This is a genomic window from Pseudomonas entomophila (genome assembly GCF_013523125.1).
Lineage (GTDB): Bacteria > Pseudomonadota > Gammaproteobacteria > Pseudomonadales > Pseudomonadaceae > Aquipseudomonas > Aquipseudomonas entomophila_B.
In genome coordinates, this window is sequence record NZ_JAAMQJ010000005.1 from 57,074 (window position 1) to 113,517 (window position 56,444).

Annotated in this window: 53 protein-coding genes and 1 tRNA gene (1 of these 54 cut by a window edge); 22 read left to right on the plus strand and 32 right to left on the minus strand. The window is 65.2% G+C overall.

The genetic code is table 11. The features are described from left to right. Positions 1 to 25 precede the first annotated feature (25 nt). Together G7007_RS04710 and aat are read right to left on the minus strand one after the other, a co-directional pair. Positions 26 to 733, minus strand: coding sequence for an arginyltransferase (locus tag G7007_RS04710; protein WP_181099405.1), 708 nt, complete (start codon positions 731 to 733; stop codon positions 26 to 28). Positions 734 to 787: 54 nt separating this feature from the next. Beyond that, positions 788 to 1,468, minus strand: coding sequence for a leucyl/phenylalanyl-tRNA--protein transferase (aat, locus tag G7007_RS04715; RefSeq protein ID WP_181099407.1), 681 nt, complete (start codon positions 1,466 to 1,468; stop codon positions 788 to 790). A 330-nt stretch (positions 1,469 to 1,798) separates the two neighbouring features. On the opposite strand from aat, the gene G7007_RS04720 reads away from it, so the two are divergent. The 6 genes from G7007_RS04720 to cysG all read left to right on the plus strand — a co-directional run bounded on the left by G7007_RS04720 (position 1,799) and on the right by cysG (position 9,456). Continuing rightward, complete coding sequence (locus G7007_RS04720) at positions 1,799 to 4,354, plus strand: DNA translocase FtsK (protein WP_219858950.1); 2,556 nt, start codon at positions 1,799 to 1,801, stop codon at positions 4,352 to 4,354. 62 nt (positions 4,355 to 4,416) lie between these two features. Further along, the gene (lolA, locus tag G7007_RS04725) at positions 4,417 to 5,040 is read left to right on the plus strand and encodes an outer membrane lipoprotein chaperone LolA (RefSeq protein WP_181099416.1); all 624 of its coding nucleotides are present in this window, start codon (positions 4,417 to 4,419) and stop codon (positions 5,038 to 5,040) included. Between the two features lie 17 nt (positions 5,041 to 5,057). Then, complete coding sequence (locus G7007_RS04730; RefSeq protein WP_181099417.1) at positions 5,058 to 6,383, plus strand: replication-associated recombination protein A; 1,326 nt, start codon at positions 5,058 to 5,060, stop codon at positions 6,381 to 6,383. Continuing rightward, complete coding sequence (gene crcB / locus G7007_RS04735) at positions 6,380 to 6,754, plus strand: fluoride efflux transporter CrcB (protein WP_181099419.1); 375 nt, start codon at positions 6,380 to 6,382, stop codon at positions 6,752 to 6,754. The genes G7007_RS04730 and crcB overlap by 4 nt, the downstream gene beginning before the upstream one ends. 29 nt (positions 6,755 to 6,783) lie before the next feature. After that, positions 6,784 to 8,064 carry a serine--tRNA ligase gene (gene serS / locus G7007_RS04740; protein WP_181099421.1) on the plus strand — a complete coding sequence of 427 codons (1,281 nt, stop codon included), beginning with the start codon at positions 6,784 to 6,786 and terminating at the stop codon, positions 8,062 to 8,064. Continuing rightward, a complete protein-coding gene (gene cysG / locus G7007_RS04745; RefSeq protein ID WP_181099423.1) occupies positions 8,065 to 9,456 on the plus strand; it encodes a siroheme synthase CysG in 1,392 nt (463 codons plus the stop codon). A 58-nt stretch (positions 9,457 to 9,514) separates the two neighbouring features. On the opposite strand, the gene G7007_RS04750 is transcribed toward cysG, so the two are convergent. The 10 genes from G7007_RS04750 to G7007_RS04795 form a co-directional block, all read right to left on the minus strand. Then, positions 9,515 to 10,483, minus strand: a complete 969-nt coding sequence (locus G7007_RS04750; protein ID WP_181099425.1) for a glutathione S-transferase family protein — start codon at positions 10,481 to 10,483, stop codon at positions 9,515 to 9,517. Between the two features lie 81 nt (positions 10,484 to 10,564). Beyond that, positions 10,565 to 11,566, minus strand: coding sequence for a glycosyl transferase family protein (locus tag G7007_RS04755; RefSeq protein WP_181099427.1), 1,002 nt, complete (start codon positions 11,564 to 11,566; stop codon positions 10,565 to 10,567). Then, positions 11,563 to 11,898: a TusE/DsrC/DsvC family sulfur relay protein gene (locus tag G7007_RS04760; RefSeq protein WP_181099429.1), complete on the minus strand. Its 336-nt coding sequence runs from the start codon at positions 11,896 to 11,898 to the stop codon at positions 11,563 to 11,565. Before G7007_RS04760 ends, G7007_RS04755 begins: the two co-directional genes overlap by 4 nt. Beyond that, complete coding sequence (tusB, locus tag G7007_RS04765) at positions 11,895 to 12,194, minus strand: sulfurtransferase complex subunit TusB (protein WP_181099431.1); 300 nt, start codon at positions 12,192 to 12,194, stop codon at positions 11,895 to 11,897. The genes G7007_RS04760 and tusB overlap by 4 nt, the downstream gene beginning before the upstream one ends. Further along, positions 12,191 to 12,550, minus strand: a complete 360-nt coding sequence (tusC, locus tag G7007_RS04770) for a sulfurtransferase complex subunit TusC (protein WP_181099432.1) — start codon at positions 12,548 to 12,550, stop codon at positions 12,191 to 12,193. Before tusC ends, tusB begins: the two co-directional genes overlap by 4 nt. A gap of 1 nt (position 12,551) precedes the next feature. After that, positions 12,552 to 12,944 (minus strand): sulfurtransferase complex subunit TusD, encoded by a 393-nt coding sequence (gene tusD / locus G7007_RS04775; protein WP_181099434.1) that lies wholly within the window; start codon positions 12,942 to 12,944, stop codon positions 12,552 to 12,554. Positions 12,945 to 13,079: 135 nt separating this feature from the next. Next, on the minus strand, positions 13,080 to 13,229 hold the full coding sequence (locus tag G7007_RS04780) for a hypothetical protein (RefSeq protein ID WP_172798457.1): 150 nt from the start codon (positions 13,227 to 13,229) through the stop codon (positions 13,080 to 13,082). Between the two features lie 177 nt (positions 13,230 to 13,406). After that, entirely contained in the window at positions 13,407 to 13,934 is a 528-nt protein-coding gene (locus G7007_RS04785) for a GAF domain-containing protein (RefSeq protein ID WP_181099436.1), read from the minus strand. A 338-nt stretch (positions 13,935 to 14,272) separates the two neighbouring features. Continuing rightward, the gene (locus G7007_RS04790) at positions 14,273 to 14,599 is read right to left on the minus strand and encodes a hypothetical protein (protein ID WP_258198460.1); all 327 of its coding nucleotides are present in this window, start codon (positions 14,597 to 14,599) and stop codon (positions 14,273 to 14,275) included. A gap of 415 nt (positions 14,600 to 15,014) precedes the next feature. Then, entirely contained in the window at positions 15,015 to 15,923 is a 909-nt protein-coding gene (locus G7007_RS04795) for a LysR family transcriptional regulator (RefSeq protein WP_181099438.1), read from the minus strand. A 115-nt stretch (positions 15,924 to 16,038) separates the two neighbouring features. Between G7007_RS04795 and G7007_RS04800 the strand changes: the two genes are divergently transcribed. After that, entirely contained in the window at positions 16,039 to 17,142 is a 1,104-nt protein-coding gene (locus tag G7007_RS04800; RefSeq protein WP_181099440.1) for an NADH:flavin oxidoreductase, read from the plus strand. A gap of 445 nt (positions 17,143 to 17,587) precedes the next feature. Further along, positions 17,588 to 17,836, plus strand: a complete 249-nt coding sequence (locus G7007_RS04805) for a hypothetical protein (RefSeq protein ID WP_375139478.1) — start codon at positions 17,588 to 17,590, stop codon at positions 17,834 to 17,836. A 157-nt stretch (positions 17,837 to 17,993) separates the two neighbouring features. Here the strand turns inward: G7007_RS04805 and G7007_RS04810 are convergent. Next, positions 17,994 to 18,081 (minus strand) — tRNA-Ser (locus G7007_RS04810). Between the two features lie 134 nt (positions 18,082 to 18,215). On the opposite strand from G7007_RS04810, the gene G7007_RS04815 reads away from it, so the two are divergent. The 4 genes from G7007_RS04815 to G7007_RS04830 all read left to right on the plus strand — a co-directional run bounded on the left by G7007_RS04815 (position 18,216) and on the right by G7007_RS04830 (position 21,164). Then, complete coding sequence (locus tag G7007_RS04815) at positions 18,216 to 18,887, plus strand: Bax inhibitor-1/YccA family protein (protein ID WP_144934102.1); 672 nt, start codon at positions 18,216 to 18,218, stop codon at positions 18,885 to 18,887. Between the two features lie 199 nt (positions 18,888 to 19,086). After that, positions 19,087 to 20,475 (plus strand): nucleobase:cation symporter-2 family protein, encoded by a 1,389-nt coding sequence (locus tag G7007_RS04820; RefSeq protein ID WP_181099444.1) that lies wholly within the window; start codon positions 19,087 to 19,089, stop codon positions 20,473 to 20,475. Positions 20,476 to 20,661: 186 nt separating this feature from the next. Continuing rightward, a complete protein-coding gene (locus G7007_RS04825) occupies positions 20,662 to 21,000 on the plus strand; it encodes a hypothetical protein (protein ID WP_258198461.1) in 339 nt (112 codons plus the stop codon). Positions 21,001 to 21,005: 5 nt separating this feature from the next. Further along, entirely contained in the window at positions 21,006 to 21,164 is a 159-nt protein-coding gene (locus tag G7007_RS04830; protein ID WP_181099451.1) for a hypothetical protein, read from the plus strand. Between the two features lie 598 nt (positions 21,165 to 21,762). Here G7007_RS04830 and G7007_RS04835 read toward each other — a convergent pair. The 3 genes from G7007_RS04835 to G7007_RS04845 all read right to left on the minus strand — a co-directional run bounded on the left by G7007_RS04835 (position 21,763) and on the right by G7007_RS04845 (position 26,050). Further along, the gene (locus tag G7007_RS04835) at positions 21,763 to 23,190 is read right to left on the minus strand and encodes a GGDEF domain-containing protein (protein WP_181099460.1); all 1,428 of its coding nucleotides are present in this window, start codon (positions 23,188 to 23,190) and stop codon (positions 21,763 to 21,765) included. Between the two features lie 113 nt (positions 23,191 to 23,303). After that, entirely contained in the window at positions 23,304 to 25,151 is a 1,848-nt protein-coding gene (locus tag G7007_RS04840) for an SLC13 family permease (RefSeq protein ID WP_181099462.1), read from the minus strand. Positions 25,152 to 25,282: 131 nt separating this feature from the next. Next, positions 25,283 to 26,050 carry an SDR family oxidoreductase gene (locus G7007_RS04845; RefSeq protein WP_181099464.1) on the minus strand — a complete coding sequence of 256 codons (768 nt, stop codon included), beginning with the start codon at positions 26,048 to 26,050 and terminating at the stop codon, positions 25,283 to 25,285. 146 nt (positions 26,051 to 26,196) lie between these two features. Here G7007_RS04845 and G7007_RS04850 point away from each other — a divergent pair, with 146 nt between their 5' ends. Both G7007_RS04850 and G7007_RS04855 read left to right on the plus strand, forming a co-directional pair. Beyond that, positions 26,197 to 28,740 (plus strand): bifunctional diguanylate cyclase/phosphodiesterase, encoded by a 2,544-nt coding sequence (locus G7007_RS04850; protein WP_181099466.1) that lies wholly within the window; start codon positions 26,197 to 26,199, stop codon positions 28,738 to 28,740. A gap of 196 nt (positions 28,741 to 28,936) precedes the next feature. Next, positions 28,937 to 29,650 carry a YebC/PmpR family DNA-binding transcriptional regulator gene (locus G7007_RS04855; protein ID WP_181099468.1) on the plus strand — a complete coding sequence of 238 codons (714 nt, stop codon included), beginning with the start codon at positions 28,937 to 28,939 and terminating at the stop codon, positions 29,648 to 29,650. A gap of 78 nt (positions 29,651 to 29,728) precedes the next feature. Here G7007_RS04855 and G7007_RS04860 read toward each other — a convergent pair whose 3' ends face one another. The 5 genes from G7007_RS04860 to ribBA form a co-directional block, all read right to left on the minus strand. Next, entirely contained in the window at positions 29,729 to 30,877 is a 1,149-nt protein-coding gene (locus tag G7007_RS04860) for an ABC transporter ATP-binding protein (protein ID WP_181099470.1), read from the minus strand. Between the two features lie 19 nt (positions 30,878 to 30,896). Further along, positions 30,897 to 31,706, minus strand: a complete 810-nt coding sequence (locus tag G7007_RS04865) for an ABC transporter permease (protein ID WP_181099472.1) — start codon at positions 31,704 to 31,706, stop codon at positions 30,897 to 30,899. Between the two features lie 6 nt (positions 31,707 to 31,712). After that, entirely contained in the window at positions 31,713 to 32,624 is a 912-nt protein-coding gene (locus G7007_RS04870; RefSeq protein WP_181099473.1) for an ABC transporter permease, read from the minus strand. Beyond that, positions 32,621 to 33,646: an ABC transporter substrate-binding protein gene (locus G7007_RS04875; RefSeq protein ID WP_181099475.1), complete on the minus strand. Its 1,026-nt coding sequence runs from the start codon at positions 33,644 to 33,646 to the stop codon at positions 32,621 to 32,623. Before G7007_RS04875 ends, G7007_RS04870 begins: the two co-directional genes overlap by 4 nt. A 228-nt stretch (positions 33,647 to 33,874) precedes the next feature. Further along, positions 33,875 to 34,981, minus strand: coding sequence for a bifunctional 3,4-dihydroxy-2-butanone-4-phosphate synthase/GTP cyclohydrolase II (ribBA, locus tag G7007_RS04880; RefSeq protein WP_181099477.1), 1,107 nt, complete (start codon positions 34,979 to 34,981; stop codon positions 33,875 to 33,877). A gap of 77 nt (positions 34,982 to 35,058) precedes the next feature. On the opposite strand from ribBA, the gene G7007_RS04885 reads away from it, so the two are divergent. After that, positions 35,059 to 35,352: a DUF1330 domain-containing protein gene (locus G7007_RS04885; protein ID WP_181099479.1), complete on the plus strand. Its 294-nt coding sequence runs from the start codon at positions 35,059 to 35,061 to the stop codon at positions 35,350 to 35,352. A gap of 145 nt (positions 35,353 to 35,497) precedes the next feature. Here G7007_RS04885 and G7007_RS04890 read toward each other — a convergent pair whose 3' ends face one another. Beyond that, positions 35,498 to 36,127: a nucleotidyltransferase family protein gene (locus G7007_RS04890; protein WP_181099481.1), complete on the minus strand. Its 630-nt coding sequence runs from the start codon at positions 36,125 to 36,127 to the stop codon at positions 35,498 to 35,500. 74 nt (positions 36,128 to 36,201) lie between these two features. Between G7007_RS04890 and G7007_RS04895 the strand changes: the two genes are divergently transcribed. From G7007_RS04895 to G7007_RS04905, 3 genes are read left to right on the plus strand one after another with little or no spacing between them, the layout of a single operon-like run. Continuing rightward, entirely contained in the window at positions 36,202 to 36,720 is a 519-nt protein-coding gene (locus tag G7007_RS04895; RefSeq protein ID WP_181099482.1) for a (2Fe-2S)-binding protein, read from the plus strand. Then, positions 36,717 to 37,706 carry an FAD binding domain-containing protein gene (locus G7007_RS04900; protein WP_181099484.1) on the plus strand — a complete coding sequence of 330 codons (990 nt, stop codon included), beginning with the start codon at positions 36,717 to 36,719 and terminating at the stop codon, positions 37,704 to 37,706. The genes G7007_RS04895 and G7007_RS04900 overlap by 4 nt, the downstream gene beginning before the upstream one ends. Further along, entirely contained in the window at positions 37,703 to 39,910 is a 2,208-nt protein-coding gene (locus G7007_RS04905; RefSeq protein WP_181099486.1) for a xanthine dehydrogenase family protein molybdopterin-binding subunit, read from the plus strand. Before G7007_RS04900 ends, G7007_RS04905 begins: the two co-directional genes overlap by 4 nt. 49 nt (positions 39,911 to 39,959) lie before the next feature. On the opposite strand, the gene G7007_RS04910 is transcribed toward G7007_RS04905, so the two are convergent. From G7007_RS04910 to G7007_RS04925, 4 genes are all read right to left on the minus strand, one after another. Next, positions 39,960 to 42,017 (minus strand): TonB-dependent receptor family protein, encoded by a 2,058-nt coding sequence (locus G7007_RS04910; protein ID WP_258198481.1) that lies wholly within the window; start codon positions 42,015 to 42,017, stop codon positions 39,960 to 39,962. Positions 42,018 to 42,082: 65 nt separating this feature from the next. Next, positions 42,083 to 42,457, minus strand: coding sequence for a RidA family protein (locus G7007_RS04915; RefSeq protein ID WP_375139477.1), 375 nt, complete (start codon positions 42,455 to 42,457; stop codon positions 42,083 to 42,085). 162 nt (positions 42,458 to 42,619) lie between these two features. Further along, positions 42,620 to 43,171, minus strand: coding sequence for a YbhB/YbcL family Raf kinase inhibitor-like protein (locus tag G7007_RS04920; protein ID WP_181099490.1), 552 nt, complete (start codon positions 43,169 to 43,171; stop codon positions 42,620 to 42,622). Between the two features lie 151 nt (positions 43,172 to 43,322). Further along, a complete protein-coding gene (locus tag G7007_RS04925) occupies positions 43,323 to 44,660 on the minus strand; it encodes an MFS transporter (protein ID WP_181099492.1) in 1,338 nt (445 codons plus the stop codon). 288 nt (positions 44,661 to 44,948) lie between these two features. Here G7007_RS04925 and G7007_RS04930 point away from each other — a divergent pair, with 288 nt between their 5' ends. After that, positions 44,949 to 45,824, plus strand: a complete 876-nt coding sequence (locus G7007_RS04930; RefSeq protein ID WP_181099494.1) for an AEC family transporter — start codon at positions 44,949 to 44,951, stop codon at positions 45,822 to 45,824. Between the two features lie 10 nt (positions 45,825 to 45,834). On the opposite strand, the gene G7007_RS04935 is transcribed toward G7007_RS04930, so the two are convergent. The 3 genes from G7007_RS04935 to G7007_RS04945 all read right to left on the minus strand — a co-directional run bounded on the left by G7007_RS04935 (position 45,835) and on the right by G7007_RS04945 (position 48,869). After that, positions 45,835 to 46,947, minus strand: a complete 1,113-nt coding sequence (locus tag G7007_RS04935; RefSeq protein ID WP_181099496.1) for an enoyl-CoA hydratase/isomerase family protein — start codon at positions 46,945 to 46,947, stop codon at positions 45,835 to 45,837. Positions 46,948 to 47,048: 101 nt separating this feature from the next. Next, a complete protein-coding gene (locus tag G7007_RS04940; RefSeq protein WP_181099498.1) occupies positions 47,049 to 47,834 on the minus strand; it encodes a hypothetical protein in 786 nt (261 codons plus the stop codon). 30 nt (positions 47,835 to 47,864) lie between these two features. Then, positions 47,865 to 48,869, minus strand: a complete 1,005-nt coding sequence (locus tag G7007_RS04945; protein ID WP_181099500.1) for an aldo/keto reductase — start codon at positions 48,867 to 48,869, stop codon at positions 47,865 to 47,867. 306 nt (positions 48,870 to 49,175) lie between these two features. Here G7007_RS04945 and G7007_RS04950 point away from each other — a divergent pair, with 306 nt between their 5' ends. Beyond that, a complete protein-coding gene (locus tag G7007_RS04950) occupies positions 49,176 to 50,252 on the plus strand; it encodes a metal-dependent hydrolase (RefSeq protein ID WP_181099502.1) in 1,077 nt (358 codons plus the stop codon). Continuing rightward, complete coding sequence (locus G7007_RS04955) at positions 50,249 to 50,956, plus strand: conjugal transfer protein TraX (RefSeq protein ID WP_258198465.1); 708 nt, start codon at positions 50,249 to 50,251, stop codon at positions 50,954 to 50,956. Before G7007_RS04950 ends, G7007_RS04955 begins: the two co-directional genes overlap by 4 nt. A gap of 145 nt (positions 50,957 to 51,101) precedes the next feature. Here the strand turns inward: G7007_RS04955 and uvsE are convergent, their stop codons facing one another. Continuing rightward, positions 51,102 to 52,142: a UV DNA damage repair endonuclease UvsE gene (gene uvsE, locus G7007_RS04960; protein WP_181099504.1), complete on the minus strand. Its 1,041-nt coding sequence runs from the start codon at positions 52,140 to 52,142 to the stop codon at positions 51,102 to 51,104. A 63-nt stretch (positions 52,143 to 52,205) separates the two neighbouring features. Beyond that, the gene (locus G7007_RS04965; protein WP_181099506.1) at positions 52,206 to 53,813 is read right to left on the minus strand and encodes a sensor domain-containing diguanylate cyclase; all 1,608 of its coding nucleotides are present in this window, start codon (positions 53,811 to 53,813) and stop codon (positions 52,206 to 52,208) included. Between the two features lie 255 nt (positions 53,814 to 54,068). Between G7007_RS04965 and G7007_RS04970 the strand changes: the two genes are divergently transcribed. Further along, positions 54,069 to 56,210, plus strand: coding sequence for a putative bifunctional diguanylate cyclase/phosphodiesterase (locus G7007_RS04970; RefSeq protein WP_181099507.1), 2,142 nt, complete (start codon positions 54,069 to 54,071; stop codon positions 56,208 to 56,210). On the opposite strand, the gene G7007_RS04975 is transcribed toward G7007_RS04970, so the two are convergent. Next, positions 56,207 to 56,444, minus strand: the 3' portion of a protein-coding gene (locus G7007_RS04975; RefSeq protein ID WP_181099509.1) for a DUF1652 domain-containing protein. Its footprint extends 23 nt past the window's final position; the window shows 238 of its 261 coding nt (coding positions 24-261); the start codon falls outside the window, past its right edge — the gene reads right to left on this strand; it ends in the stop codon at positions 56,207 to 56,209. The genes G7007_RS04970 and G7007_RS04975 overlap by 4 nt on opposite strands.

Here is a 56,444-nt window from a genome sequence, read left to right on the forward strand (position 1 = left end):
AAAATCGCTTCTCAAGCCAATGGTTTCAGTTGACGCTGACCCAGCGCTGGTTGATCAGCAGTTCGATGGGCCGATACTGGGTCTTGTAGCTCATCTTCTGGCAGTTCTTGATCCAATAGCCCAGGTACACCGCATCCAGGTTGCGGCGCAGCGTCTCGCCGATCTGCCACAGGATGGCGTAGCGACCGAGGCTGCGCCGTTCCTCCTCGGGCTCGTAGAAGGTGTAGACCGCAGACAGGCCATTGGGCAGCAGGTCGCACACCGCGATCGCCAGCAGCCGGCCCTGCAGGCGAAATTCATAGAACCAGCAGAACGGCAGGTCACGCACCAGGAACGTCGAGAACTGCTCGCGGCTCGGCGGGTACATGTCGCCGTCGGCATGGCGCTGCTCGATGTAGCGGCGGTACAGGTCGAAATACTCTTCGGTGAACGCCGGCCGTGCGGCCGTGACTTCCAGTGCCGCGTTGCGCTTGAGGATGCGCCGCTGCTGGCGATTGGGGATGAAACGCGCTGCCGGAATGCGCGCGGGCACGCAGGCGCTGCACTGCTGGCAATGCGGGCGGTACAGATGATCGCCACTGCGACGGAACCCCATCTCCGACAGGTCGGCGTAAACGTGTACGTCCATCGGCTGGCTGGGATCGAGAAACAGGGTGGTCGCCTGTTGCTCCGGCAGGTAGCTGCAGTCATGGGGCTGAGTGGCGAAGAACTTCAGGTGTGCCAGCTCTGTCATGGGTGACCCCTTGCGAAACGTTGCCCTAAGTGTAAGCCAGCCAGGCCAGCGCGCCTAGCCGAGCCATTCCAGGGTCGGGGGCGTGTCCAGGTGGCGCGCCAGGGCTTCGGCGAACGCAACGCGCGAAATCGCCCGTGCGCCAAGACTATGCAGGTGATCGGTAGGCATCTGGCAGTCGATCAGCGCGAAACCTGCCTGTTCGAGGCGCTTGACCAGGGTCACGAAGCCGACCTTTGAGGCATTGTCCGCCCGGCTGAACATGGACTCGCCGAAAAACAATCGGCCGATGGCCAGCCCGTAGAGCCCGCCGACCAGCACGCCGTTCTCGCGCACTTCGACCGAATGGGCGACGCCCTGTCGATGCAGTTCGCAGTAGGCAGCCTGCATGGACTCGGTGATCCAGGTGCCGTCGGCGTAGGTTCTAGGCGCGGCGCAGGCGGCGACCACGGCTGCGAAGTCCTGGTCGAAGCTCACTTGGTAGCGCTGCTGGCGCATCAGCTTGGCCAGCGAACGCGACACGTGCAGTTCGGCGGGAAACAGCACGGTGCGTGGGTCCGGCGACCACCACAGGATCGGCTGCCCCTCCTGGTACCAGGGGAAACAGCCATGACGGTAAGCCTGGATCAGGCGCTCGGGTCGCAGATCGCCACCGGCCGCCAGCAGGCCATTGGGTTCCTGCAAGGCGGTGTTCAAGGGCGGAAAGGTCAGGGCGTCGCGGTTCAGCCAAGTCAGCATGGGCATTCTGTGCCGGCAGGGGAGGGGAGCGCCCAGCATGGCGACCTGGCGCCGGCAGGTCAACGCAGGGCGTTGGCAAGCCGACGGGTATTTGCCCAGGCGGTGCGCTCGGCGCCTGGGCCCGGGCGGCAACTAATACGGCGCCTTGCTGTCACACCTGTGCAAAAACACAGCATAAGCCTTTGTCACAGAACAAAATGCGTGCTCAAATTACGGGTGCAGGACCCAGACCTGTTTCAGGCTTGCCACCCTGGCGATGGGCAGGCGCCACTGTTGAAGGCAGTGACTAACAGACTGTTCACGTGGGTCGATCACTCTTGGACGCGCACCATGCGCAGGAATAAACGCGTTTTGAAGAAATCCACCGCATCTCCGACTCCCTTGCCGGTACCCCTGTGGCGGCAACAGTTGCATTACCGACTCAAGGAGGGTGCGCTGATCGCCGTCGGCGCGCTGTGCCTGTACCTGTGGATGGCGCTGTTGACCTACGACACCGCCGACCCAGGCTTCACCCACACCAGCAACGTCGACCAGGTGCAGAATGCCGCAGGCCGTGCCGGTGCCTACTGCGCCGATGTGCTGTTCATGGTGTTGGGCTATTTCGCCTACATCTTCCCGCTGCTGCTGGGCATCAAGACCTGGCAGATCTTCCGCGAGCGGCACCAGCCCTGGCAGTGGAGCGGCTGGCTGTTCTCCTGGCGCCTGATCGGGCTGGTCTTTCTGGTGCTTTCCGGCGCAGCCCTGGCGCACATCCATTTCCATCCGCCGGCCAGCCTGCCGTTTTCCGCCGGCGGCGCCCTGGGCGAAGGCCTGGGCGAGCTGGGCCGCAGCCTGCTCAACGTGCAAGGCAGTACCTTGGCGTTCATCGCGCTGTTCCTGTTCGGGCTGACGGTGTTCACCGACCTGTCCTGGTTCAAGGTGATGGACATGACCGGCAAGCTCACGCTCGACGTGGTCGAGCTGGTGCGTGGCGCGGCCAGCCGCTGGTGGGAGGCGCGCAACGAGCGCAAACGCCTGGTGGCGCAATTGCGTGAAGTCGACGAACCGGTCCTGCGTAGCGCGCCCGTCGCCAAGCCGGACGCCGCGAGGCCTGCCGCCCCGATGCCGACTGCCGCGCGGCCCGTGGCACCCAGTGCTGCACCGGTCAGCCCGGCACCGAGCACGCCAAGCGTGACCGACAAGCGCGAACAGCCCAAGCCGCGCGAGCGGGTCATCGAGCGCGAACCTGTGGCGGTTCAGCCGCCAGCACCGGCACCGCGTGAAGTGCCCATCACCCCCTTGGCCGCACCCGTGATCCTGCCGACGCCGACCCCACCCCGGGCCGTCGAACCGGCGCGTCCGGTACCCAAGCCCAAGCCTGTCGCGACCTTCGTCGACAGTGCCGTCGAAGGTACCTTGCCCTCGGTTTCCATCCTCGACCCTGCCGAGGAAAAGAAGATCGAGTATTCGCCCGAATCGTTGGCCGGCGTCGGTCAGCTGCTGGAACTCAAGCTCAAGGAGTTCGGCGTCGAGGTGACGGTGGACTCGATCCATCCCGGCCCGGTGATCACCCGCTACGAGATCCAGCCTGCCGCCGGGGTCAAGGTCAGCCGTATTTCCAACCTGGCCAAGGACCTGGCGCGTTCGCTGGCCGTGACCAGCGTGCGGGTGGTCGAGGTCATTCCCGGCAAGACCACCGTCGGCATCGAGATTCCCAACGAGAACCGCCAGATGGTGCGCTTCTCCGAGGTACTGTCGTCGGCGCCGTACGAGGACGCCACGTCCCCGGTCACCCTGGCGCTGGGGCATGACATCGGTGGCAAGCCGGTCATCACGGACCTCGCCAAGATGCCGCACCTGCTGGTCGCCGGTACCACCGGTTCCGGCAAGTCGGTGGGGGTCAACGCGATGATCCTGTCGATCCTGTTCAAGTCCAGCCCTGAAGACGCGCGGCTGATCATGATCGACCCGAAGATGCTCGAACTGTCGATCTACGAGGGCATCCCGCACCTGCTCTGCCCGGTGGTCACCGACATGAAGGACGCCGCCAACGCGCTGCGCTGGAGCGTGGCCGAGATGGAGCGCCGCTACAAGCTGATGGCGGCCATGGGCGTGCGTAACCTGGCGGGCTTCAACCGCAAGGTCAAGGACGCCGAGGCCGCTGGCGAGACCATCGCCGACCCGTTGTTCCGCCGCGAGAGCATGGACGACGACGTGCCGGTGCTGAACACCTTGCCGACCATCGTGGTGGTCGTCGACGAATTCGCCGACATGATGATGATCGTCGGCAAGAAGGTCGAAGAGCTGATCGCACGGATCGCGCAGAAGGCCCGTGCAGCGGGCATCCACCTGATCCTGGCCACCCAGCGGCCGTCGGTGGACGTCATCACTGGCCTGATCAAGGCCAACATCCCCACGCGCATGGCGTTCCAGGTGTCGAGCAAGATCGACTCGCGGACCATCATCGACCAGGGCGGCGCCGAGCAGTTGCTCGGCCACGGCGACATGCTCTACATGCCGCCAGGCACCAGCCTGCCGATCCGTGTCCACGGCGCGTTCGTGTCCGACGATGAGGTGCACCGGGTCGTCGAGGCCTGGAAGCTGCGTGGCGCCCCGGACTACAACGACGACATCCTCAACGGCGTCGAAGAAGCCGGCAGCGGCTTCGACGGCGGCTCGAGCGGTGGCGACGGGGAAGACCCGGAGGCCGATGCCCTGTACGATGAAGCCGTGCAGTTCGTGCTCGAAAGCCGACGCGCCTCGATTTCGGCCGTCCAGCGCAAGCTCAAGATCGGCTATAACCGCGCGGCGCGGATGATCGAGTCGATGGAGATGGCCGGTGTGGTCACACCGATGAACAGCAACGGCTCGCGGGAAGTGATCGCCCCCGGCGGCCCACGCGAGTGATGAACACTTCGCCGGTCTGCCCCCTGGCCGACCGGCCCACCCACCGTTCGATGAGGATTCCCATGCGCGCAATTCGCATGCTGTTGGTTTCTGCCCTGGCCCTGGCGACCCTGCCGGCCCATGCCGATGACAAAGACGTGGCGCGGCTGACCCAGCTGCTGGAGAAGTCCCAGACCCTCGAGGCGGGCTTTTCGCAACTGACCCTGGATGCCAGCGGCACCAGCCTGCAGGAAACCACCGGGCAGATGGCCGTCAAGCGCCCTGGCCTGTTCTACTGGCACACCGACGCGCCGCAGGAGCAGGTGGTGGTGTCCGACGGCCAGAAGGTCACCCTCTGGGACCCGGACCTCGAGCAGGCCACGGTCAAGAAGCTCGACGTGCGTCTGAGCCAGACGCCTGCGCTGCTGCTGTCGGGCGATGTGTCGAAGATCAGCCAGAGCTTCGACATCGCCTCCAAGGAGCAGGGCGAGGTCATGGACTTCACCCTGACGCCCAAGACCAAGGACACCCTGTTCGACTCGCTGCGCGTGTCGTTCCGGCGTGGTCTGATCAACGACATGCAACTGATCGACAGCGTCGGCCAGCGCACCAACATCCTGTTCAACGGGGTGAAGGCCAACCAGCCGGTCGCCCCAGGCAAGTTCCAGTTCAAGATCCCGGCTGGTGCTGACGTGATCCAGGAATAGAGGCTGTCGTCACCCGTATGGACCTGTTTCGAAGCGAACCCGTCGCCCAGCCCCTGGCCGCCCGCCTGCGGCCTTCCAACCTGGACGAGTACGTCGGCCAGGAGCACCTGCTGGCCCGTGGCAAGCCCCTGCGCGAGGCCCTGGAACAGGGTGCCCTCCATTCGATGATCTTCTGGGGCCCGCCCGGGGTGGGCAAGACCACCCTGGCGCGGCTGCTGGCGCAGTTCTGCGACGCGCACTTCGAAACGGTGTCGGCGGTGCTGGCCGGCGTCAAGGAAATCCGCCAGGCGGTGGAGGTGGCGCGGCAGCAGGCCGGGCAGTATGGGCGGCGCACCATCCTGTTCGTCGATGAGGTCCACCGCTTCAACAAGTCGCAGCAAGATGCCTTCCTGCCGTACGTAGAAGATGGCACCTTGCTGTTCATCGGTGCGACCACCGAGAACCCCTCCTTCGAGCTCAACAACGCGCTGCTGTCGCGGGCGCGGGTGTATGTGCTCAAGAGCCTGGACGAGGCGGCCCTGCGCAAGCTGGTCGACCGTGCCCTCAGCGAGGAACGTGGCCTGGGCAGTCGCCGCCTGACGGTCGGCGATGACGCCTTCAAGATGCTGGTGGCCGCGGCCGATGGCGACGGTAGGCGCATGCTGAACTTCCTCGAAAACGCTTCGGACCTGGCCGAGGACGGCGGCGACATCGGCGTCGAGCTGTTGCAGAGCCTGCTGGGTGACAGCCGCCGTCGCTTCGACAAGGGTGGCGAGGCCTTCTACGACCAGATTTCCGCGCTGCACAAGTCCGTGCGCGGTTCCAACCCGGATGCAGCGTTGTACTGGTACGCCCGTATGCTCGACGGCGGTTGCGACCCCCTGTACATCGCCCGGCGCGTGGTGCGCATGGCCAGTGAGGACATCGGCAACGCCGACCCGCGTGCGCTGAACCTGTGCCTGGCCGCCTGGGACGTGCAGGAGCGCCTGGGCAGCCCCGAGGGCGAGCTGGCGGTGGCCCAGGCCATCACCTACCTGGCCTGCGCGCCGAAGAGCAACGCCGTGTACATGGGCTTCAAGCGCGCCATGCGCGAGGCGGCTGAGCACGGCTCGCTCGACGTGCCGCTGCACCTGCGCAACGCGCCGACCAAGCTGATGAAGCAATTGGGCTACGGCGACGACTACCGCTACGCCCACGACGAACCCGAAGGTTATGCGGCAGGCGAAGACTACTTCCCCGAGGCCCTCGCGCCTCGCGCCTACTACCAACCCGTGCCGCGCGGTCTCGAACTGAAGATCGGCGAGAAGCTTCGACACCTGGCCGAGCTCGATCGGCACAGTCCCGTACGCCGGAGGCCCACATGATCGGCATGATCGCCTCGGTGAGCCTGGCCGGCATCGTCGGCACGCTGCTACGGTTCGCCCTGGGCAACTGGGTCGCTGCCCATCACCCTCGACACTACTACCTGGCCACGCTGGCCGTGAATCTGGTCGGCTGCCTGATCATCGGCGTCCTCTATGGCCTGTTCCTGACCCGCCCCAGCGTTCCGGCCGAAGTGCGTGTCGGTCTGCTGGTCGGCTTCGTTGGCGGCCTGACCACCTTTTCGTCGTTTTCCCTGGACACCATCCGCCTGCTCGAAAACGGGCAAGCGCCCCTGGCCTTCGGGTATGCTGCGGCGAGCGTCCTCGGCGGGCTGCTCGCCACCTGGGCGGGCCTGTCCCTGACCCGAATCTGAACACCACACACCTATAACGAGAGAACGATATGCTCGATTCCAAACTGCTACGTGGCCAACTTCAGGAAGTGGCAGGTCGCCTGGCCTCCCGTGGCTTCACCCTGGATGTCGCGCGCATCGAGTCACTGGAAGAGCGCCGCAAGTCGGTACAGACGCGTACCGAGCAGCTGCAGGCCGACCGCAACCGTATTTCCAAGTCCATCGGCCAGGCCAAGGCCAAGGGTGAAGACATCGAGCCGCTGAAGGCCGACGTCGACCGCATGGCCACCGAGCTGGCCGCCGGCAAGGTCGAACTGGAGCAGATCCAGGCCGAGCTCGATGCCATCCTGCTGACGATTCCCAACCTGCCGGACGCCAGCGTGCCGGTCGGCGCCGATGAAGACGAGAACGTCGAAGTGCGCCGCTGGGGCACGCCTCGCGTGTTCGACTTCCCGATTCAGGACCACGTGGCCCTGGGCGAGCTGAGCGGCAAGCTGGACTTCGAGGCCGCCGCCAAGCTGTCCGGTGCACGCTTCGCCGTGTTGCGTGGCCCGATCGCACGCCTGCACCGTGCGCTGGCGCAGTTCATGATCAACCTGCACACCGCCGAGCACGGCTACGAGGAGGCCTACACGCCTTACCTGGTCCAGGCTCCGGCGCTGCAGGGCACCGGCCAGTTGCCGAAGTTCGAGGAAGACCTGTTCAAGATCAGCCGCGAAGGCGAGGCCGACTTCTACCTGATCCCGACCGCCGAAGTGTCGCTGACCAACCTGGTGGCCGATTCGATCCTCGACGCCAAGCAGCTGCCGGTCAAGTTCGTCGCCCATACGCCGTGCTTCCGCAGCGAGGCCGGTGCGTCGGGGCGTGACACCCGTGGCATGATCCGCCAGCACCAGTTCGACAAGGTCGAGATGGTCCAGGTGGTGGAGCCGTCCAGGTCCATGGACGCGCTGGAAAGCCTGACTGCCAACGCCGAGCGCGTGCTGCAGGCCCTCGAGCTGCCGTACCGCGTGCTGGCCTTGTGCACCGGCGACATGGGCTTCAGCGCGGTCAAGACCTACGATCTGGAAGTCTGGGTGCCAAGCCAGGACAAGTACCGCGAGATCAGCTCCTGCTCCAACTGCGGTGACTTCCAGGCGCGTCGCATGCAAGCCCGCTGGCGCAACCCGGAAACCGGCAAGCCGGAGCTGGTGCACACCCTCAACGGTTCGGGGCTGGCCGTGGGCCGTACCCTGGTCGCGGTGCTGGAGAACTACCAGCAGGCCGATGGCTCGATCCGTGTGCCCGAGGTGCTCAAGCCGTACATGGGTGGCGTCGAGGTCATCCGCTAAATGGATTACCTGCCTCTGTTCCACAAGCTGCACGGCGCCCGGGTGCTGGTGGTCGGCGGTGGCGAGATCGCGCTGCGCAAGGCCCGCCTGCTGGCCGATGCCGGCGCGGCGCTGCGCGTGGTGGCGCCGGAGGTCGACGGGCAACTGGCGGCCATGGCGCGCGAAGGCGGCGGCGAAGTCCAGGTGCGCGGTTACCAGACCAGCGACCTGGACGGTTGCCGGCTGGTGATCGCCGCCACCGATGATCCGGGTCTCAACGCCCAGGTCTCGGCCGATGCCCAGCTGCGCAGCCTGCCAGTCAACGTGGTGGATGCGCCTGCTCTGTGCACGGTGATCTTCCCGGCCATCGTCGACCGCTCACCCTTGGTGGTGGCCGTCTCCAGCGGCGGCGATGCGCCCGTGCTGGCGCGGTTGATCAGGGCGCGGCTTGAAGCCTGGATCCCGGCGGCCTATGGCGAGCTGGCCGGCCTGGCCGCGCGTTTTCGCCATCAGGTCAAATCGCTGTACCCGGACGTCAACCAGCGTCGCGGTTTCTGGGAGGCTGTCTTCCAGGGGCCGATCGCCGAGCGCCAGTTGGCCGGCCAGGGGGGCGAGGCCGAGCGTCTGCTGCAGGCCATGGTCGATGGCGCGCCGATACAGCAGGGCGGTGAGGTCTACCTGGTCGGCGCCGGTCCTGGCGATCCCGACCTGCTGACGTTCCGTGCCCTGCGCCTGATGCAGCAGGCGGACGTGGTGCTCTACGACCGACTGGTGGCCCCGGCCATCATCGACATGTGCCGCCGCGACGCCGAACGCATCTACGTGGGCAAGCGCCGTGCGGAGCACTCGGTGCCGCAGGAACAGATCAATCGGCTGCTGGTCGAGCTGGCCCGTCAGGGCAAGCGTGTGCTGCGGCTCAAGGGGGGGGATCCGTTCATCTTCGGCCGGGGTGGCGAGGAGATCGAGGAACTGGCCGAGGAGGGCATCCCCTTCCAGGTGGTGCCGGGCATCACGGCGGCCAGTGGTTGCTCGTCCTACGCAGGGATTCCCCTCACCCACCGCGACCATGCTCAGTCGGTGCGCTTCATTACCGGTCACCTGAAGGACGGCAGCAGCAACCTGCCCTGGTCCGATCTGGTGGCGCCTGCACAGACCCTGGTGTTCTACATGGGCCTGGTGGGCTTGCCGACCATCTGTGCGGAGTTGATTCGCCATGGTCGTGCTGCCAGTACGCCTGCGGCCCTGGTCCAGCAGGGCACCACACGCAATCAACGGGTGTTCGTCGGCACCCTGGCCGACCTGCCCGACCTGGTCGCGCGTCACGAGGTGCACGCGCCGACCCTGGTCATCGTGGGTGAAGTGGTGCAGCTACGCGACAAGCTGGCCTGGTTCGAAGGCGCGCAGCACGACTGAGCCCTCCGACAGGTAACAACGCCGCGATACCCTGGCAGGGTGTCGCGGCGTTGTCATGTCAGGCCTGAGTACGGCGCCAGATGCCCTGGCCGGGCAGGCGTTCGCGGTCGTGAGGGCGCTCGAAGTCCAGGTGCGGCCCCTTGGGCACGATACCGGTCGGGTTGATGGTGGGGTGGCTTCGATAGTAATGATGCTGGATGTGCCACAGGTCCACGGTCGCTGCCACGCCGGGCCACTGGTACAGCTCGCGCAGCCAGTTGGACAGGTTCGGGGAGTCCACCATACGGCGCAGGTTGCACTTGAAGTGGCCATGGTAGACGGCATCGAACCGTACCAGCGTGGTGAACAGACGAATGTCGGCTTCGGTGAGATAGGCCCCAGCCAGGTAGCGCTGTTGCTCGAGCAACTGCTCCAGCTGATCGAGTTCGGCGAACAGGGCATCGAAGGCTTCTTCGTAGGCCTGCTGCGTGGTGGCGAAACCGGCGCGGTAGACGCCATTGTTGACGGCTGGGTAGATGCGCGCATTCAGGCCGTCGATGGTCGATTGCAGTGCCGCAGGATACAGGTCCAGATCATTGCCCGTCAGCGTGTCGAAGGCGTGGTTGAAAAGTCGCACGATGTCCGCCGACTCGTTATTGACGATGCGTTGCGCCTGTCGGTCCCAGAGCACCGGCACGGTCACGCGTCCGGTATAACGAGGGTCGTCCTGGGTATAGCGCTCATACAGGTACTGCAGGCCGTCGAGGGCATCGCCCGTGGACCCGTGATCACGGTCGAACGTCCAGCCTCGCTCGCCCATCAGCCAACTGACCACCGAGACGCCGATGATCGGCTCCAGTCCTTTCAGGCTGCGCAGGATGAGGGCCCGGTGCGCCCACGGGCAGGCCAGCGACACGTACAGGTGGTAGCGTCCTGCTTCGGCGCTCAGCGAGGTGTCGCGGCGCTGCGCTTCCTCACGCTTGAAAGCACCGTCCTTGCCATTTTCGTACCACTGGTCATGCCACTGACCGTCGATCAACAGACCCATGTTCAGGCTCCTTCGTCAGGCTCGTTCAGCTTGGAGCCTGACGCAGGGGCGGTCGTTCGCCGGTGGCCGACGGTCTGTCGCTCAGGCCGTTGCCGTGCGGGCGTCCCAATACTGGCGAGCCTGTGCGAAGGCTGCATCCTGGGGCTGGCCGAGACCACGCAGTGCCAAGGCCATGGTGGCGATCACGGCCAGTTCGCCATAGCTGTCCGACTGCTCGCCGCGCCAGACCGCCAGCAGCAGGCTCGGGTCGAGGACGGCCGGTTTGACGTGACGTTGCGCGCTCAAGGCGGGCCATTCGTCATCCCACGCCTGGCCGTCGGTCGTGCCATACAGGTGGCTGACGACGTCCGGGTTGATCTCGATCTCGCCGCCGTCACCCTTGACCACGATGGCATGGTCGCCCAGCAGTCGGCTGGCTTCGCGGTGCACCGCCTGGTAGCCCGGGTGGAAGATGCTTTGCAGGGCGCACCGGGCCTTCAAGGGGTTCAGTACACGGGCCAGCGAGTGGATCGGCGAGCGCAGGCCGAGTACGTTGCGCAGGTCGATCAGGTACTGCAGACGTGGCGCCCAGTCCTGCAGCGGGTGGAAGGCCAGGCCGTGCTCATCGAGCGCCGCCCCCACTGCCGCCCAGTCCCGGCACAGCGGAATCTGCAGCAGGTCGAGCAGTTGCTCGGTGTACAGGCGGCCTGCAGTGTGGGCACCCGCACCATGCATGAAGATGCGCACGCCGTTGGCGGCCAGGCACTTGGCCGCCAGCAGGTACCACGGCAGGTGACGGCGCTTGCCGGCGTAGCTGGGCCAGTCCAGGTCCACGGCCAAGGCAGGGGCCGTCAGCGCCTTGCGGACCGCCTCGGTGAAGCCCGCCAGCTCTTCGGGCGTTTCTTCCTTGTGCCGCAGCAGCATCAGAAAGGCGCCCAGTTGCGCCTCCTCGACGTCGCCGCTCAGGATCATGGCCATGGCCTGGCGTGCTTCTTCACGCGAGAGCCCACGGGCACCGCGCTTGCCTTTGCCCAGAATTCGCACGAAAGTCGCGAAGGGATGTTCCTCGGGGGTCTCGAGGAGCAGGGGAACGTTCGAAGTCATATGCAATTGGTCGGCTTGGGCAGGCCTGCCAGCTTGGCGGCCAGTTTGGCGGGAGTGCCGTTGAACAGGCGATTGAGGTAAGCGCTATTGCCTTTGTCGGCGCCAAGGTTCAGCGCCACGTACTTGACCAGGGGTCGGGTAGCCGGTGACAGCGCATACTGCTCGTGGAAGCGGCGCAGTAGTACGAGGATCTCCCAATGTTCGGGCGTCAGCGGTATGCCTTCGTTCAGCGCCAGCGCCTCGGCCACTTCACGTGACCAATCCTGCAGGTCGGCCAGGAAACCGTCCTGATCCAGGGGCACCTGGCGATCGTTCAGCGTCAGTGTGTTCATAGCCAGGTGTTGACCTTGTCATGGCGCAGGGTGAGGTCGACGAAGCCAGGGTAATCGACACGCTCGGCCAGCTCGCCTGCCAGGTCACGCGCCTCCAGATCTTCGGCCAAGGCGAACAGTCGCCCCTGCAACCCGGCCTCGCGCAACTGAGCCTGAGGCGCAGTGCCGTGGCGCAGGGCCTGGACCGCCTCGCCGCACAGCAACAGGCTGTCATCGGCGCCCAGCAGGCGCAGGCAACTGGACAGACGCTCATCGCCGAACGGCGAATGGGCGATCACATGCAATGTGGTGCTCATAGGGTCATCACCTGGTCGAAGCGGGCAAGCAGGGCGCGCAGCCCCCGTTCATCGAGCGTCTCGACCGGCAGGGCCAAGGTCGCGTCGGCCAGGCCACGGCTGTCGAGGCTGGCAGCGCAGGCGTACAGTTGCTCGACACCAAACAGCGGCAGCGCCTGCAGGTTGGCGGCCAGGCTCTTCTGCTCCAGGTGCGCGGGCCGTTGCCGGTCGAGCAGTTGGAAGACGCCATCGTCCAGAAAGAGCAGGCCCAGCGGCAGATCGAAGGCGCCGCCCGCCAGCGCGATGTCCAGCGCTTCGCGTGCGCCGAGGCCCGTTCCAGGTGTCTGGCGGCTGATGATCAGCAGGGATCGGCTCATGTCAGTCGCCTCCGAAGCAGACCAGCCGGTCGGCCGATTGTGCCGCTTCGTGCAGCTGGCCCAGGCCCGACAGCACCCAGGGTGCAGGCAGGTTGGCAGCGTCACGCTGGTAACGGCTGGCTTCCGAGGCGTCGAGTACGCCCCGGCGCAAGGCCGCGGCGATGCAGACCACCGCATCGAGTCGATGCGCGGTGATGAACTGGCGCCACTGGGCGGCGATGTCGCATTCGTCCTGCGGCGCGACGATGTTGCCCGAGGCGCTGTGGACACCGTCCTGGTAGAAGAACAAGCGCTCGATCTGATGCCCGCCGGCCAGGAGCGCGTCGGCGAAGCGCAGGGCACGGCGCGAGGAGGGCGCATGGGCGGGGGAAAAAACCGCGATGGCGAATCTCATGGAAGGCTCTGTCTGGTAACTGCTGCCATGATAAAGCAAAACCTGGCGTACCGTACTTTTACGCGTCCCCTGCATCCTGGCGACGCGGCGCCAGGTGCATCGGGTCAGCGACAGGCCGTCGCTGTGACGCGCGGATCATGCCTGCGCCGAATATTCGACCATGCAGATCCAACGGTTGTTGTGCCGGTAGGGCGCACGGGTGAAGTGGATGTCCGAGACCAGCGTCAAGCCGCGTTCCTGAAGGGCCTCGGTCAGTTGTACGAGTGTCTCTGCTTCGATGGTCATGGCTGTTACCTCGTCAGATTGACTGCGTTCATGATTCTTGACTGAGGCGCCACGAGCAGGATTCAGTTTTTTTGGAGCAGTTCGTCGGGTACGAAATAATCGCTACCGCAGGTCATTCGCGCTGAACTTCAGGCCCCGATGGGCAGTGTCATCTGCCCGGTTCGAAGGAGGCTGGTCTCAGGCCGGCTGGGTCTCGGAAGGCACTGGCAGGCTGGTCAGGTTGGCGAAGAAGATGCATCCGATCAGACGCGCGAACAGGTCCAGCGTCTCGGCCAGGTCCGGGTTGTCGAAAAGCGTGGGCTTGGAGTCCAGCGCACAGAGCGCACCATACAAGCGGCCATCGGGCATGAAGATCGGCACGCCGGCGTAGCTTTCCAGGTCGAAGCGCTTGACCACCGGCCGGGTGGCGAAACGTTCGTCCGCGCTGATCTTGGGCACCAGCAATGCTCGCGGATCGCGCTTGAATTCGCTGCACAGCGTGACTTCCAGCGGTTCACAGTCGCCTTCCTCGATCCCCAGTTCACCCACGTCATGCACCATGCAGGTGATCCACTCGGTGTCGGTGAACTTGGCGATCCCGGCGAAGCGCATGCCGGTCAACCGGGTGACCAGCCGCAGGATGCTGGTCGTCGCCTCGATCTCGGCGATCGCCGAGCGCTCTTCGGGGGACAGGTAGTCATGAGGCTGCAGGTGTGAAGAAGGCATTGAAGGAAGCTCCGGAATCTGGTCGGCTGACGTATCCGTCAGCGATCTATGCAACGTGAGGCATTGGTATTTCCACCGCAAGCGGCGCGCGGTCCAGCGATCGGACAATAGTCGCCGATCAGGGTTCGCGCGCCAAGGGCTGGCCCGTTTCGGGCGACTGCTGACAAGGGCTCGTAGAGGAGAGGGCGCCCGCCAGCATCACCAACGGCACTAAGGCGATCCAGTGAGTTTATTCCACCATAGGACGCCTGGTGGCCTGGCCGAACCGTGGCAGTGACTGATCGGCATGTCAATGCAGTCGATCGCGTAGGCGACGGCGCCGCAGGCACAGCTTCCGTTCATGGCTCAGGCCTGTGCAGGGGGGGCGAGGGCGTCACGCCGTGTGAAGCCGGCTGGACCTCAGGGTGAGACTGCGAGGCTCGAAGCGCTGCGAGGTGCGTGCGGCCTGCCTCCGTGATGGCGTTTTCCCCCTCGTCCGCGATGCGGTAACGACCCGACGGCAGTTTCGAGATCGAGAACCTCACCCATTCGCTCCTGGAAAGCGCCTCGCCGACCTCGAAACTCATCGCACGCTCCAGCGCGGAAAATTTCGTTTCCCCGATCTTGTACCGCGCGAACGCGATCAATGCCGAATCGAGTGCGTCTTGGCCTACCACCGGTTGCATGTTACCTCCTGGTCGCAATCGCCCGGTCCCTGGGCTGACGATGACGGGCCGGGCCGTTCGTTGAGGGGGCGACGCTACTACAAGCTGAGAGGCTTGGTTACTGGCTTTGCATCCAGGCTGGATGGGCGGGCAGGTGGTCTGTTACAGCCTGAAAGCGTTTTACCACCGCAAACATCGGCCTGTCGCTTGCTTCATTCATCGCATTGCCGCTCGCACTCACATTCAGCGGTTCAGCAGCGGCCTATGAGTCATGCGTGCGATGGAGTATTCATCGGTAGTTTCTCTCTCCAGCCTGAAGAGAATGGCAGTCTTGTCTTCCCGCCTGACAATGAAGTCGCGCTGAAGGTCGTGATGCGCCCAGAGGGCGGGACACTGCCTCGGCAGTTGACGTGCGCGTGTCATGGGCCGAAGGTCTTTAGTCTTCGGCCGGCAGCGGACGCTCGACGTCGACGTTGCGCAGCGCCACTTCCAACCGATCGAGGAACACCCGGACACGGTGTGGCACCTGACGTCGGGTAGGCAGCATGGCCGTGATGAACAGTCGCTCAGGCATCGCGTCCTCTAGCTCCACCACATGCAGCGCCCCCTGTGCGACATCATCGCGAATATCCCAGTAAGTGAGCATCGCCAGCCCCAGACCCTGTTTGCTCGCCATACGTACGGCCTCGACACTATTGGCAGAGAAGACGCTATCACCCTTGAAACCGACCTGTTCACCGTCACGCATGAATGGCCAGTGGGGCATACCGTGCAGGAAAAGGCAGCGGTGCTGGTGCAGGTCGGCCAGCACACGAGGCGCGCCGTGTCGTGTCAGGTAGCCAGGGCTTGCGCACAGCACGCGAGGGTTGGGCGCCAGGGAGCGAGCGATCAGCTCGGAGTCACGAAGCGGCGCGATACGGATCCCCACGTCGATCCCCAGGCTGACGATGTCCACGATGCTGTCCGATGCCAGCAAATCCACCTGCAAGGCGGGGTGCTCCGTCAGCAGGTCTGGAATCAACGGCATGATGACGGACTGACCGAAGACAGTCGGCGCAGTGATCTTCAGGGTGCCACTGGCAGTGCCTGCATGTGCCTTCAGGGTAACTTTTGCCGCTTCGCTTGCGCCAAGAAGCGTCTTGGTGAATGGCAGGAAGACGTCTCCTTCAGGGGTCAGTGATACCGAGCGCGTGGTGCGGTGCACCAAGCGAACTCCTAGCTCCTCCTCAAGCGATACCAGCCGCCGTGAAACGGTCATGGGCGACAACCCGAGCCGCCGGGCCGCCGCCGACAGGTTGCCGCTTTCAGCAATGGCCGCGAACACTTCGACATCCGCTATATTCACCGTCATATCTCCTTTCGTTAAAGCGCCCTATCCAAAACGCCTCATTCTCCCCCTTGCCATTGGCGTCTACCATCGAAGGATCAGGCAACTTCGAAAACCAATGGAGAACATACCCATGCCTTTGAATTCCAAGATTCTAACGCATCATGATATTGCGCGATGCCCGCTGAAAAACCGTTTGGCCGTCGCGCCCATGACTCGTGTGAGCGCCACCGAGACAGGCAGCGCCACCAAGGAAATGGCGCGATACTACGAGCGGTTCGCTCAGGGAGGGTTTGGTCTGGTCATCACCGAGGGTATCTACACGGATCGGCAGTATTCACAAGGCTACTGTCATCAGCCAGGAATGACGGACGAGAGCCAGGCCCACGCCTGGCGAAGGGTGACCGATGCCATTCATGCCCATGAAGGCAAAGTCTTCGCTCAGGTGATGCATGCAGGTGCCCTTAGCCAAGGCAACCGTTTCACCGACGTTTCGGCAGCACCCTCGGCACTGCGCCCGAAAGGCGAGCAAATGAAGTTCTACTACGGCTCGGGCCAGTACGCCATCCCGCAGGCCATGACCGATGAGGACATCGCCGATGCCATCGCAGGGTTCGCCCGGGCCGCTACCCTGGCCAGCAAGCAGGCTGGCTTCGATGGAATCGAGATCCACGGCGCTAACGGCTACTTGCTGGACCAGTTCCTCACCGATTACACGAACCATCGAAACGATCACTGGGGTGGCTCCGTGCAGGCACGCGTCCGCCTCATCGTGGACGTGGTCAAGGCAGTCAGGCAGGCCGTTGGCGTGCTGCCTGTAGGCGTACGCATCTCGCAGGGCAAGGTCAACGACTACGGCCATAAATGGGTCGAGGGGGAGCAGGCTGCGGAGGTGATCTTCGGTTCTTTGAGCGATGCGGGTGTCGACTTCATCCACGTCACCGAATTCGAAGCCTGGAAACCGGCATTTTCTGGCGGTCGTCAGAGTCTGGTCGCGTTGGCGCGACGCTATGCACCGGCGGTGTCACTGATTGCCAATGGCGGGCTGCACTCGTCAACGCATGCTGGCACCGCGTTGAAAGAGGGCGCCGACGTCATCGCGATCGGCAAGGCGGCCTTGGCCAATCCGGATCTGCCGAAGAAGCTCGCCAATGCAGAGCCATTGGACGAGTTCGACACCTCGATCCTGGGGCCGATCGCCAATCTCAAGGAGAGCGAGCTGACGTCGGTCCGATGAAACGAAGACATTCATGCGGCTCAGCAGGGCAGTGCAGCCTGGGGGCTTGGTAATGTTCTGCTGGTGCCAGCCTTCGGTCATCTGCGTGACCTTGCCCAGGCTTTTCTCGAACGGCACGATCGACGCCTGTGGCCCTGCAGACTCGAAGAAGTCCATGGACAGGCGAACCGATTGCTTGGCGTACAGCACGAACGCCGCGCGGTAGTGCTCCTGCGAGTCCTTTTCAGCCTCGTCGAAGGCCAGCGTCTTCAGGTTGTCCTGAAGCGCAACGGGATGAGCAATGGTGCAGGTATCTCTCGAAGAAGGCTTCCGTTCGCAAAAGATAGTGGCGAATTGATAGTTCCTCGTCTAGACAGATAAGGGGCGCCAGTGGCGCTGACCCCTAGGCATGATAGGGAGGGTAGGTATGCGTGTCTTGGGCAGCCTGGCGCTCAGCATCTTGTTCATGGCATGTGGAGTCGAGGCCAGGCAGGACGCGCTGTCCGACGATGAAATCGCGAAGCGAATCATCGCTGAGTCGATTGCTTCCTATTCTGGATCGTGCGCCTGCCCCTTCAACACGACTCGAAACGGCAGCGCTTGTGGAAAGCGAAGCGCCTACAGCAAGCCGGGAGGTGAATCGCCGATGTGCTATAGAAAGGACGTAACCCCCGAGGATATTGCCGACTATAAACAGCAGCGCTCGCAAGAGTGAACCACAGACCGTGTGACGCAGGTATTGGCGAGGTCGCCATTCAGAGCTGGGTGGCACCATAATGGTGTCGGAAAGGGTAGGCGTTTCGGCGCTTCCCAAGGCCCGGATCAGCCCCGCCAGAAACGAAAAAAGCCCTGAATGATCAGGGCTTTGAGGATGGCGGAAGCGTAGAGATTCGAACTCTAGGATAGTTGCCCATCGACGGTTTTCAAGACCGTTGCCTTAAACCACTCGGCCACGCTTCCGTATACAGCGGCGGCAATCATACCCGAATGAAACAAGCTGTCAAACTCTCTCTGTCGACCTGGGCAGAGGCTCTGGTATGCTGCCTGCATCCAAATGTGTCAAACCTTGGACCATTCATCACAGGAGCGTCGCCATGCGCGAACAGGATTATGCCGTCAACCACGGCCAGCAGGTCGAGCAGCAGGAAGTCAGCCGCGTCCTGCGCAATACGTACGGTCTGTTGGCCCTCACCTTGGCCTTCAGCGGTGTCATGGCCTTCGTCGCCCAGCAGATGCGCGTCGGCTACCCGAACATCTTCGTCGTGCTGATCGGGTTCTACGGGCTGTTCTTCCTCACCGCCAAGCTGCGTGATTCGGCCTGGGGCCTGGTCTCGACCTTCGCCCTGACCGGTTTCATGGGCTTCATCCTCGGGCCCATCCTCAACCGCTACCTCGGCATGAGCGGGGGCGCCGAAGTCGTCAGCTCCGCATTCGCCATGACCGCGTTGGTCTTCGGTGGCCTGTCGGCCTACGTGCTGACCACCCGCAAGGACATGAGCTTCCTCAGCGGCTTCATCACCGCCGGCTTCTTCGTCCTGATGGGCGCCGTGATCGCGAGCTTCTTCTTCCAGATCAGCGGCCTGCAACTGGCGATCAGCGCCGGCTTCGTGCTGTTCTCGTCGGTGTGTATCCTGTTCCAGACCAGCGCGATCATCCATGGCGGTGAGCGTAACTACATCATGGCGACCATCAGTCTGTACGTCTCCATCTACAACCTGTTCGTCAGCCTGCTTCAGCTGTTCGGCATCATGAGCAGCGACGACTGATCCCTCCCCGCACGCTGTTGCACCACCTAACGAAGGGGCGCCTAGCGCCCCTTCGTCATGTGTGAGGTTTGCCAGGGTGCGTCGGCGCTTGCGGCGGGACGACGTCGTTCATACCTTGGCGCACCGTCCGATTTTCCCTACCCCAATGGCACCTCTGGCCGTAGAATGCGCGCCTCTTTTCCACGGGCAGAGTGTTTCCATGAGTTCCATCGAGCGCAGGTCAGCCACGGGTTCGCGCCCTCACGACAACGATGAGCTGGTGCTGGGGCTGGACGACAAGCCCAGGCCGCTGATCAGCTTGCTGGCGGCCTTGCAACATCTGTTGGCGATCATCGTGCCGATCGTGACGCCTGGCCTGCTCATCTGCCAGGCCTTGGGCGTTCCGGCGCGGGACACCAACCTCATCGTCTCGATGTCGCTGATCATCTCGGGCATCGCCACCTTCGTGCAATGCCGGCGGTTCGGCCCGTTCGGTGCCGGGTTGCTGATCGTGCAGGGCACCAGTTTCAACTTCGTCGGCCCCCTGATCGCCGGAGGGGCATTGATGGTCAAGCAAGGCACCCCGGTGGAAGGGGTGATGGCGGCGATCTTCGGGGTGGTGATCGCCGGCTCCTTCATCGAAATGGGCGTGTCGCGCATTCTGCCGTTCATCAAGCGGCTGATCACGCCGTTGGTCACGGGGATCGTGGTGCTGATGATCGGGCTGACTCTGATCAAGGTGGGCTTGATCAGCATGGGCGGTGGTTTCACGGCCATGGGCAACGGCACCTTCGCCAATGGCGAGAACCTGCTGCTGTCCGGTACCGTGCTGGCGATCATCGTACTGCTCAACCGCGTGCCGGTGGTCTGGATGCGCAGTTGCGCCATTGTCATCGCGCTCGCCACCGGCTATGCATTGGCCGGCTACCTGGGGCGGCTGGACTTCACCGGCATGCACGAGGCGGCCTGGATCCAGGTGCCGATGCCGCTGCATTTTGGGCTGGGCTTCTCCTGGGCGCTGTTCATCCCGATGCTGGTGATCTACCTGGTGACCTCGCTCGAGGCCATCGGCGATGTGACGGCGACGAGCAAGGTCTCGCGTCAACCCGTGGACGGTCCGATCTGGATGCAGCGGATTAAGGGCGGCGTGCTGGTCAACGGCGCCAATTCGTTGCTGGCAGGCTTGTTCAATACGTTTCCCAGTTCCATCTTCGCCCAGAACAACGGCGTGATCCAGCTGACCGGAATCGCCAGCCGCCATGTCGGGCTGTGGATCGCCGCGATGCTGGTACTGCTGGGACTGTTCCCCAGCGTGGCCGGGGTCATCCAGGCCGTGCCGGAGCCTGTGCTCGGTGGCGCCGCCATGGTGATGTTCGGCGCAGTCGCCGCCTCGGGCATCAACATCCTGGCCAGCCTTTCGCTGGACCGTCGAGCATTGCTGATCATCGCCGTCTCCCTGGCCTTGGGTCTGGGCGTGGCGCAGGTCCCGGAATTTCTCGCGCACATGCCGGCGGCCTTGCGGGACGTGCTGGAGTCCGGGGTGGCGACTGGCGGACTGTGTGCCGTGATCCTCAACTGGTTCTTGCCGGACACCGCAAAGCGCGCCTGATCGTCGCGGCATTGGCCACCCGTCCAGCGCGAACCTGGACGGGCGACTCCCGGTTTTCGAGTTGGTTCAACCGGCTGTCCGAATTTTTCGCCAAACGCAGGCTTTGTCCGTGGCCTGTCACGCGGCTTGCGCTACTGTGTGGGGTATTGGCAAGCCCCATACAACGAACGTCGCAGGAGCGCTGGCATGAGAATTCGCGGGGACCTCTTCTGGTCGTGGGCCGATCCGACGCTCCATCATCGAACACACCCCGAGACCTTGAGCGATGGGACCACCATCGACATCCAGGTACGGTTGTCACGGAGCGGCGTCACGCAAGTATTCATGGGAATCTACGCTGCATCCGGCATGGCGCTGCATGAAGAGGCACATGACGAACGTCCAGGCCAATCGATGACCCGTGCGTTGGCCAGCGCAGTCGCCAAGGCGCGTCAACTGGCTTTGCAGCAGGCCTGTGCCGGTCCGGTACGGGTGAACCAGTCGACGCCGTCTGCACTCCAAGGTTTCGTATCCCTTGGAGGCTGAGCACCATGGACAAGCAGACCGGCAGTACCCACCCGCAGCGTAAACCGGGCGAAGTCGAACGCGACAACGACGCCTCGCGTTCCGGCACCAGCGAATCGGACGACGGCAAGACCACCGCGCAACAAACGGGTCGCCGTGAAGGCGACAAGCCCGAACGCACCTGAGCGTCGGCAGACGCTCCCACCTTTCCCTGCATGACCCTTGCACCCTCTGCCCCTGATGCGGGGCGCAAGGGTGCGGTTCGTCCAATCGCACGTCACGCAGCTGTCGCCCCCGGTTTATCTGATATGGTTTTTTCACCGTGACCTGAATCTGTAACCGTATCAGTTCGCGCCGGATAATGACCCTGCACCGAATGAGCCAGGCCATAGCGTCGACCCAGTCTGCAGCTCATCCGGCCTTTTCGTTTCGATACCTATCGTAGAGGTCACCATGGGCAAGCTTGCGCTGTTTCTGGGCGGTTTTCTGATCCTGACACTGTTGATCGGCCTGTTGGGCACGATCCCGCCGGGTTGAGCCGAGGCCGGACGATCACGTGTCTCGTGCACAGGCTGTCGCGTATTCACGTTAACCCTGTGCGACAAGTCGTTCATTTGATTGGAATCTGTCCACAGAAAACGTGGGTAGGTCTGTGGATAACGCCTTGTAAGCTAAGCCCCACGCGGTCTCTGTCAGTTTGAGCAGAATTTGATCAATTGCGTGGGGGTGCACGTCTGACACCAGGCGTGCCTTTCTTCGATGCCAAACCGGTTCATCGCAGGCTCAGAGGAGCGACTCCGTCGCTTGCCGAGCGCGCTCGGTGCGATTGCGGCCCAAGGCTTTGGCGCGGTAGAGCGCATGATCGGCCTGGTCCAGCAACTGATCCAGGGTCGGCGACACCTCGCCGACCGTACAGCCGTCGTAGCCGATGCTCACCGTGATGTGCAATTGCTTGCCCGCATGGTGCACGGGCATCGCTCGTACCGTGCGCAGCAAGCGCTCGGCAGTGAACCTGGCCTGTTCGGGCGACAGGCCGGGCAGGGCGATGACGAACTCTTCGCCGCCAAGCCTGGCCAGGATGTCCTGCTCGCGTAGCTGCTCTTGAAGCACTTGTGTGAACAGTCTCAGCACACAGTCGCCGGCGGCATGGCCGTGTTGATCGTTGATCGACTTGAAGTGGTCGATGTCCAGCATCATCAAAGTGATCGGTGACGCGTGGGCATGGCGCCGACGCTCCTCGAGCAGGCGCGTGGCGCGCTCGGTGAAGGCACTGCGCGACAGGGCGCCGGTCAGGTGGTCCAGGGTCGCCTGCCGTTGCAGTCGCGCGAGCAGACCCCGGTTGGCATGATTGACGCACGCGACCACCAGGGGGCCCAGCACCAGCATGGCGATCCCCAGACGCGCCGACACCAAGGTGTTGACCGCCGCCTCGCGACCGGGGTAGCCGTAGTGCAGCAGGGCCTGAGCCACCGCGATGATCATGGTGCTGCCTGCCATCAGCGTCAGCAGGGCGACCAGAAAGGGCGAATAGATCAATGCGCACCACAGCAGCGCAGCGATTGGGAAAGCGATGGCGCCCGGCCCGCCGACCAGAATGCCAACGGCCAGCGACGCCAGCAACAGGGCCAGCGGCATCAGCCGTACCGGGGGGCTGTCCGCACGCCGTATCCAGTCGCCGGTCGGCCAGGTGAGCAGTGCCGGCATCAACAGGATGGCCGTGGAAAACTGCTCGCTGAACCAGTCCAGCCATGTGCTGCGCAGCGGTTGGTCGAACCAGACGATGGCCGAGAGGCAGGCCAGGCTGGCGGCCACCGCTGCCGCTGCCGCGCTGGCGCCGCAGAGATTCAATACGGCGTAGGGGGTGCCGAGTTTGCGATGCGCCCGGGCCACGCGTGTGAGAAGGGCCCAGCCAGTCAGAACCGCGCCCAGGTTGCACAGGTTGTACCAGGCTGCCGGTAGCCAGGGGCTGCCACAGACCAGGTCGGCGGCGACCATGGCGGCGTACATCAAGGCAAACCCGACGGGGGTCGCCGGTCGTGGATAGCGCAGGAGGATACCGATCAGCACGGCATTCACCGGCCAGAACAACGACAGCGACTCGATCGGGCGAGCGAGAATGCCCGCGAGGGTCAGGACGAACGTCAGCGCCGTGAGGGCCGGGTAGGGAAGCAGGCGTGAGAAGGCTGGAGGCACCATGGGCGTGTCCGGCAAACGAAAGTCCGCGCCCAAGCCTCAAGGGCAGGCGCTTGGGACGGCGTGCTGGGGAGTGTGTGCAACCTCTTGACTGATGTCAATTGGATATTATTGATCGATCGGCCCGGTGCTCAGGGGGAAAGTACCGGCTCGAACGCGAACAACCAAGGTACCATCAGGACGGTCACGCCCATCACCAGCAGGGTGAAAGGGACCCCCAGCCTGACGAAGTCGATGAAGCGATAGCCGCCTGGTCCCATCACCAGGGTGTTGACTGGCGAGGACACCGGGGTCATGAACGCTGCCGAGGCTGCCAGCGCCACGGTCATCGCGAACGGCTGTGGCGCCAGCCCGAGCGCCGTCGCCATGCTGACCGCCACCGGCGCCATCAACACGGCAGTCGCGGTATTGGAGATGAACAGGCCGATGGTCGCCGTCAAGGCGAACAGGCAGGCCAGCAGCACGCGAGGGCTGGCATTGCCGAGTACATCGACCAGGCCATTGACGGCCAGATCGATGCCGCCGGTTTTCTGCAGGGCCGTGGCGAAGGGCAACAGGCCGACGATCAGGACCAGGCTCGGCCAGTGAATCGCCCGGTAGGCACTGTTCAGGTCGATGCAGCGCCCGGCGCCCATCAGCAGGCAACCGATCAAGGCGGCCAGCACGTTGGGCACCCACCCACTGACCATCAGCAGCACCATCACCGTCAGGCTGAACAAGGCCTGCGGGGCGCGTGCACGGGCAGGGGCCACCTGCTCGATCTCGCTGGGCAGGCTCAGCACCAGAAAATCCCCAGGCTGGGTCTGCAACCGTCGAATCGCTTTCCAGGGGCCGACCACCAGCAGCGTATCGCCCATGCGCAAAGGGCACTCGAGCAGCTGCTCGGTGAGCGCGGCGTGCTCGCGCCGCAGGCCCGTCACATGCAGCCCGAATCGGCTGCGAAAGCCAACGCTCAGCACGCTCTGGTCGATCAGGTTAGAGCCGGGCGGCAGGAGCACTTCGGCCATGCCGATGTCCTGGGACTGATCGATGAAATAAGCCGCCTTGAAGCGCAGCGGTTCGAGGCGCTGCGTCCGGCACAAGGCGGCCAGGGCTTGGGCGGAACCGAACAGGTCAAGCAGCAGGACGTCGCCGGGTTCGATGCGGGTGGTGGAGTCTGCGGCCTTGATCCGCGTGGTCAAGTGCTGCTGACGCTCGATGCCGATCACGTTGGCGCCATGCCGGGTCCGCAACTGCAGCTCGCCCAGCGTATGCCCGATCAGGGGCGAGTCCTGGGCGACACGCAAGCGACGCTCTCGGCCGCTCAACCCATAGTCGCGCACCAGGTCGAGCAGGGTGCGCGTGCCTGGCGCGCCTTGGTCCGACAGCTCCGGTACGCTCAGAAAGCGGCGCGCCCACAGTAGGTAGCCGATGCCGATCAGCAGGATCACCAGTCCGAAAGGCGTGATGGCGAAGAACCCGAATCCGGCATGGCCTTGGCGAACCAGCTCGCTGTGCACCACCACGTTCGGCGGTGTCGCCACCAGGCTGAGCATGCCGCTGATCAGGCCGGCGAAGCTCAGTGGCATCATCAGCCGGCCTGGCGCCAGCCCGAGCCGCGCGCACAGGCTCAGGACCACGGGGATGAAGAGCGCGACCACGCCCGTCGAGCTCATCACCGAACCCAGGCCTGCCACCGCCAGCATCAGCAGCGTCAGCAGGCGGGCCTCGCTGCGACCGGCACGTTCGCTCATCCAGACCCCGATCCGGTAGGCGACGCCGGTCCTGACCAGGCCCTCGCCGATCACGAACAGCGCTGCGATCAGCACGACGTTCGGATCGCCGAAGCCGGCCAGGGTCTGTTCGACGCTCAGCACGCCGGTCAGGGGCAAGGCCATCATCGCCAGCAGCGCGACCACGTCCATGCGCGGCCGATTGGCCAGGAACAAGCCGATCATGATCGCCAGCAGGCCCATGACGTTCAACAGTTCGTGATTCATCGACGCAGGGAATCCCGGACACCGGCAACCGGCAATGCGCGTAGTGTGTCAGCGCAAGGCCGCCTTGGCATTGACGCAGTGCAATGGACCGAGCGCCAGCGGCGCGGCGCGCGCCCTTGTCCTGCCTGCCCTCACGCCAGGTATCCTCCGTCGACGTTCAGCACCGCACCCGTGGTGTAGCTGGAGGCTTCGCTGGCCAGGTACAGCACTGCGCCGGCCATTTCGCGCGGAGCGGCCACGCGCTTGAGCGGGATACGCTGCAAGGCGCCGTCGAGGATGGCCGGCGTATTGACCAGCGCCGACGCGAAGCGCGTGTCGGTGAGCCCTGGCAGCAGCGCGTTGCAGCGGATGCCGAAGCCCGCACATTCGGTGGCGAAGACCTTGGTCATGTTGATCACTGCCGCCTTGGTCATGGAATAGACGCCCTGGAAGGGGCCGGGCGAGACGCCGTTGATCGAGGCGACGTTGATGATGCTGCCTGCGCCATGCTCACGCATCAGCTTGCCCGCTTCCACGGACATGAAAAAATACCCACGGACGTTGACGTCCACGGTCTTCTGGAAGGCACCGAGGTCGGTGTCCAGCACGTTGCACATCTGTGGGTTGGTGGCAGCGTTGTTGACCAGGATGTCGAGCCGGCCGAACCGCTCGCGTACCTGGGCCAAGGTATGGCGGATCTGCTCGGGCTCACCGATGTGGCAGGCCAGCGCGGTGGCACGTCCTCCCGCCGCCACGATCGCCTCGGCAACCTGCTGGCAGGCGTCCAGGCGTCGGCTGGACACGATGACCTCGGCGCCTTGCGCTGCCAACAGGTGGGCGATGGCCTCACCGATGCCGCGGCTGGCTCCCGACACCAGAGCGATCTTGCCATCCAGGTCGAACAGGGTGGTTCTAGGCATAGGTATCTCCTCATTGACGTCGCTCCAGAGTCTAGACCGGGCCCGTGACAGCGGCTCACATGTCCACGCCCGGTCGTCATCTGCTACGATCATCCTGCTCTGCAGCCGGTCTATGCTGCATACTCCGTGGCGAGACGAGAGATCGAATGGATCGCATCCGTGACAAGGGCCTGTCCACTCGCAACCAGGTGATTCGCCGGCTGATGCTGGCGTTCTCCAGCTTGTTGATCGTGATGTTGCTGGTCGTACTGACATCGCTGTATCGCCTGGCAGGCTCGTTGGACGAACGCGAAACCCAGACCAGCCGCTTTCACGCCGAGTCGACGCTGGCCCAGTTCGAAAAGGCGGAGCGTTCCTATGTCACGGGTCATGCGGTCTGGCAGGCGGCCTATGAGCATCTGTCACGCACCGTGGACACGCGCTGGGCCTTCGATGAAGACAACGTCGGTGCCACGCTCTTCAGCGAAGACGGCTACGAAGGGGTGTACGTGCTGGATGACGGCGGCACCCGCTATGCCGTGGTCGACGGGCAGTTGAGCGAAGACGGGCTGTCGCAGCGCAGTGCCCAGGCACCGGCGATTCTGGCGGCGGCCCGTCAGGCGGCGCTGGAGGAAGAGGCCGCGACGGGTTACCTGTTGTACGAGGGGCGTGCTGCCCTGTTCACCGCGTCGGTGATCCGCCCCCCGGTGGCGGTCGATCCGCCGCCACCCAGCACCGTGCTGACCTTCATTCGTGTCCTGGATGACGAGCTGCTGGCCTCGCTCGGTCGCTCGGCCGGCCTCGAGGGTGTCTCGCTGTCGACGCGCCCCCCTGAAGCATCGACCGCTGACAGGCTGCCCCTGCCTGGCAGTGGTCATTGGTTGACCTGGCAGGTCGCTCGGCCTGGGGAGGCGCTCGTACGTGCCGTGGGCATCCCGCTGGTCCTGTCCATTCTGGCGATTGCCCTGATCGTTGCGGTACTGGGCCGGTATGCCCTGCGCGTCAGCGCCAGCATCGATCGGGGTCAGCGGCGATTGGCCGCGTCGAAGGCGGCGCTGGAAACCAGCGAGGCGCGCTTCAAGGCCATCGCCGAGTCCACGTCCGACTGGATCTGGGAGACCGACCCGAGCCTGCGGCTGATCTACCTGTCCAGCCGGTTCACCGAGTTGACCGGCCTGGACACGGCGCAGTGGCTGGGCCGGCCGATCACCGAACTGCTCGCCTGCAGCACGGGCGAGCTGGACGCCTGGCTACGCGCGCTGGGCAGTTCCGGCGAACCTGGGGTGCTGCGCTGCGGCTACCGCGACCATTCCGGAGCACAGCGCATTTGCCGGGTCGCGGCACGGGCCATCCCTGCCATCGACCAGTGCCAGGGGTTTCGCGGCACGACCACCGACATCACCGACGAAGTGGCCGCCCATGCACAGATTCAGCACTTGTCCCTTCACGATGTCCTGACCAACCTGCCCAACCGCAACAAGCTGTATCGTCATCTCGAGTCCCTGACGCACAACGAACCGCCCGAGCTGGCCGTGGTGATGCTGGACCTGGAGCAGTTCAAGCTCGTCAATGAAGGCATCGGCCATCCGGCAGGCGATGCCGTGTTGCTGGAGGTGACCGCGCGCCTGTTGCAGGCGACGCGTGACGGTGACCTCATCGCCCGGCTCGACGGTGACGAATTCGTCCTCGTGCTGGTCAAGCCAGGCCAGCGGCCGGAGCTGGATCGCTTCTGTACGCGGATCATCGACAGCGTGCGCCAGCCGATCGCGTTCGAGGGCCGCTCCATACAGGTCGGTGCCAGCCTGGGGGTGGCGCTGTCGAGCGAGCATGGGGGCACGCCTTTGGAGCTGCTGCGCTATGCCGACATCGCCCTGGACACCGCCAAGCGCGAAGGCCACAACACCTGGCGGTACTTCTCCGGCGCCATGAGCACCGCGTTGCTGGACAAGCGCACGTTGCAGCAAGAGCTGCGCGAGGGGATCGCGCGGGGCGAGTTGCGCCTGCATTACCAGCCGCGCTTTCGCGTGGATGGCGTCACGCTCGCTGCGGTCGAGGCGCTGGTGCGCTGGCAGCATCCGGTACGTGGCCTGCAGGCGCCCGACGCGTTCATCCCACTGGCCGAGCAATCCGATCTGATCGTGCTGTTAGGCAACTGGGTGATGCACGAGGCGTGCGAGCGCGCCCGTGCCTGGCCGCTCGAGGCCACGGTCTCGGTGAACCTGTCGCCTGCGCAGTTTCGTCGCAGCGATGTGGTGCGCGATGTGCACGCGGCGCTCAGGGCCACTGGGCTGCCGGCTCGACGGCTGGAACTGGAGATCACCGAGAACGTGATGCTCAATGATGTGGAAGGCGCGCTTCACACCATGCAGGCGCTCAAGGAGCTCGGCGTACGCCTGAACATGGACGATTTCGGGACAGGCTATTCGTCGTTGGGCTACCTGCGCACGTATCCGTTCGACGGCATCAAGATCGACAAGCGCTTCACCCAGGCCTTGGGCAAGAGCGGCAGCGATCGCTGTGTGGTACAGGCGATCATCAACCTGGGCAACGCCATGGGCATGACCGTCACCGCCGAAGGGGTCGAGACGCCCGAGCAGCTGGCGCTGCTGGCGGAAGATCGCTGCCATGAAGTGCAGGGGTACCTGTTGAGTCGGCCGGTCGACAACGAAGCCTTGGTGCGCTTGATGCAGGAGCGGCAGGACGCGAAGTGAGCCGGCCAGGCGTGGGTGTCTTCGGCCTGAAGGTCCAAGGAGCCTGCCCGCTCGTCGTCCCGGCGCGACGCCGTCACCCCACGCGCTGACGCCCTTGATCCTTACCATTCCTTGTCGATCCCCCGCCAACGGCGTATAAACTGCACCCCTTTGCCGGTCGCTTCCTGAACCGGCCGTTGAACCGAAGAGAGTCGACATGGGCGCACAGTGGAAAGCCAAGCATAAAGAAGCCGCAGCCAACGCCAAAGGCAAGATCATGGGCAAGCTGGCCAAGGAAATTCAGATCGCCGCCAAGAATGGCGCCGACCCGGACATGAACCCGCGCCTGCGCCTGGCCGTGGATCAGGCCAAGAAGGCCTCGATGACCCGCGAGACCCTCGAGCGCGCCATCCGCAAGGGTGCCGGCCTGGACGGCGACACCGTGCAGTACGCCGCGGTCACCTACGAAGGCTTCGCGCCGCACCGCGTGCCGCTGATCGTCGAGTGCCTGACCGACAACGTCAACCGCACCGTCGCCGAAATCCGCGTGGCCTTCCGCAAGGGCCAGCTGGGCGCCAGCGGTTCGGTCGCCTGGGACTTCAACCACGTCGGCCTGCTCGAGGCCACCCCGGACAACGCTGACGCCGACCCGGAAATGGCTGCGATCGAAGCCGGTGCCCAAGACTTCGAGGACGGTGAGGAAGAGGGCTCCACCCTGTTCATCACCGACACCACCGACCTGGACGCGGTCCAGAAGGCGCTGCCCGAGCATGGCTTCACCGTGACCTCGGCGAAGATCGGCTACACGCCGAAGAACCCGGTCAGCGCGGCCAGCCTCAGCGCCGAAGCCTTGGCCGAGGTCGAAGCGTTCCTCGAGAACATCGACAACCACGATGACGTGCAGAACGTCTATGTGGGTCTGACCGAGTAATCGGCAGGCGGGGGCGGGCCATGTCCTGATCCGCCCCGGCGCGCGTACCCCCAACCGGGCACACGCCAGGTGTCGGCGTCAGTGCGCGCCGGCCGACTTGCTCAGGTCGCTGGGCGACCACTGCGTGTACACGCAGGCATCGGCCACCGCCCAACGCACCTTCACCGTGTCGCCCGGCTTCATCGGCATGCCTGCGGCCGACAGCGCCTTGACCGTCAGTTCCGTACCACCGGCCGTGACCACATGGCAGGTCTGGCTCTCGCCCAGGAACAACACCTCGGTCACCTTGGCCTGCACCTCGTTCCAGCCACCGGGCAACGGCTCGCGGCGTGCCTGCTCGTCGCTCAGGGCCAGGGCTTTCTCCGGCCGTACCATCACCAGCGCCTCCTGACCCGAGACCAGCCCGGGGGTCAGGCGCATCGCCAGCGGTTGGCTTTCGAAGCTGCCGACGCCTTCGCCGTGGGTGGTGATCCTGAGGAAGTTGGAATTCCCCAGGAACGAGGCGACGAACGCATTCGGCGGATTCTGGTACAGGTCGTAGCCGCTGCCCAGCCCGACGATCTTGCCGTGGCTGAAGATGGCGATGCGCTGGGACAGGCGCATGGCTTCTTCCTGATCGTGGGTCACATAGACGATGGTGATGCCCAGGCGCCGGTGCAGCTGGCGCAGTTCGTCCTGCAGGTCCTCGCGCAGCTTCTTGTCCAGCGCGCCCAAGGGCTCGTCCATCAGCAAGATGCGCGGCTCGTATACCAGCGCACGGGCGATCGCCACTCGCTGCTGCTGGCCGCCCGACAGCTGGGCCGGGCGCCGGTGGGCGAAGCTGTCCAGCTGCACCAGCTTGAGCATGGCGTCGACCCGTCTGGCCGTCTCGCTGGCGCCCAGCTTGCGGATCGCCAGGGGGAAGGCGATGTTGTCGCGCACCGACAGGTGCGGGAACAGCGAATAGCGCTGGAACACCATGCCGATGTCACGCTTGTGCGGCGGCACCTTCACCAACGACTGGCCCTCGACCAGGATCTCGCCGCTGCTGGGCGTCTCGAAACCGGCCAGCATCGACAGCGTGGTGGACTTGCCCGAGCCGCTGGAGCCGAGGAAGGTCAGGAACTCGCCGTCTTGGATCTCTAGGTCGAGGTTGTCCACGGCGGTGAAGTCGCCGTAGTGCTTGTTCAGGTTGCGCAGGCTAACCAAGGTCTTGGGCTGCGCGGATGGGTCGCGGACTGCACTCATTGGGATTGTCTCCGGGCGCTCAGGCGCTGACTTCGTTGCGCCGGCGCAAGGCAGCGGCGATGACCATGACCAGGACCGACAGGCCGATCAGCAGCGTCGAGGCGACGGCGATCACCGGGGTCAGGTCCTGGCGCAGGGTGGTCCACATCTTCACCGGCAGGGTCTGCAGGTTGGGGCTAGCCATCATCACGCTGAGCACCACCTCGTCCCAGGACACCAGGAAGGCGAACAGCGCACCGGCGATCATCCCGGGGCGAATCGCCGGGAAGGTCACCTTGACGATCGCCTGCACCCGCGAGGCGCCGCAGATGACTGCGGCATCCTCGACCGACTGGTCGAACAGCTTGAGCGAGTTGATGATCGAGATGAGGGTGAACGGTAGCGCGACGATCACATGACTGACCACGAACGACACCAGGGTGCCGGTGTAGCCGAGCTTGAGGAACAGCGCGTAGACCGCCACCGCGATGATCACCAGCGGCACGATCATCGGCAGGGTGAACAGGCCGTAGAGCATCTCGCGGCCCGGGAAGCGTCCACGCACCAGGGCGAACGCCGTCGGCAGGCCGAGCAGCACCGCACAGACGGTGGTGAGCACCGCGACCTTCAGGCTGGCCAAGGCCGCATCCATCCACTCAGGGTTGGAGAAGAACTGGCCGTACCATTTGAACGTCCAGCCCGGCGGCGGGAAGACCAGCCACTGCGAGGAGCCGAACGACAGCAGCACGATGAACAGGATCGGCAGCAGCAGGAACGCCGCGATCAGGCCCGTGGTGGCGTACAGGCCCACCCGCAGGGGACGGCCCATGGCATTGGGGGACAGCAGCATGATGGCTTACCTCGCATTGCCCACCGGGGATTCCGGTTGCAGCTTCAGGAAGAAGAACAGCACCAGGGTGATCAGCACCAGCAGTGCGGCGGCGGCGCTGGCCAGCCCCCAGTTCAGGAACGACTGCACCTGCTGGATGATGAACTCGGGCAGCATCATGTTCTGCGCGCCGCCCAGCAGGGCGGGGGTCACGTAGTAACCCAGCGACATCACGAAGACCATCAGTGCCCCGGAGAACAATCCCGACCGGCACAGCGGCAGGAACACCCGGAAGAAGTTGGTCCACGGGCTGGCGCCACAGATCGAACCGGCCTGCAGCACCATCGGGTCGATGGCGTGCATGGTCGCCTGCAAGGGCAGCACGATGAACGGGATCATGATGTAGCTCATGCCGATCACTACCCCGGTGAGGTTGTGCACCATCTCCAGCGGCGCATCGATGATGCCCAGGGCCATCAAGGCCTTGTTGATCACCCCCGAGGCCTGCAGCAGCACCAGCCAGGAGTAGGTGCGTGCCAGCAGACTGGTCCACATCGACAGCAGGACGATGTTCAGCAGCCAGCGGCCCCAGCCCTTGGGCACCAGGGTGATCGCCCAGGCCAGCGGGAAGCCCAGCAAGACACTGATCACCGTCACCAGCCCGGCCACCGAGAAGGTGTTGAACAGCACCCGTGCATAGGCCGAGTTGGCGAACAGCTGCTCGTAGTTGCCCAGGCCCGGCACCGGCTCCAGCACGCCGCGCAGCAGCAGGCCGATCAGCGGGGCGAAGAAGAACAGGCCGAGAAACAGCAGGGCTGGCAACAGGTTGCGGCTGCCGCGCCAGCGCTGGCCGAGGGGCGGGCGGCGCGGGGCCGCCGGCGCAGCGGTGCCGGGGTCGGCACCCGGCGCGCGCTGCAAGGCATTGATGGCGACTTTCATTTGACCAGCCACTCGTTCCAACGGGCGGCGATGGCCTGGCCGTTCTTGGCCCAGTAGGCGAAGTCCAGGGTGATCTGGTCATTGACGTAGGCGGTCGGCAGGTTGGGGGCCAGCGCCGGCTCGAGCTTGTCGACGCTGTCCAGGTTGACCGGCGCGTAGGCGGTCAGGTTGGCGAACTCGGCCTGGCCTTCGGCCCCGCTGGCGTTGGCCAGGAACTTCATGGCGGCGTCCTTGTTCTTGGCGCCCTTGGGCACCACCAGGAAGTCGGCCATGACCAGGTTCTGTTTCCAGCTCACGCCGACCGGGGCCCCGTCTTGCTGCAGGGCGTAGACGCGGCCGTTCCAGAACTGCCCAAGCGCGGCTTCACCGGAGGCCAGCAACTGCTGGGACTGCGCACCGCCGCCCCACCAGACGATGTCTTTCTTGATGGTGTCGAGCTTCTTGAATGCACGGTCCAGGTCCAGTGGGTAGAGCTGGTCGGCCGGCACGCCATCGGCCAGCAGGGCCAGCTCGAGCACGCCCGGGCTCGGCCACTTGTACAGGGCCCGCTTGCCGGGGTAGGTCTTGGTGTCGAACAGCGCCGACCAGTCCACTGGCTTGCTGGCGCCCAGCTTGCCTTCGTTGTAGCCGAGCACGAAGGAGAAGAAGAACGAGCCGACGCCATGGTCGGAGACGAAGCGCGGGTCGATGCGGTCGCGCTTGATGGTGATGAAGTCCAGCGGCTCGAGCAGGCCTTCGCTGGCGGCACGCAGGGCGAAATCGGCTTCGACGTCGACCACGTCCCACTGCACGTTGCCGCTTTCGACCATGGCCTTGAGCTTGCCGTAATCGGTCGGGCCGTCCTGCACGACCTTGATGCCGGTGGCCTTGGCGAACGGTTCGGCCCAGGCCTGTTTCTGGGCGTCCTGGGTGGAGCCACCCCAACTGACGACGTTCAGGCTGTCGGCCGCGACGGCGGCCTGACAGGCCAGGGTCAGCAGGCTGGCGGACAGCACTGCGCTTACACGTTTGCTCAACAGCATGGTTACACCCTCGTGACTTTTGTTATTCGAGGCGAGTGTTCCGATGTGACTCGCCCTGTATTCGGGGAGCAGCTAGACAAAGTGTCGCAGGGCCGTAGCGGGACGCGGGGCCGGCGGCCTGAGCTTTCAAGGTCTACGGGATATCATATTATGGTATTCCAAACTTTTCGCAAGCCTTGTTGGCGACCGGCCATCATTCGGGGGGGCGGTCGTCGACAGGCCGGCAGCTCAGGCGAAAGGAATGCTCTGTACGACTTCCAGTTCATAGCCGGCCAATCCCGCGTACTTGAGCGGCGGGCCCAGGTGACGCAGCTTGCCGACGCCCAGGTCCTGCAGGATCTGCGCACCGGTGCCCACTTCGGAATAGGTCGGTACCTGGCCGCGGCGATAGGGGCGAGGTGGCTGGGTCAGGTGCGGCACGCGTTCGAGCAGCGCTTGCGATGATTCGTGGTTGGCCAGCACCACCACCACCCCGGCGCCCTCGGCCGCTACCCGCTCCAGCGCTGCCCACAGTGTCCAGTTCGCCGGCCTGGCGTACTCGGCGCCGACCAGGTCGCGCAGCGGGTCGATGGCGTGCACGCGCACCAGGGTCGGCTGGTCGCGACGGATTTCACCCATCACCATGGCCATGTGCACGCCGCCTTCGATACGGTCCTCGTAGGTCACCAGGCGGAAGGTGCCATGTACGGTCGGCAGCTCGCGTTCGCCGATGCGTTCGATGGTGTGCTCGGTGCTCAGGCGGTGGTGGATCAGGTCGGCGATGGTGCCAATCTTGATGCCGTGGTGCGCGGCGAACACGTCCAGGTCCGGGCGGCGTGCCATGCTGCCGTCGTCGTTGAGCACCTCGACGATGACCGACGCCGGGCTGAAGCCGGCCAGGCGCGCCAGGTCGCAGCCCGCCTCGGTGTGTCCGGCGCGGGTCAGCACGCCGCCTTCGCGAGCGCGCAGCGGAAAGATGTGCCCAGGCTGCACCAGGTCTTCGGGGCGCGCATCGGGGGCTATCGCGGCGGCCACGGTACGCGCCCGGTCGGCGGCGGAGATCCCGGTGGTGACGCCCTGCGCCGCTTCGATGGACACGGTGAAGGCCGTGCTGAACGCGCTGCCGTTGCTGGGCACCATTTGTTCCAGGCCCAGCCGCTGGCAATGTTCGTCGGTCAGGGTCAGGCAGATCAGCCCGCGGGCTTCGCGCGCCATGAAATTGATCACCGAGGCGTCGCAGCGCTCGGCGGCGATCAGTAAGTCACCTTCGTTCTCGCGGTCTTCATCATCCACCAGCAGGACCATCTTGCCCTGTCGGTAGTCGTCGAGCAGCTCTTCGATGCGGTTGAAAGCCATGGGCACGCTCACCTGTCACGGGGTTGTTTTTGTGGTATACCATCATACACAAATACACGCCTACAGGAGCGTCACCCATGAAGGCCTACTGGATCGCCCACGTCGATGTGACCGACCCACAGCAATACCAACAGTACACCCAGCGCGCCCCGGCTGCCTTTGCCGCCTATGGCGGACGTTTCATGGCCCGCGGTGGGCGCAGCGAAGCGCTGGAGGGCCGACCGACGCCCCAGCGCAGCGTGGTGATCGAGTTCGACAGCTACGAGCAAGCCGTGGCGTGCTACCGCTCCGAGGCCTATCAGGAGGCCTGCCGGCATCGCCAGGGGGTGGCCAAGGCCGAGGTGATCATCGTCGAAGGTTTCACGCCCTGATCGCCGGCTGCCTGTAGGCGCGGCCCCCGTGCCGCGATTGGGCCCGCAGGGCCCACAGAACCCACTACTCGGTGTGCCATGCCAGCACTGTCCATGGGCCCTGCGCGCCCAATCGCGGCCGGTCCGGCGCCCCGGCAGGGGCCGTTCACAAGGGAATGCGCCTGTCCGGGGGAATGGGACGGAGCAGATCGCCCGCCACATCGACGTCCTGCACGATCCCCGCGTCGTTCACCTGCACAGACACACAGGCCTGGGCATGCCTGGCGATCACGGCCTTGCCACCCTGGTCGCCGGTCAGCGTGGCCAGGGCTGGCCAGAACTGCCGGCCGAAGATGACCGGCTGCCCGCGCTCGCCGGCGTACCAGGGCAGCACGATGCGCGACACGTCGGCATGGCTGCACAGCTCGCGCAAGGTGGTCTGGGCGATCCAGGGCATGTCGCCCAGCAGGATCGCCACGCTGTCAGCCTCCGACACCGCCAGCACATGCCCGATGCCCGCTGCCAGGCTGGCACCCATGCCCTGGTCGGCCTGCCGGCTGCGAATGACCGGGACGTCGTCGGGCACGCCCAGCGCCGGGGCATCGTCCTCTTCGCGCAGCACGACCCACAGTTCCTCGAAAGCCGCGCCCGCACGGGCCAGCGTGGTAGCCAACAGCGTCTGCGCGCCGTCCAACGTTGCCCGACGCTTGTCGGCACCGAAACGACGCCCGAACCCGGCAGCCAGGACCAGCCCGGCGCAACCGCCGGTTCGGGGGATGATTTGCTCTGAACACATGGCCAAACGCTCCGGTCGTATCTGGAAGATGCAGCTGACTGCACATTCGCCTATCCACCGTGAGACTGTTTCCCATGAGCGAGTTCAATCCGGCGTCGCACGCCGCTTCACCGGGCCAGGCGATCAGCCTGACCATCAATGGCCAGGCCCACCACCTGCAGGTGCAACCCTGGATCACGCTACTGGACCTGCTGCGCGACCAGCTGGACCTGGTCGGCAGCAAGAAAGGCTGTGACCACGGCCAGTGCGGCGCATGCACGGTGTTGCGCAACGGCAAACGAGTCAACGCCTGCCTGACCCTGGCGGTGATGTGTGACGGCGACCAGCTGACCACCATCGAAGGGCTGGCCGACGGCGACCAGTTGCATCCGCTGCAAGAAGCGTTCATCCGCCACGACGCCTTCCAGTGCGGCTACTGCACGCCTGGGCAGATCTGCTCGGCCCTGGGCCTGGCCCACGAAGGCAAGGTCCGCACGCGCGCCGAGATCCAGGAGCACATGAGCGGCAACCTGTGCCGCTGCGGCGCCTACAGCAACATCATCGATGCCGTCGCCGAGGCCTTGCCGTTGATCCACGGAGGGCGCGCCTCATGATCCCGTTCGCTTACGAGAAACCCACCAGCATCGAGCACGCGGTCCGCTTGGCGGACGCCAACAGCCGCTACATCGCCGGTGGCACCAACCTAGTCGACCTGATGAAGGAAAACGTCGAGCGCCCCGAGCGACTGGTCGACATCAACGGCCTGGACGCGCTGCGCGGCGTACGTGAGACCGCCGCAGGCGGCGTTTGGGTCGGCGCGCTGGAAAGCAACGCCGACCTGGCCTGGCACCCCCTGATCGAGCAACGCTACCCGCTGCTGTCCCAGGCGATCCTGGCGGGTGCCTCACCCCAGCTGCGCAACATGGCCAGCACCGGCGGCAACCTGCTGCAGCGCACCCGTTGCTACTACTTCTACGACACCGCCGTGCCGTGCAACAAGCGCGAGCCCGGCACCGGTTGCCCGGCCCGCGACGGTCTGAATCGTGCCCATGCCATCCTCGGCGCCAGCGAAGCCTGCGTGGCCGTGCACCCGTCCGACATGTGTGTGGCCCTGGCAGCCTTGGAGGCCGTCGTCCATGTCCAGGGTCCCGAAGGCGAGCGGCAGATCGCCTTCGCCGACTTCCATCGCCTGCCTGGCGATACGCCGCAGTACGACAATCACCTGAAGACAGGTGAGCTGATCACCGGCATCGAGCTGCCGCCGGTGGCCTTCGGCGGGCACGTCAGCTACGTCAAGGTACGCGACCGCGCGTCCTACGCGTTCGCATTGATCGCCGTGGCCGCTGCCGTGCAAGTAAAGGATGGCATGCTCGAGGACGTCCGCGTGGCCCTGGGCGGCGTGGCCCACAAGCCCTGGCGCCAAGCGGCGGCGGAAAGCGCCGTGTGCGGTCAGCCTGCTACTGCGCAGACCTACGCGGCCCTGGCCGATCAGGTGCTGGCCGGTGCCCAGCCGCTGTCGCAGAACGCCTTCAAGACCGGACTGGCTCGCCGCGCCATCGTCCGCGCACTGACCACCGCTGCCCAGGGGAGCGCCCAATGAAACCTGTCGAACTGGCCTGCGGCCGCCCGATGGACCGTGTCGATGGTCCTGCGAAAGTCACCGGCACGGCCCGGTATGCCGCCGAATTCCCACAGCAGGGGCTGCTCTATGGCAGCGTCGTCTCCAGCCATGTGGCCCGGGGCCGCGTCAAACACATCGACTGCGAAGCCGCCTTGAAGGTACCGGGCGTGATCGACGTGCTGCACCACCGTAACCGGCCCCGTCTGGCCGGCGAGGACGAGCAGTACAGCGATGACGACGCCGCCGACGGCTCGCCGTTCCGTCCGCTGTACAACAGCCGTGTGCTCTACAGTGGCCAACCGCTGGCGCTGGTGGTCGCCGAGAGCCTGGAGCTGGCGCGGTACGCCGGTTCGCTGATCCGTCTCGAGATCGACGCCGAGGCGCACGAGACGGACCTGCTCTCGGCGCTGGAACGCGCCCATGACGCGCCGGCCGAGCTGCCCAAGGCCCGCGGTCATTTCGAGCAGGCCTACGCCAGTGCACCGTTCAAAGTGGATGCCACCTATACCACCCCCATCGAACACCACAACCCGATGGAGCCTCATGCCTCCACGGTGATCTACAAACCTGACGGCAGCCTGGAGGTGCACGACAAGACCCAGGGCACGCAGAACTGCCGCACTTACCTGCATACGGTGTTCGGCATTCCCGAGGATAAGCTGCGGGTACTGGCCGCCTACGTGGGCGGTGCTTTCGGCTCCGGGTTGCGACCACAGTACCAGCTGCCCCTGGCCGTGATGGCGGCGTTGCAGCTCAAGCGCTCGGTACGCGTCGTGTTGACGCGTCAGCAGATGTTCACCTTCGGTTACCGTCCCCGCACACAGCAGCGTCTGCGTTTGGCGGCCGATGCCCAGGGCCACCTGCAGGCCATCTCCCACGACGCCGTCGGGCAGACCTCGCGCTTCGAAGACTTCTCCGAGCACGTCGTGGAGTGGAGCGGCATGCTCTACCGTTGCGACAACGTGCGTTTCGGCTACAAGCTGGCACCCCTGGACGTCTACACCCCGCTGGACATGCGCGCACCGGGCGCCGCCCTGGGGCTGATCGGCCTGGAGTGCGCCATGGACGAGCTGGCCACTGCGGTCGGCATGGACCCGGTCGCGCTGCGGACCATCAACTTCACCGACACCAACGCCAACGAGGGCAAGCCATACACCAGCAAGGCCTTGCTGGACTGCTATCGCCAGGGGGCCGAGGCCTTTGGCTGGGACCAGCGTGATCCACGTCCGGCCAGCCGCGTCGAGAACGGCCAGCGCATCGGCTGGGGCATGGCTGGCGGCGTGTGGGAAGCCATGCAGATGAAAGCCAGCGCCAAAGCGTGCCTGGACCTGGACGGCCACCTGACGGTCAGCAGCGCCACCACCGACATCGGCACCGGCACCTACACCGTGATGACCCAGATCGCTGCCGACGCCATGGGCCTGGCGCCGGAGCAGGTCACCTTCAAGCTGGGCGATTCCTCATTGCCGACCGCGCCCCTGCAGGGCGGGTCGTTCACCGTCTCGTCGGTCGGTTCGGCGGTGCGCCAGGTGTGCGAAGTGCTGCGCGCCAAGCTCATCCAGGCGGTGCGCGACCAGCATCCGGAACTGGACGGATTCGGTGTCGAGGCGTTCGTCATCGACGGCCCGCAGGTGTGCGTGGGCGAGCATCGCTTCGCCTTGACCGAAGTCCTTCGCCAGATGCCGGAAGACGCCCGCGAGGCACTGATCGACAGCGAGCCTAGTGCACGCCGCGAAGGCTTCTCCACGGCGAGCCATTCGGCAGTCTTCGTCGAAGTGCAGATCGATGAAGACCTCGGCACGATCCGCGTCACACGGGTGGTCAGCGCCATCGCCGCCGGACGGGTGATCAACCCCAAGACCGCGCGCAGCCAGATCCTGGGCGGCGTGGTATGGGGCCTGGGCATGGCCTTGCAGGAAGAGACGCACACCGACCACGCGCTGGGCCGGTACATGAACCACAACCTGGCCGAGTACCATATCCCGGTGAATGCCGACATTGGCGAGATCGAGGTGATCTTCGTCGATGAACCGGACGAGATCGTCAACGCGCTGGGGTCCAAGGGGGTTGGTGAAATCGGCATCGTTGGTGTCGCTGCTGCAGTGGCCAACGCCATCTGTCATGCAACCGGCAAGCGGTTGCGCGACTTCCCGCTGACCCTGGACAAGGTGCTGGAAGGGTAGTCGCGAACCCGCGGGGCGCTCGGCAGGTCATCGCCGCTGCGCCCGCTCTTCAGAACTGGTAGGCCACCCCTGCGCTGGCATACCACGAACGCCCCGGCGCCGCCTCGTAGTAGCGGCCATTGCCGTCACCCACGATCACCGACCCGACGTACTGACGGTCCAACAGGTTGTCCAGGCGCACCGTCTGATGGAAGGCCCAGGGGCCGACCTGCTGATCCAGCCTCATCCGGCCGTTGAACACCGTGTAGCCTGGCGCTGCGCGCTCGGTGTTGCTGTCCTCGACGAAGACCCGGCTGCGGTACTGGCCTTCCATCCCCAGGCTCACGCCCGACCTCGGCTTCCAGACCAGTTCGCCGAACAGGCTGCTGCGCGGTACGCCAGGCAGCCGGTTGCCGCGCTCGATCCGGCTGCTGCCGGTGAGCACGTCGTCCTGGTAGGTGGCCTGCAACAGGGTATAGGCCAGGTGCGCCTGCCACTGTGCAGTCACATCGCTCTGCACGCTGAGTTCCAGACCCCGGCGCAGGGTCTTGCCGGCGTTCTGGTAGCTGGTACGACCCTCCTGCGCGCTGTCGACCACGACCTCGTCCTGGGTTCGGATCTCGAACAGCGCCGCGTTGATCCGTGTGGCCGCGCCCAGCCGCGCCTTGAGCCCGGCTTCGTATTGCAGGCTGGTGGCTGGCTGCAGATCGAAGTTGAAGCCTTCGACTTGGCCGGGTGCATAGGCCATCTCCGCCTGGGTCGGCGTCTCGAAGGCCGAACCGACGCTGAGGTAGCCGTGCAAGTCCGGCGTGAAGGCATACAGCACCGACAGCGAGGGCGTCGCCCGCTGGTAGCGGCGCGAGCCGCTGGCATCGCCATTGGCCAGGTAGTGATCGGCCACGTCCATGTCCAGGCTGCTGTAGCGAACCCCGGCTTCCAGCGTCCAGCGCTGCCAGTCCCAATGGGCTTGCAGGTACGGGTCGAGGCGGGTGGCGGTGTCCACCTCGTCGCGGCGCAGCGCGCCCTTGAGGCCCAGGGTGGTGCCGACGAAGTTCTGGTAGCCGCGGCGGTCGTCCTGACTGCGGTCGTAGTCCAGGCCGGCGGTGACGGTCAGGGCGCCAGGCGCCGTCGTGATCGGCTGGATCCAGCGCAGCGTGCCGCCGTGGTAGGCCCGGTCGAAGTCCACCACGCCACCGCCACGTCGGTTGGCCGCCGCGGTCGGGGGGATCGACAGGTACTGGACCACCTGGCGCTGGCCGCTGTACAGGTTGACCTGCACGGTGGCGTCGCCGATGTAGCGCTCGTAGTTGAGGCCCACTTGCCGTTGGTCGATGCTCTTGCGCGTGTCGTAGCGACGCGCAGGGTCGGCGACCGAACGTGGATCGCGTCGGTAGCCGGCCCAGCTCTGCCCCAGGGGGTCCTGGGTACCGTGCTGTTCGAGGCTGCTGAAGATCAGCGCCACGCGGCTGTCGGCATCCGGCTTGAAATGCGTCTTGGCGAAGGTCTGGTCACGGCGTGCGGCACTGTGGTCACGGTAGCCGTCGGTGTCCATGCGCGAAGCGTCGAGCAGGAACCCAGCCTGCTCGCTGCCGCCTTCGGCCTGCACGTGCTGCTTGGCGAACCCGTCGCTGCCGATCAAGGTCTCGGCACCGAGGGTGCCGGGGCCTGTACCGTCGCGGGAGAACATCTGGATCACGCCGCCAGCGTTGCTGCCGTACAGGGTCGAGGCCGGACCGCGCAGGACTTCGATGCGCTCGGCCACATCCAGGTTGAGCGACGAGGCTTGCCCTTGGCCATCAGGGGTGCTGGCCGGGATACCGTCGCTGATCAGCTTCAGTCCGCGAATGCCGAAGGCCGAACGCGCGCCGTAGCCGCGCGAGGAGATCTGCAGGTCCTGGGCGTAGTTCTGCCGGTTCTGCACCACCAGTCCCGGTACACGCGCCAGGGCTTCGGACAGGTTGACGCCCAGTTGCCCGTCGGCGAACTGGGCGCGCTCCACGGTATCGACCGAGAACGGCAGGTCGAAACTGCCGGCCGGCGCGGCACTGCCGGTCACCACCAGCGGTTCCAGTTCGCTGACCGGTGCTGCCTGGGCCTGGAGGCAGCTCGCCAGGCTGCACAGCAGCAGGGAAGACCAGGGCAGGGGGCTGGACGGGACTGCACGGAGAGGCGCTACGGCCAATGCAGGTGCACTCAACCCTTGGCCGCCATGGCCGTGACTTCGACGCGCATGCCCGGTACGGCCAGCGCGGCGACACCCACGGCCGCACGGACTGGCCAGGGCTTCTTGAAGAATCGCTGGTAGACCTCGTTGAAGGCGGCGCGGTCGGCCATGTCGGTGAGGTAGATGGTCAGGTGCAGCACGCGGCCCAGCGAGCTGCCAGCCCCTTCCAGGGCGTCCTTCAACGCTTGCAGGGTGCACTCGCTCTGGGCGGTGATGCTGCCCAGCTCGAGGCTGCCGTCGGCGCGTGTCGGGATCTGGGTGGTCACCAGCAGGTCGCCGAAGCCGGCCACGTCGGAGGAAATGGATTCAGGGTCGGCATCGGGCTTGAACGTGAGGTTGGCCATGGGCATTCCTTGTGCGTGGGGTAGAAAAGGACAGCGCAGCCTACGCGAGCGCAAGGATGGGGTCGAGCAGGGAAGCATGGCCCTTCGCCAGAGAGGGCGCTGGCGGGGTGGGCCGGGCGAGACGAGCGCGGCCACCCGCTGAGCCCATGAGCTGTCTGGCGCTTACTGGCCGTAGGTGCCCACCAGGGTCTGCGCCCCCAGTGCATGGCCCTTGAGTGCCTTCATCAAGCCCTCCCGGTCCAGGCCGGAAGGTAGCTGTGTTGGCGGCAGGTCGGTGGCGATCAGCGTCAGCACGTAGTGGTGCGGGTTGTCGTCCTGGGGTGGGCACGGGCCTTTGTAGGTTTCGGCGCCGGTGGAGTTGCGGCCGACGGTCAACCAGCTCGAGCGAAACCGCGCCGCGCCGGCATCCAGCTTGCGCATGTTTGCGTCGATGTTGTACGCCACCCAGTGGACGACCCCCAGGCCCTTGTTGCCGTCGGGGTCGACCATCACCAAGGCGACCGAGCGTGTGCCCTCGGGCAGGTCGTACCAGCGGACGGAGGGCGACCAGTCCTTGCCGCCGTCGCCGCACGACGGCCCCCTGCCCACCAACTCCAGGGGCAGCGCCTTGCCGCTGTCGAACGAATCGGACTTGATGTTCAGCGAATCGGCATGAACGAGAGGGCTGATAGCGAGGGTCAAGGCGATCACACATGACTGCAGGAGTGGTTTCATGAAGGCGACATCTCCGATGACGATCGTAGGGCGGACAGGCTGCACGTGCCTGCCCCCGTTTCTCATACGGTAGACAGTTTTCGTGCCGTCCGCCGTCCGTCCTAGGATATTCGTCGCCCCTGAAGAACCCAGCGCTGGAGAAGACCTCAGGTCAACTGACGAGGTCGGCGTTCTCCCGACGCGTCTCGCGCTCGGACCCCTGCGCCTCTGCAGGTGCTGCCGGTTCGTCAGCACTGGCAGGCTCGCTGTGCTCCATGGCCGCGTGCATCAGGTCTTCGGTCACCCGCAATTCGGCACCGGTGAACGAGGAGGTGGTCGCTGGCGTGAACGGCGACGAGGCCGCAGGGGCGGGGCGCTCGGTACGGCGCCAGAGGAAGAACGCGACCATCGCGGCATTGATCGCCGCGAAAGCCCAGAACAACCCGGCCTCGCCGACACGGTTCATGACCGAGGAGATCGCCAGCGGGCTCATCGCCGAGCCCAGCGAGTTGATCAGCAGCAGGCCCTGGATCATCGGCACCAGCTCTTCGGCCGGGGCGCGGTCAGCCGCGTGGCTCACAGCCACCGGATAGATCGCGAAGATGCCCCCGCCGAGCAGGAACAGCGCGCCCATCAGCAGCTTGGGGGAGGGCGGCATCACCAGGATCGCCAGCGACAGCACCAGGCACAGGCTGCCCAGGGCGATCAGCACGGTCTGCCGGTCACGGCGGTCGGACCAGCGACCGACCGGGTATTGCAGCACCATCGCGCCGAGAATGGCGCTGGCCATCATGTGGCCGACTTCGGTGATGTCCAGGCCGATGCGTTGCAGGTACAGCGGCAGCAGGGTATACACCGCCGCGATGGCCACGCCCGAGCCGAAGCAGCCGATCAGCCCGGTCGGGGTGACACTCAGCAGTTGGCGTGGCTTGAGCGGTTCGACCTTCTCCAGCAGGGGCGAGGCGCGCGGCAGGATCACGATCGGCACCACCGAGAGCGAGGCCAGCATGGCCGCGACCATGAACGGCGCGGTGTCGCCCCAGCCGGCCAGGGCGCCCAGCTTGGCCTGGCCGAGCATGCCCGAGCCATACAGCGCGATCATGTACAGCGCCAGCAGGCGCCCGCGCACCTTGGGCGCCGCGGCCAGCAGCAGCCAGCTTTCGATCACCAGGAACACGCCGACCGTGGCCCAGCCGCCGATCAGGCGCAGCGCAGCCCAGGCCCAGGGGTCGTAGAACAGGCTTTGCAGCAGGATGGTCACGGCGATCAGCGAGGCGAAGCTGCTGTAGGCGCGGATGTGCCCGATGCGCAGGATCAGCCGGTCGTTGAACAGGGCGCCCAACGTCAGGCCGACGAAATAGGCCGACGAGACGATACCGATCATGGTGGCCGACTCACCGGCCGCGTCCAGGCGCAGGGTGGTCAGGGACGACAGGAAGCCATAGCCGAGACCGACGATGAACAACCCGAGCAGCGGTGCCAGCGCCATCGCCAGCAGGTGCGGAGACATACAGACCTCAAATGAAATAGACAAGACAGACGCCTGTCCAGAAGCGCCCGGTGTCTTCAGGACGAAGACCGAGAGGAGGCCATTCAAGGCTGCGGATAGCCGCTGGAAAGGTGCGCGGATTCTAGGCCAGATCGCGCCTGTAAGGGGATGGGGCAGAGGGTGTTTTTCGCACGATCATGGTGCGACCGGATGCCGCAGGTAGCGTCTTGTCATGTCCTGGGCGCGAATCGGTTGCCGAGGCAGGCGACCACGCCCTAGGATGATCGGTTTCCAGGAAGAGACTCTGCCATGCTGGCTTCGCTGATCGCCATCCTCTCGCCCGTGTTCATCGTCGCTGGCCTCGGCTTCGCCTGGATCCGCAGCGGTGCCGACTACCCCACGGCATTCGTCGCCCGGCTGGTGATGAACATCGGTACGCCCTGCCTGGTGCTGTCCACCCTCAGCCGCACGCACCTCGACCCCCAGGCCTTCACCAGCATGGCGCTGGCGTGCACCGCAGGGTTGGCGATCATGGGTGGGGTCGGCTGGGCGATCAGCCGCCTGACCGGGCAGCACTGGCGGGTGCTGGTGCCGGCTTTCATGTTCCCGAACACCGGCAACATGGGCTTGCCGATCAGCCTGTATGCCTTCGGCGATCCAGGGCTGGCCCTGGCCGTGGCGTTCTTTCTCACCTTGTCGACCTTCCAGTTCACCCTGGGCATCGTGCTGTCGGGCGGGGTCGCCTCGTTCAAGTCGCTGGTGCGTAACCCTATCGTGATCAGCCTGGTGCTGGCGTTGCCGGTGATTTTTTTCGACCTGCACCTGCCGCGCTGGCTGGCCAACACCGTCGACCTGCTCGGCGGCATGACCATCCCGCTGATGCTGCTGACCCTGGGCGTGTCCCTGGCCAGCCTGCGTCTGCGCCAGGTCGGTAGTGGGCTGCTGCTGGGCGGGTTGCGGATCGTGCTGGGCGCGGCGGTGGGTTGGGGCGTCGGGCAGGCCTTGGCGCTGCCACCGATCGAGCAGGCCGTCCTGGTGATGCAGTCGGCGATGCCCGTGGCGGTGTTCAACTACCTGCTGGCGATTCGCGCCAACCAGTCACCCGAGCAGGTCGCCAACCTGGTGATGTGTTCCACCGCCTTGTCGTTCGTCCTGCTGCCGCTGATCCTGGTCTGGCTGCTGTAGGCCTGCCGCCTTACCAGCAGCCGCCATGCCGTGCCCAGGGCCGGCTTTGCGGCGAGAACCCTTCGAAGAAGCGTTGCGCACGCTGCCGCGGCAGGTCGGCCAGGGTAGGCGGATTCCAGTGGGGCGTGCGGTCCTTGTCCACCAGCAGGGCGCGCACGCCCTCGAGCGCATCGCCTTGTTCGAACCACTGCTCGATCAGGTGCAGCTCCAGCGCGAAGCAGGTCTCCAGCGACAGCTCGCGTCCGTAGCGGATCAGTTCGAGCGCGACCGCCATGGCCGACGGCGAGCAGGCCTCCAGCCGGCGGGCGGTTTTCAGCGCCCATTCATGGCTGTCGCCGATGCTCACTGCACGCAGTTGCTCGAGGATGCTCGGCATGTCGGGCAGGCCGAAATAGTGGTCGATCACAGGACGCAGGCCCTTGAGCGGTGCATCGGGCAGGATCTGGGTGCCGAAGCGCGCCAGCACGCCTTGCAGATCCTTGAGTGGCACTGACCCGAAGGTCAGGCGATCCAGACGGTCATCCAGTGCGGCCAGCTTGCGGCTGTCCAGATACCAATCGGCCAGCCCGCAGAACAGTGCGTCGGCCGCGCCGATGGTGTGACCGCTGACCGCCAGGTAAGTCCCCAGCTCGCCGGGCAGGCGTGACAGGAAGTAGCTCGAGCCAGCATCCGGGAAGCCGCCAAGGGTCACTTCCGGCATGCCGATCTGGCTGCGCTCGGTGACGATGCGCAGGTCGGCCGTCTGGGCCAGGGCCATGCCGGCGCCCAGGGTATAACCGTCCATGAGCACCACCACCGGCTTGCGGTAGCGGTGGATGGCCAGGTCCAGGGCATATTCTTCGCGGAAGAAGTCGCGGTGCACGCTGTCGCCGGCCGTGTAGCTGTCGCAGAGCATGCGCAGGTCGCCACCGGCGCAGAAACCCTTGCTGCCGGCGCCGCGCAACATCACGGCGATGATGTGGGGGTCGTCCGCCCAGGTGTCGAGCTGGCGCCGCAGGGTGCGCACCATGCTCAGGGTCAGGGCGTTGAGCCCTTGGGGGCGGTTGAAGGTGAGGTGTCCGATGCCATTGCGGACTTCGATCGATACATTGCCTGCATGCAGCGCAGAAACGGCAGCGCTCATTGTTGTCTCCCTGTCGTCTGGTCACGTTCCTTCGGCGAGACGGCCAGCGCACACTGTACGTAGCCACTCAAGAGGTCAGACAACAGCAGGCAAACGAATGCTTAGTCGAGGACTGCATTGACGACGCACAAGGTACCTATCGCGTACCGGCAAGCCTTGCAGGTACGCGAGGTCAGGTGGCGAGCCGTCGGCAGAAGGCTTGCGTCCATGGCCATGCCAAAATAGCCTGTGCCAGGCAGTTCGATCTGCCCTTGTACCCCAAAAGTGAGGTCAGGCGCGCCTTCGTGCGTAAGACAGGTCAGGTAGGTGGTGCCCTCCACATCACCTAACAACAAGACACGACCATCGTCGAGAAAGACCGCGTCATGGACGATCAGTGGCTGTGTGCTTGCCTTCTTCGAACGGTGGGCGCTTGGCGCTTCGATCGCAATCTCGAAGGACGCGATCGGTCTGCCAGAGTCGGCCTCGAAACAAGCCAGGTACGTGGTCGCACTGCGAACACTCAGCCCATCAGACTCGGTCTCTTGGTAAATCACTTTGATCGTTTCGCCTACCCGTGCGGCCCGGGGCAGATTCAAGGGCGAAACACCTTTCGTCGAAGCGCGTTCGCGTGCGTCCCGCAAGCGCCCGGCAATAGAAGACGTCGAGGTAGGCGAAGGCTGGGCCGGGGAGGCCTTGGTATGGGGCACGAATTGAATGCCGTTGTCTCCAAACCCCGGTTTGGCCGTCAGTTTCGACGTGTAGCGCCCTACAGCGAGGCTTGAATAAATGCTGTTCCCTTCCACTGTAATCGGTAGCGCCAGCGCCAGCATGTCTCCCTCATGCGCCGTACCGAGATTAACCAGCTCGATGAAGTCAGTCAGGCCGAAGGTCGAAACTGGCAACATTGCTAGTTCCAGCGCCTCTGGAAAGCTTTATCAGCGCGCCATGCGCCCACTGACGAAATGCGCGACATCGTTGAAACCAGGGGTGGAGGCATGCCCCGGCGTGACCAGCGAATCGATGAACGCCTCGTCGTCGTCCGTGAGGGTCACGTCCAGTGCCCCGGCATAGGTGTCCCACTGTGCCTCGGTCCGTGGCCCGACGATGGCCGAGCTGACCAGGCGATTGTTCAGCACCCAGGCAATGGCGAATTCGACGATACCCACGCCCTTGGCCTCGACATGGGCCTGGATGCGCTGGGCGATGGACAACGATTCCTGGCGCCATTCGACCTCAAGAATGCGCTTGTCCTGACGGCCTGCACGGCTACCGGCGTCGGGCGTGCTGCCAGGCGCGTACTTGCCGCTCAGCACGCCACGGGCCAGGGGACTGAACGGGACGATGCCCAGCCCATGAAACGCGGCGGCGGTGAACTGCTCCGGCTCGGCCTGGCGATTGACGATGTTGTACAAGGGCTGGCTGACCACGGGCTTTTCCACGCCCAGGCGCTCGGCCACGTGACACAGTTCGGCGATCCGCCAGCCGCGGAAGTTGGAGACGCCCCAGTAACGGATCTTGCCTTGGCGCAGCAGATCGCCCATGGCGCGCACGGTTTCCTCCAAGGGCACCTGATGATCCTCGCGGTGCAGGTAGTAGAGGTCCAGGTAGTCGGTGCCCATGCGCGACAGCGTGGCCTCGAGGGCATTGAACACATGCTTGCGCGACAGGCCGCTGGCATTGGGACGGTCCGCCGCGCCATAGCCGACCTTGGAGGCGACCACCCAGTCCTGGCGTCGGCGTGCTACCGCACGGCCCACGATCCCCTCGGAGCGGCCGCCGTTGTAGACGTCGGCCGTGTCGATGCTGTTCACACCCTGGTCCCAGGCCTTGTCGATGATGCGCACTGCCTCCTCGTCCGAGGTCTGTTCGCCGAACATCATGCTGCCCAAGGTCAGGGCGGACACCTGCAGGCCACTGTGGCCCAATGCGCGGTAGATCATGTGGAAGGTCCTTTTCGGGGGGAAGTGGTGAGTGGCAAGCTGCAAGCTGCAAGCGGTCTGCCATGAATGGAACCAAGCGTAACAGCTCACGCCGCGCGCGTGCCGTCTCGATGAACAAGGACGCGCTGTGGTCTGGGGAGCTGTCCTGATACCCCAGCACTGAACTTTCCCAAGCCCGACCACCCAACTGACTTGCAGCTTGCAGCTTGCAGCTTGCAGCTTGCAGCTTGCAGCTTGCAGCTTGCAGCTTGCAGCTTGCAGCTTGCAGCTTGCAGCTTGCAGCTCCTTTCCTCCAGAGGATCGACCGTGGATTCATTGACACAGGCAGTACTCGGCGCCGCGCTTCAAGGAACGGTGCTCGGACGAATACAAGGACGGCGTTCGCTGGTCTACGGCGCCGCGCTGGGCACCTTGCCGGACCTGGACGTGGTGATCCGCTACGCCGACCCCGTCTCGAGCATGACCTACCACCGCGGTTTCTCGCATTCGCTCTTCGTGCTCACGGCCCTTGCCCTGGCGCTCGCCTGGCTGGTGGCCTGGCTCGGGCAGCGCTACTGGCCGGACAGGCACTACCGCTGGCCCCGGCTGTTCCTGGCTTTCTGGCTGGTGCTGGTCACCCATCCCGTGCTGGATGCCTTCACCGTGTATGGCACACAACTGCTGTGGCCGTTCACCGTCACGCCACAGAGCTGGTCGGCGGTGTTCATCGTCGACCCGGTCTATACGCTGCCCATGCTGGCGACGGTGATCTATGCAGCCTGCAAAGGGCTGACGACACGCAGCCAGGCCTGGTTGCTGGGCACCGTGCTGTTCGGGGCGGCCTACCTGGGCGCAGGCACGGTGGCCAGGGTAGCGGCCGAGCACCGTTTCGAGGCGTCGCTGCAGCGTCAGGGCATCGACGTGACCGAGGTCAAGGCCATGCCGCTGGCGTTCAACTCGCTAGTCTGGCGTCTTCTGGCCAAGACCGCCGACGGCCAGTACTACGAAGGGATCGGCAGCGTGTTCGATCGCAATCCACCTGAGCAGCTGCGTCAATCCCGCCACCTCGAACTCGCCATCGTACTGCAGGGCACGCCGCTGCATGAGCGCCTTCGCTGGTTCACCGGCGACTGGCTGCGCTACGACGCCCTCGGCGATCAGTTGGTGGTGACGGACCTGCGCATGGGCATGCCCGGCAACTACACCTTCCGCTTCGTCATGGCCAAGCGCGACGCGCAGGGCAACTGGCAAGCGATCGTGCCGACCCGCGCCCCCGGTGGCGGTGCGCGCTCGCTGCTGCGCACCGACGTGCTGGCGCAGGTCTGGCAGCGCATCTTCGAGCAGCGACCGCCCTTGCCTCTGGTGCGCTGGGCCTCGCAGGACCAGGCGGAGCAGGGCGGTTGACCACCCGCTGCCCGGGGCTGGACCTGGTCAAGTGGGTGGCGCTGCTGACCATGCTGGGCGATCACCTGCGCTATGCCTGGCCTGACCTGGCGGGGCTCGTCCTGCCGGGTCGCCTGGCCTTTCCCTTGTTCTGCCTGGCCATCGCCTGGCACGCTGCGCGCGCTACGCCAGCCACCTTCCGTACGGGTCGCCATGGCCGTTACCTGGCCTGGATGCTGGTGTTCAGCGCCGCGTCGGAGCCCGCCTATCGCTGGCTGGACAGCGGGTCGATGACGCTCAATGTGATGCCGACGCTGACGTTGGGCCTGCTGGTGGCCTATGGCGTCCAGGTCGATGATCGCCTGGCGCGCCTGGGTGGAGCCGTGGCGCTGTCGACCGCTCTGTTGGCCAGCCCGTGGTTGATGTACGGATGGGCCGGTGTGCTGCTGCCGGCCGGTTGGCTGCTGGCGTTGCGAACGGGGAGGTGGAGCATCGTGGTGCTCATGATGCTGGCGGTGGCGGGCAATCTGACCGACGATTGGCTGCGCGCCCATGCGGGTGAGCCTTGGGGGCTGGCGATCCTGGCGGCCGCTGCGTGTTCCGCTCCTCTGGGCCTGTGGCTGTTGCGCCAGGACAGTGTCACGCCCTGGCGAGTGGGCCGTTGGGCGTATGGGTTCTATCCGGTGCACCTGGTGATCATTCGCCTGTTGCAGGGCATGGGGTGACGCGGGCGCCATGAGGGACTGTCGTGCGGTCCATCGCGGCCGGTCCGGGCTCGGGCAGGGCGCTCACACCCGCCGCAGTGGTACAGGCACTCGCAGCCCAATCGGTCCGGCCGCATGGGCTCCCCGATACCTGCCGTACTCAGGTTCAACCAGCAACCGTCTCCTGGACCAGATACCGCTCGTAGAACTCCAGCGTTGCCAGGTTCTTGTGCTTGGCCTCGAACATCATGTCGAACCGGTCCAGGAACTCCAGCGCATAGCGGTTGGTCCAGTCGTTCCACATCCGCTCGCTGTGCAGGTACAGGTCACGTTTGTTGACCTGCTCCAGCAGCGCCGGCATCTCCAGCTTCTGCTCGGCATCGAAGCCCAGCGCCTGCAGGCGCTCGGGCGGCTGGGAGTAGTGCATGGTCGGCCGCACATCACGCCAGCTTTCGATGATGCGTGCGACCCGAGCGCCCTGCGGGTCGATGTAGTCGTTCTCGTGAATCCAGCAGTGGTGGATGTCGAGCACCACCGGGGCCAGGTCGGCTAGTTGCAGGCAGTCGTCGACCCCGTAGGTCTTCTCGTCGTTCTCCAGGGTCAGGGTATTGCGCGCCACCTCCGACAAGCGTGGCCAGACCGCGCGCATGCCTTCCACGCCCAGGCGCCCGGCGATGTGGACGTTGCACTTGAAGTCCTGGAAACGGCGTCCATAGCCCATCATGCGGATCATGTCGGCATGGTACTCGAACTCGGCGAGGCTGTTTTCCACCACCTCCGGCCGATCCGAGCCCAGGACGCAGAACTGGCCTGGGTGGAACGACAGCCGGATCCCGGCCTCACGGGCATATTCACCGATCCGTGCGAACCGCGCTTCGAGCAGACGCTGGACGGCAGGGTCTTGATAGAACGGCGTCACCTGCGGGTGGCTGTACAGCGGCAGCAGGTCGCTGCTCAGGCGCACCATGTGCAAGGCCGGCGGCAGCGCATTGACATGTTTGAGCAGCCGCAGCTGCGCCTCGAGGTTGTGCTTGACCACCTCCAGCAACTTGGCACGCGCCGTTTCCACGCTGGCGCTGTTGATCCAGCGCAAGGTGGTGGTGCGGGGGTTGAACGTGCGCTCGAGCGCCTCCAGCTCCTTGTTCGGCAGGTGGCGATGAGGGTGACGGTACTGGCAGGCAAAGCCCAGGCGGGCAGGTGAGGGCATCGTCGACTCCTGGTTCGGACGTTTTCGATAGACCGCACCGGCAGCGCTTACGATCCTTCCGGTTCAACCCGACGCGTCGGCCGGGTGTCGGGGCAGGTCATCGCCATTGACCACCTGGTTGCGTCCACCGCGCTTGGCCCTGTACAGGGCGCGGTCCGCCTGATTCAACACGTCTGCTGGCGTCGAGTGGCCATCGGGTGACCAGTGCGCGACGCCCAACGACACGGTGACCGCGCCGATGGGCTCGATCACCGTGGTTTCCACACACGCACGCAGGCGTTCGGCGACCGCCAGTGCCACAGCCTGCCCGGCGCCTGGCAGCAGCATGAGGAACTCCTCGCCGCCTGTACGGCACAACAGGTCGCCCTCGCGGCACCCGGCACGCATCAATTCGGCCAGTTGACGCAGCACGTGGTCGCCGACCTCATGGCCATAGGTGTCGTTGACCCGCTTGAAGTGATCGACATCCAGCACGATCACCGAGAACGCCCGGTACTCGGTGTCGAACACGGCCAGGGCCTGTTCCAGCCCACGGCGGTTGACCAAGCCCGTCAAGGGGTCGGTCTGGGCGTCGCGGTTCAGGCGGCCGATGCGCTCTTGCAGCAGGTTGAGGCCGAACAGCAGGGCCCGCTTGAGTTCTTCGGCCTCGAAGTACCAGGCTCGCACGTTCTGGAGACGCTCCCGGGTATCGGCATGGTCCATCAGCCGTGCCCCGGCGGCCAGTTGCCACAAGGGTTGGGCGATGACCAGCGCCAGCCACCACAGCAGCACGAGGCCCAGCAACACCAGTGGCGCCGACAGTTCGAGCATGCTCAGCACCAGGCCTTGCAGCGGCGCCACGGTCAGCGCCTGCGGTTGCTGCGCGACGATGCCCCAGCCGGTGCTGGGGACGGTGGCGAAACCGGCGAGCATGGGCACCCCCACGCTATTGGCCAGGCTGCGCGTGCCGCTGGTGTGTTCGGCCAGCTCGTCGAGCATCGCATTGCCCTTGACCTGGGTACCGACCCGCGTCGGGTCGGGGTGATACAGCAGGCGCAGGTGGCGGTCGACCACGTAGAGGTAGGAGCCATCCTTGTAGAAGTGTTCGCCCAGCAGCGTGCTGAGGATATTGTGCTGGTGCAGGTGCAGACTGCCGCCGACATAGCCCAGATACCGGCCATCGGCACCATAGATCGGTTGCGACAGCACCACGACGAGGTTGTCGGCCACCGACAGATAGGGCGTGGAGATGACCGGTCGGCGTTCGTGCAGCGCCTCGCGCGAGCCGGGCGTCTGCAATTGCCGGCCGATCATCGGCTGCAGGGTGGCCGGCGAAATGGCCCGCATCACGCCGCGTGCGTCCACGGCAAACGTGGAGTTGAACGCGCTGCTCTGCTGCAACAGGCGGTCGGTTTCCTCTGCCAAGGCCTGGTCGTCTTCCATATAGCGCGCCTGTACACGGGCACTGACCGCCAGCTGCTTGAGTGCGCTGGCGATGAAGGCATCGGTGGTCGAGGCCAATTTCGCGGCATAGACCCGATTGGACTCCAGTGCATGATCGATCAATACCTGGCGCTGCACCCGATAGCTGGCGAAATAGCTCGTGCACAGCATGACCAAGACCGTCAGCGCGGACAGCGACAGCATCAACGTGCGCAGCGTCAGGCGGGGTCCTTGCTTGACGTTCGGCAAACCTGACCTCGAAAAGCGGCCGTGTAGGGGCGCTTACCTTAACCGGTTCGGGCCGTACCGGCTATTGCCCAGACGAGGGCGCGACACCTCGTGACGGGCACGCGAAAAGGGGCTGACATACCGTTCATCATCCATTGACAGGCACTATGATATCATTCATCCAAATCAGCGTGCGTTTCACAGGCGGCTGGGTAAACTGATCGCTCATCAGGCCAGCCATGGAACCGCGGCGCGCCTTCGTTCGTGGATCTTGGCATGCTTACAGGCAGTTATTCCTCTTCACTGGTCGTCATCTCGCTGGGTGTGGCAATCCTGGCCGCCTACACGGCGCTCGACTTCAGTGGCCGCATCGCCACCGCACGAGGGCGCGTGGCTTATGTCTGGATGAGCGGTGGCGCCCTGGCGATGGGGGTGGGGATCTGGTCCATGCACTTCATCGGCATGCTGGCGCTTCGCTTGCCGATCGAGTTGGGTTATGACCTGGGGCTGACCGCGCTGTCGCTGCTGATCGCCGTCCTGTCGTCGGGCTTCGCCTTGTGGCTGGCCAGTCAGCCTCGGCTGCCGATGGCGCAACTGGGACTGGGTTCGCTGATCATGGGCAGCGGGATCAGCAGCATGCACTACACCGGCATGGCGGCCCTGCGCATGCAGCCGGGCATCGACTACGACCCGGCCCTGTTCACGGCGTCGCTGGCCATCGCCGTCGGCGCCTCGGCGGCAGGCTTGTGGATCGTCTTCCGATTGCGCCAGCACACGCCCTACGTACGCCCGATTCGCGCCGCCGCGGCCGTGTTGATGGGGGTGGCGATCGTCGGCATGCACTACACCGGCATGGCCGCCGCCTACTTCCCCGAAGGTAGCGTATGCGCTGCGATCGCCAGTGGCCTGAGCGGTTCAGGCTTGTATTACACGGTGTTGGTCACGACCCTGGCGGTCATGGCCGTGGCCCTGCTGACCTCGCTGCTGGACGCGCGCATGCAAGTGCGTACCGCGCAACTGGCACGCTCGCTGACCCGGGTCAATCAGGAGCTGATCGAGCTGAGCCTGCATGACACCTTGACCGGCCTGCCCAACCGGACGCTGCTGGCCGAGCGCATCGACCAGGCGATCGAGCGGGCCGATGCGCAAGGGGGATGCTTCGCGCTGATGTTCATCGACCTGGATGGGTTCAAGCCGATCAACGATGCCTATGGGCATCACCTGGGCGATCAGGTGCTCAAGGCCGTGGCGGCGCGGTTGCGCGCCGATCTGCAGGCGCGCGACACCTTGGCGCGCATTGGGGGCGACGAGTTCGTGCTGTTGGCGCACTTGCAGGACCCAGACGATGCGCTGGACCTGGCGGCCCTTCAGGTGGCACTGGTGTCGCGCCCGTTCGACATGCTCGACCAGCGCCTGGCCATGTCGGCCAGTCTGGGCATCGTGGTGTACCCCGGCAACGGCCAGGACGCCCATGAATTGTTGCGCAATGCCGATGCGGCGATGTATCACGCCAAGGGCAGTGGCAAGAACGGTTACCGGTTCTTCGATGCCTCGATGAACAGCAATGCCCGTTTGCAGGCCCAGCTGATCCAGGACCTGCGGGTGGCGCTGGAGCAGGGGCAATTCTGTCTGCACTACCAGCCCAAGTTCGACGCGGCCACCGGTGTGGCGATCGGCGCTGAAGCGCTGCTGCGCTGGCAGCACCCGGAGCAGGGTCTGTTGTCACCGGACCGCTTCGTGGGCCTGGCCGAAAAGACCGGGCTGATCGTACCCATCGGCGTCTGGGTGCTGAACGAGGCCTGCCGCCAGATGCGCGCCTGGATGGACATCGGCTTCGAGGGTTGGCGCATCGCGGTCAACCTGTCGGCGATCCAGTTCTGCCATGTGGGCCTGCTCGACAACGTTGCCCATGCTTTGGCCCAGAACCAGTTGCCCGCCAATTGCCTGACCCTGGAGATCACCGAGACCACGGCCATGCACGATGTCGAGGCGAGCCTGGTGGTGCTCGGCCGGCTCGCCGACATGGGCGTCGACCTGTCCATCGACGATTTCGGCACCGGCTATTCGAGCCTGATGTACCTCAAGCGCCTGCCGGCCAACGAGCTGAAGATCGACCGTGGTTTTGTCCGAGACCTGGAGCCCGATAGCGACGATGCCGCGATCATTTCGGCCATCGTCGCCCTGGGGCAGGCGCTGGACCTGCGCATCGTCGCCGAGGGCGTGGAAACCGACTGCCAACGCGGCTTCCTGACCCGGTTGGGCTGCGACGCGCTGCAGGGGTACCTGCTGGGGCGGCCGGTTCCGGCCGATGCGCTGCCGGCCAGCGTCGTGCGCGAAGTGACGCCCACCGAACCGCTCGGGATGGACGACGCAGCGCTGAGCGCTCAACGCCTGCTGGCGGCACCGGTGGTGCGCTAGCTGGCGTGGCGCAAGGTGCAGTAGGGCACGAAGGCTTCCAGCTCCGCCTCCACCGCTTCGATGATGCGCTCGACGTCGGCGGCAGCCATGATCGCCGTGCAGGGAATGCCGGCGACCGCCAGCAGCGTTTCACCGCTGGAGCGGTCGAAGACGCGCGCGATCAGGCTGCGCGGCGCGTCCATGGTCGCTTCGAAGCCCAAGGGGTGGAAATGCCAGCGCATCACTTGGCATGCA

Coding starts and splice junctions, on each gene's coding strand:
- G7007_RS04710 (WP_181099405.1), bottom strand. CDS start 733: ATGACAGAGCTGGCACACCTGAAGTTCTTCGCCACTCAGCCCCATGAC.
- aat (WP_181099407.1), bottom strand. CDS start 1,468: ATGCTGACTTGGCTGAACCGCGACGCCCTGACCTTTCCGCCCTTGAAC.
- G7007_RS04720 (WP_219858950.1), top strand. CDS start 1,799: ATGCGCAGGAATAAACGCGTTTTGAAGAAATCCACCGCATCTCCGACT.
- lolA (WP_181099416.1), top strand. CDS start 4,417: ATGCGCGCAATTCGCATGCTGTTGGTTTCTGCCCTGGCCCTGGCGACC.
- G7007_RS04730 (WP_181099417.1), top strand. CDS start 5,058: ATGGACCTGTTTCGAAGCGAACCCGTCGCCCAGCCCCTGGCCGCCCGC.
- crcB (WP_181099419.1), top strand. CDS start 6,380: ATGATCGGCATGATCGCCTCGGTGAGCCTGGCCGGCATCGTCGGCACG.
- serS (WP_181099421.1), top strand. CDS start 6,784: ATGCTCGATTCCAAACTGCTACGTGGCCAACTTCAGGAAGTGGCAGGT.
- cysG (WP_181099423.1), top strand. CDS start 8,065: ATGGATTACCTGCCTCTGTTCCACAAGCTGCACGGCGCCCGGGTGCTG.
- G7007_RS04750 (WP_181099425.1), bottom strand. CDS start 10,483: ATGGGTCTGTTGATCGACGGTCAGTGGCATGACCAGTGGTACGAAAAT.
- G7007_RS04755 (WP_181099427.1), bottom strand. CDS start 11,566: ATGACTTCGAACGTTCCCCTGCTCCTCGAGACCCCCGAGGAACATCCC.
- G7007_RS04760 (WP_181099429.1), bottom strand. CDS start 11,898: ATGAACACACTGACGCTGAACGATCGCCAGGTGCCCCTGGATCAGGAC.
- tusB (WP_181099431.1), bottom strand. CDS start 12,194: ATGAGCACCACATTGCATGTGATCGCCCATTCGCCGTTCGGCGATGAG.
- tusC (WP_181099432.1), bottom strand. CDS start 12,550: ATGAGCCGATCCCTGCTGATCATCAGCCGCCAGACACCTGGAACGGGC.
- tusD (WP_181099434.1), bottom strand. CDS start 12,944: ATGAGATTCGCCATCGCGGTTTTTTCCCCCGCCCATGCGCCCTCCTCG.
- G7007_RS04780 (WP_172798457.1), bottom strand. CDS start 13,229: ATGACCATCGAAGCAGAGACACTCGTACAACTGACCGAGGCCCTTCAG.
- G7007_RS04785 (WP_181099436.1), bottom strand. CDS start 13,934: ATGCCTTCTTCACACCTGCAGCCTCATGACTACCTGTCCCCCGAAGAG.
- G7007_RS04790 (WP_258198460.1), bottom strand. CDS start 14,599: ATGCAACCGGTGGTAGGCCAAGACGCACTCGATTCGGCATTGATCGCG.
- G7007_RS04800 (WP_181099440.1), top strand. CDS start 16,039: ATGCCTTTGAATTCCAAGATTCTAACGCATCATGATATTGCGCGATGC.
- G7007_RS04805 (WP_375139478.1), top strand. CDS start 17,588: ATGGCATGTGGAGTCGAGGCCAGGCAGGACGCGCTGTCCGACGATGAA.
- G7007_RS04815 (WP_144934102.1), top strand. CDS start 18,216: ATGCGCGAACAGGATTATGCCGTCAACCACGGCCAGCAGGTCGAGCAG.
- G7007_RS04820 (WP_181099444.1), top strand. CDS start 19,087: ATGAGTTCCATCGAGCGCAGGTCAGCCACGGGTTCGCGCCCTCACGAC.
- G7007_RS04825 (WP_258198461.1), top strand. CDS start 20,662: ATGAGAATTCGCGGGGACCTCTTCTGGTCGTGGGCCGATCCGACGCTC.
- G7007_RS04830 (WP_181099451.1), top strand. CDS start 21,006: ATGGACAAGCAGACCGGCAGTACCCACCCGCAGCGTAAACCGGGCGAA.
- G7007_RS04840 (WP_181099462.1), bottom strand. CDS start 25,151: ATGAATCACGAACTGTTGAACGTCATGGGCCTGCTGGCGATCATGATC.
- G7007_RS04845 (WP_181099464.1), bottom strand. CDS start 26,050: ATGCCTAGAACCACCCTGTTCGACCTGGATGGCAAGATCGCTCTGGTG.
- G7007_RS04850 (WP_181099466.1), top strand. CDS start 26,197: ATGGATCGCATCCGTGACAAGGGCCTGTCCACTCGCAACCAGGTGATT.
- G7007_RS04855 (WP_181099468.1), top strand. CDS start 28,937: ATGGGCGCACAGTGGAAAGCCAAGCATAAAGAAGCCGCAGCCAACGCC.
- G7007_RS04860 (WP_181099470.1), bottom strand. CDS start 30,877: ATGAGTGCAGTCCGCGACCCATCCGCGCAGCCCAAGACCTTGGTTAGC.
- G7007_RS04865 (WP_181099472.1), bottom strand. CDS start 31,706: ATGCTGCTGTCCCCCAATGCCATGGGCCGTCCCCTGCGGGTGGGCCTG.
- G7007_RS04870 (WP_181099473.1), bottom strand. CDS start 32,624: ATGAAAGTCGCCATCAATGCCTTGCAGCGCGCGCCGGGTGCCGACCCC.
- G7007_RS04875 (WP_181099475.1), bottom strand. CDS start 33,646: ATGCTGTTGAGCAAACGTGTAAGCGCAGTGCTGTCCGCCAGCCTGCTG.
- ribBA (WP_181099477.1), bottom strand. CDS start 34,981: ATGGCTTTCAACCGCATCGAAGAGCTGCTCGACGACTACCGACAGGGC.
- G7007_RS04885 (WP_181099479.1), top strand. CDS start 35,059: ATGAAGGCCTACTGGATCGCCCACGTCGATGTGACCGACCCACAGCAA.
- G7007_RS04890 (WP_181099481.1), bottom strand. CDS start 36,127: ATGTGTTCAGAGCAAATCATCCCCCGAACCGGCGGTTGCGCCGGGCTG.
- G7007_RS04895 (WP_181099482.1), top strand. CDS start 36,202: ATGAGCGAGTTCAATCCGGCGTCGCACGCCGCTTCACCGGGCCAGGCG.
- G7007_RS04900 (WP_181099484.1), top strand. CDS start 36,717: ATGATCCCGTTCGCTTACGAGAAACCCACCAGCATCGAGCACGCGGTC.
- G7007_RS04905 (WP_181099486.1), top strand. CDS start 37,703: ATGAAACCTGTCGAACTGGCCTGCGGCCGCCCGATGGACCGTGTCGAT.
- G7007_RS04915 (WP_375139477.1), bottom strand. CDS start 42,457: ATGGCCAACCTCACGTTCAAGCCCGATGCCGACCCTGAATCCATTTCC.
- G7007_RS04920 (WP_181099490.1), bottom strand. CDS start 43,171: ATGAAACCACTCCTGCAGTCATGTGTGATCGCCTTGACCCTCGCTATC.
- G7007_RS04925 (WP_181099492.1), bottom strand. CDS start 44,660: ATGTCTCCGCACCTGCTGGCGATGGCGCTGGCACCGCTGCTCGGGTTG.
- G7007_RS04930 (WP_181099494.1), top strand. CDS start 44,949: ATGCTGGCTTCGCTGATCGCCATCCTCTCGCCCGTGTTCATCGTCGCT.
- G7007_RS04935 (WP_181099496.1), bottom strand. CDS start 46,947: ATGAGCGCTGCCGTTTCTGCGCTGCATGCAGGCAATGTATCGATCGAA.
- G7007_RS04940 (WP_181099498.1), bottom strand. CDS start 47,834: ATGTTGCCAGTTTCGACCTTCGGCCTGACTGACTTCATCGAGCTGGTT.
- G7007_RS04945 (WP_181099500.1), bottom strand. CDS start 48,869: ATGATCTACCGCGCATTGGGCCACAGTGGCCTGCAGGTGTCCGCCCTG.
- uvsE (WP_181099504.1), bottom strand. CDS start 52,142: ATGCCCTCACCTGCCCGCCTGGGCTTTGCCTGCCAGTACCGTCACCCT.
- G7007_RS04970 (WP_181099507.1), top strand. CDS start 54,069: ATGCTTACAGGCAGTTATTCCTCTTCACTGGTCGTCATCTCGCTGGGT.